55 protein-coding genes, 1 tRNA gene and 2 pseudogenes (1 of these 58 running past the window's edge) are annotated in these 57,671 nt (G+C 35.2%); 26 read left to right on the forward strand and 32 right to left on the reverse strand.

Annotation, left to right across the window (positions count from 1 at the left end; translation table 11 throughout):
* Positions 1 to 196 precede the first annotated feature (196 nt).
* Positions 197 to 4,051, reverse strand: coding sequence for a T9SS type B sorting domain-containing protein (locus NAT50_RS10520; protein WP_250593187.1), 3,855 nt, complete (start codon positions 4,049 to 4,051; stop codon positions 197 to 199).
* A 339-nt stretch (positions 4,052 to 4,390) separates the two neighbouring features.
* Between NAT50_RS10520 and NAT50_RS10525 the strand changes: the two genes are divergently transcribed.
* Positions 4,391 to 5,104: a DsbA family oxidoreductase gene (locus NAT50_RS10525; protein WP_250593188.1), complete on the forward strand. Its 714-nt coding sequence runs from the start codon at positions 4,391 to 4,393 to the stop codon at positions 5,102 to 5,104.
* Between the two features lie 33 nt (positions 5,105 to 5,137).
* Positions 5,138 to 5,695, forward strand: a complete 558-nt coding sequence (locus NAT50_RS10530; protein WP_250593189.1) for a 2'-5' RNA ligase family protein — start codon at positions 5,138 to 5,140, stop codon at positions 5,693 to 5,695.
* Positions 5,696 to 5,719: 24 nt separating this feature from the next.
* On the opposite strand, the gene NAT50_RS10535 is transcribed toward NAT50_RS10530, so the two are convergent.
* A complete protein-coding gene (locus NAT50_RS10535; protein ID WP_250593190.1) occupies positions 5,720 to 6,091 on the reverse strand; it encodes a YchJ family protein in 372 nt (123 codons plus the stop codon).
* Positions 6,084 to 6,293 carry a hypothetical protein gene (locus NAT50_RS10540; RefSeq protein WP_250593191.1) on the reverse strand — a complete coding sequence of 70 codons (210 nt, stop codon included), beginning with the start codon at positions 6,291 to 6,293 and terminating at the stop codon, positions 6,084 to 6,086. Before NAT50_RS10540 ends, NAT50_RS10535 begins: the two co-directional genes overlap by 8 nt.
* A gap of 224 nt (positions 6,294 to 6,517) precedes the next feature.
* Between NAT50_RS10540 and NAT50_RS10545 the strand changes: the two genes are divergently transcribed.
* The 15 genes from NAT50_RS10545 to NAT50_RS10610 all read left to right on the forward strand — a co-directional run bounded on the left by NAT50_RS10545 (position 6,518) and on the right by NAT50_RS10610 (position 19,026).
* Entirely contained in the window at positions 6,518 to 7,153 is a 636-nt protein-coding gene (locus tag NAT50_RS10545) for a Crp/Fnr family transcriptional regulator (protein WP_250593192.1), read from the forward strand.
* Positions 7,154 to 7,217: 64 nt separating this feature from the next.
* A complete protein-coding gene (locus NAT50_RS10550) occupies positions 7,218 to 8,003 on the forward strand; it encodes a sulfite exporter TauE/SafE family protein (RefSeq protein WP_250593193.1) in 786 nt (261 codons plus the stop codon).
* 137 nt (positions 8,004 to 8,140) lie between these two features.
* On the forward strand, positions 8,141 to 9,559 hold the full coding sequence (locus NAT50_RS10555) for an MBL fold metallo-hydrolase (RefSeq protein WP_250593194.1): 1,419 nt from the start codon (positions 8,141 to 8,143) through the stop codon (positions 9,557 to 9,559).
* Positions 9,560 to 9,649: 90 nt separating this feature from the next.
* Positions 9,650 to 11,062 carry an MBL fold metallo-hydrolase gene (locus NAT50_RS10560; RefSeq protein WP_250593195.1) on the forward strand — a complete coding sequence of 471 codons (1,413 nt, stop codon included), beginning with the start codon at positions 9,650 to 9,652 and terminating at the stop codon, positions 11,060 to 11,062.
* Positions 11,063 to 11,064: 2 nt separating this feature from the next.
* A complete protein-coding gene (locus tag NAT50_RS12405; RefSeq protein ID WP_408610668.1) occupies positions 11,065 to 11,277 on the forward strand; it encodes a YgaP family membrane protein in 213 nt (70 codons plus the stop codon).
* The gene (locus tag NAT50_RS10565; protein WP_250593196.1) at positions 11,274 to 11,483 is read left to right on the forward strand and encodes a hypothetical protein; all 210 of its coding nucleotides are present in this window, start codon (positions 11,274 to 11,276) and stop codon (positions 11,481 to 11,483) included. Before NAT50_RS12405 ends, NAT50_RS10565 begins: the two co-directional genes overlap by 4 nt.
* On the forward strand, positions 11,476 to 11,778 hold the full coding sequence (gene trxA, locus NAT50_RS10570; RefSeq protein ID WP_250593197.1) for a thioredoxin: 303 nt from the start codon (positions 11,476 to 11,478) through the stop codon (positions 11,776 to 11,778). The genes NAT50_RS10565 and trxA overlap by 8 nt, the downstream gene beginning before the upstream one ends.
* A gap of 2 nt (positions 11,779 to 11,780) precedes the next feature.
* A complete protein-coding gene (locus NAT50_RS10575; protein WP_250593198.1) occupies positions 11,781 to 11,981 on the forward strand; it encodes a DUF6132 family protein in 201 nt (66 codons plus the stop codon).
* Positions 11,982 to 12,081: 100 nt separating this feature from the next.
* Positions 12,082 to 12,357, forward strand: a complete 276-nt coding sequence (locus tag NAT50_RS10580; protein ID WP_250593199.1) for a hypothetical protein — start codon at positions 12,082 to 12,084, stop codon at positions 12,355 to 12,357.
* Positions 12,358 to 12,422: 65 nt separating this feature from the next.
* The gene (locus NAT50_RS10585) at positions 12,423 to 12,611 is read left to right on the forward strand and encodes a hypothetical protein (RefSeq protein ID WP_250593200.1); all 189 of its coding nucleotides are present in this window, start codon (positions 12,423 to 12,425) and stop codon (positions 12,609 to 12,611) included.
* Between the two features lie 143 nt (positions 12,612 to 12,754).
* Positions 12,755 to 14,062, forward strand: a complete 1,308-nt coding sequence (locus NAT50_RS10590; protein WP_250593201.1) for a TolC family protein — start codon at positions 12,755 to 12,757, stop codon at positions 14,060 to 14,062.
* A gap of 45 nt (positions 14,063 to 14,107) precedes the next feature.
* The gene (locus NAT50_RS10595) at positions 14,108 to 15,193 is read left to right on the forward strand and encodes an efflux RND transporter periplasmic adaptor subunit (RefSeq protein WP_250593202.1); all 1,086 of its coding nucleotides are present in this window, start codon (positions 14,108 to 14,110) and stop codon (positions 15,191 to 15,193) included.
* Between the two features lie 65 nt (positions 15,194 to 15,258).
* Entirely contained in the window at positions 15,259 to 18,453 is a 3,195-nt protein-coding gene (locus tag NAT50_RS10600; protein ID WP_250593203.1) for an efflux RND transporter permease subunit, read from the forward strand.
* A 61-nt stretch (positions 18,454 to 18,514) separates the two neighbouring features.
* Complete coding sequence (locus tag NAT50_RS10605; protein ID WP_250593204.1) at positions 18,515 to 18,820, forward strand: hypothetical protein; 306 nt, start codon at positions 18,515 to 18,517, stop codon at positions 18,818 to 18,820.
* Between the two features lie 20 nt (positions 18,821 to 18,840).
* Positions 18,841 to 19,026, forward strand: coding sequence for a YgaP family membrane protein (locus NAT50_RS10610; RefSeq protein WP_250593205.1), 186 nt, complete (start codon positions 18,841 to 18,843; stop codon positions 19,024 to 19,026).
* Here NAT50_RS10610 and NAT50_RS10615 read toward each other — a convergent pair.
* Both NAT50_RS10615 and NAT50_RS10620 read right to left on the reverse strand, forming a co-directional pair.
* Positions 19,023 to 19,163: a hypothetical protein gene (locus NAT50_RS10615; RefSeq protein WP_250593206.1), complete on the reverse strand. Its 141-nt coding sequence runs from the start codon at positions 19,161 to 19,163 to the stop codon at positions 19,023 to 19,025. The two genes, NAT50_RS10610 and NAT50_RS10615, sit on opposite strands and share 4 nt — an antisense overlap.
* On the reverse strand, positions 19,160 to 19,714 hold the full coding sequence (locus tag NAT50_RS10620) for a hypothetical protein (RefSeq protein ID WP_250593207.1): 555 nt from the start codon (positions 19,712 to 19,714) through the stop codon (positions 19,160 to 19,162). The genes NAT50_RS10615 and NAT50_RS10620 overlap by 4 nt, the downstream gene beginning before the upstream one ends.
* A gap of 84 nt (positions 19,715 to 19,798) precedes the next feature.
* Between NAT50_RS10620 and NAT50_RS10625 the strand changes: the two genes are divergently transcribed.
* The 4 genes and pseudogenes from NAT50_RS10625 (at position 19,799) to NAT50_RS10640 (ending at position 22,712) form a co-directional block, all read left to right on the forward strand.
* On the forward strand, positions 19,799 to 20,533 hold the full coding sequence (locus tag NAT50_RS10625) for a DUF4369 domain-containing protein (RefSeq protein ID WP_250593208.1): 735 nt from the start codon (positions 19,799 to 19,801) through the stop codon (positions 20,531 to 20,533).
* Between the two features lie 11 nt (positions 20,534 to 20,544).
* Positions 20,545 to 20,946 (forward strand): annotated as a pseudogene (locus tag NAT50_RS10630) (TlpA family protein disulfide reductase); the annotation flags it as partial.
* Positions 20,947 to 21,118: 172 nt separating this feature from the next.
* Positions 21,119 to 21,199 (forward strand) — tRNA-Tyr (locus tag NAT50_RS10635).
* A gap of 274 nt (positions 21,200 to 21,473) precedes the next feature.
* A complete protein-coding gene (locus NAT50_RS10640; protein WP_250593209.1) occupies positions 21,474 to 22,712 on the forward strand; it encodes a site-specific integrase in 1,239 nt (412 codons plus the stop codon).
* A gap of 61 nt (positions 22,713 to 22,773) precedes the next feature.
* Here NAT50_RS10640 and NAT50_RS10645 read toward each other — a convergent pair whose 3' ends face one another.
* On the reverse strand, positions 22,774 to 22,977 hold the full coding sequence (locus NAT50_RS10645) for a hypothetical protein (protein ID WP_250593210.1): 204 nt from the start codon (positions 22,975 to 22,977) through the stop codon (positions 22,774 to 22,776).
* A gap of 266 nt (positions 22,978 to 23,243) precedes the next feature.
* On the opposite strand from NAT50_RS10645, the gene NAT50_RS10650 reads away from it, so the two are divergent.
* Both NAT50_RS10650 and NAT50_RS10655 read left to right on the forward strand, forming a co-directional pair.
* Positions 23,244 to 23,999: a hypothetical protein gene (locus NAT50_RS10650; protein ID WP_250593211.1), complete on the forward strand. Its 756-nt coding sequence runs from the start codon at positions 23,244 to 23,246 to the stop codon at positions 23,997 to 23,999.
* Between the two features lie 28 nt (positions 24,000 to 24,027).
* Positions 24,028 to 24,306, forward strand: coding sequence for a hypothetical protein (locus tag NAT50_RS10655; protein WP_250593212.1), 279 nt, complete (start codon positions 24,028 to 24,030; stop codon positions 24,304 to 24,306).
* Between the two features lie 235 nt (positions 24,307 to 24,541).
* On the opposite strand, the gene NAT50_RS10660 is transcribed toward NAT50_RS10655, so the two are convergent.
* The 6 genes from NAT50_RS10660 to NAT50_RS10685 all read right to left on the reverse strand — a co-directional run bounded on the left by NAT50_RS10660 (position 24,542) and on the right by NAT50_RS10685 (position 34,620).
* Positions 24,542 to 24,721, reverse strand: coding sequence for a hypothetical protein (locus tag NAT50_RS10660; RefSeq protein WP_250593213.1), 180 nt, complete (start codon positions 24,719 to 24,721; stop codon positions 24,542 to 24,544).
* A gap of 31 nt (positions 24,722 to 24,752) precedes the next feature.
* Complete coding sequence (locus NAT50_RS10665; RefSeq protein ID WP_250593214.1) at positions 24,753 to 25,175, reverse strand: DUF6943 family protein; 423 nt, start codon at positions 25,173 to 25,175, stop codon at positions 24,753 to 24,755.
* 1,404 nt (positions 25,176 to 26,579) lie between these two features.
* Complete coding sequence (locus NAT50_RS10670) at positions 26,580 to 28,571, reverse strand: heavy metal translocating P-type ATPase (protein ID WP_250593215.1); 1,992 nt, start codon at positions 28,569 to 28,571, stop codon at positions 26,580 to 26,582.
* Positions 28,572 to 28,601: 30 nt separating this feature from the next.
* On the reverse strand, positions 28,602 to 29,870 hold the full coding sequence (locus tag NAT50_RS10675) for an efflux RND transporter periplasmic adaptor subunit (protein ID WP_250593216.1): 1,269 nt from the start codon (positions 29,868 to 29,870) through the stop codon (positions 28,602 to 28,604).
* An 11-nt stretch (positions 29,871 to 29,881) separates the two neighbouring features.
* Positions 29,882 to 34,198, reverse strand: coding sequence for a CusA/CzcA family heavy metal efflux RND transporter (locus tag NAT50_RS10680; RefSeq protein WP_250593217.1), 4,317 nt, complete (start codon positions 34,196 to 34,198; stop codon positions 29,882 to 29,884).
* A gap of 95 nt (positions 34,199 to 34,293) precedes the next feature.
* Positions 34,294 to 34,620 (reverse strand): DUF6660 family protein, encoded by a 327-nt coding sequence (locus NAT50_RS10685; RefSeq protein WP_317236681.1) that lies wholly within the window; start codon positions 34,618 to 34,620, stop codon positions 34,294 to 34,296.
* A 122-nt stretch (positions 34,621 to 34,742) separates the two neighbouring features.
* Here NAT50_RS10685 and NAT50_RS10690 point away from each other — a divergent pair, with 122 nt between their 5' ends.
* The 3 genes from NAT50_RS10690 to NAT50_RS10700 are packed head-to-tail and all read left to right on the forward strand — an operon-like array spanning position 34,743 to position 37,615.
* Entirely contained in the window at positions 34,743 to 35,945 is a 1,203-nt protein-coding gene (locus tag NAT50_RS10690; RefSeq protein ID WP_250593219.1) for a di-heme oxidoredictase family protein, read from the forward strand.
* A 1-nt stretch (position 35,946) separates the two neighbouring features.
* Positions 35,947 to 36,387, forward strand: coding sequence for a Rieske (2Fe-2S) protein (locus NAT50_RS10695; protein WP_250593220.1), 441 nt, complete (start codon positions 35,947 to 35,949; stop codon positions 36,385 to 36,387).
* A 1-nt stretch (position 36,388) separates the two neighbouring features.
* Positions 36,389 to 37,615 (forward strand): hypothetical protein, encoded by a 1,227-nt coding sequence (locus NAT50_RS10700; RefSeq protein WP_250593221.1) that lies wholly within the window; start codon positions 36,389 to 36,391, stop codon positions 37,613 to 37,615.
* Between the two features lie 39 nt (positions 37,616 to 37,654).
* On the opposite strand, the gene NAT50_RS10705 is transcribed toward NAT50_RS10700, so the two are convergent.
* From NAT50_RS10705 to NAT50_RS10800, 20 genes and pseudogenes are all read right to left on the reverse strand, one after another.
* On the reverse strand, positions 37,655 to 39,883 hold the full coding sequence (locus NAT50_RS10705; protein ID WP_250593222.1) for a multicopper oxidase family protein: 2,229 nt from the start codon (positions 39,881 to 39,883) through the stop codon (positions 37,655 to 37,657).
* A 17-nt stretch (positions 39,884 to 39,900) separates the two neighbouring features.
* The gene (locus NAT50_RS10710; protein ID WP_250593281.1) at positions 39,901 to 40,119 is read right to left on the reverse strand and encodes a GDCCVxC domain-containing (seleno)protein; all 219 of its coding nucleotides are present in this window, start codon (positions 40,117 to 40,119) and stop codon (positions 39,901 to 39,903) included.
* Positions 40,120 to 40,170: 51 nt separating this feature from the next.
* Positions 40,171 to 40,509: pseudogene (locus tag NAT50_RS10715) on the reverse strand (MerC domain-containing protein); the annotation flags it as partial.
* Positions 40,510 to 40,527: 18 nt separating this feature from the next.
* Positions 40,528 to 43,065, reverse strand: coding sequence for a heavy metal translocating P-type ATPase (locus NAT50_RS10720; RefSeq protein WP_250593223.1), 2,538 nt, complete (start codon positions 43,063 to 43,065; stop codon positions 40,528 to 40,530).
* Positions 43,066 to 43,142: 77 nt separating this feature from the next.
* Positions 43,143 to 43,703: a helix-turn-helix domain-containing protein gene (locus NAT50_RS10725; RefSeq protein ID WP_250593224.1), complete on the reverse strand. Its 561-nt coding sequence runs from the start codon at positions 43,701 to 43,703 to the stop codon at positions 43,143 to 43,145.
* A 10-nt stretch (positions 43,704 to 43,713) separates the two neighbouring features.
* Positions 43,714 to 44,958 (reverse strand): hypothetical protein, encoded by a 1,245-nt coding sequence (locus tag NAT50_RS10730; protein WP_250593225.1) that lies wholly within the window; start codon positions 44,956 to 44,958, stop codon positions 43,714 to 43,716.
* A gap of 14 nt (positions 44,959 to 44,972) precedes the next feature.
* A complete protein-coding gene (locus NAT50_RS10735; RefSeq protein ID WP_250593226.1) occupies positions 44,973 to 46,193 on the reverse strand; it encodes an efflux RND transporter periplasmic adaptor subunit in 1,221 nt (406 codons plus the stop codon).
* Positions 46,194 to 46,195: 2 nt separating this feature from the next.
* Positions 46,196 to 47,440, reverse strand: a complete 1,245-nt coding sequence (locus NAT50_RS10740; RefSeq protein WP_250593227.1) for an efflux RND transporter periplasmic adaptor subunit — start codon at positions 47,438 to 47,440, stop codon at positions 46,196 to 46,198.
* Positions 47,441 to 47,442: 2 nt separating this feature from the next.
* On the reverse strand, positions 47,443 to 48,696 hold the full coding sequence (locus tag NAT50_RS10745) for a TolC family protein (RefSeq protein ID WP_250593228.1): 1,254 nt from the start codon (positions 48,694 to 48,696) through the stop codon (positions 47,443 to 47,445).
* Positions 48,683 to 50,620, reverse strand: a complete 1,938-nt coding sequence (locus tag NAT50_RS10750) for an efflux RND transporter permease subunit (protein WP_250593229.1) — start codon at positions 50,618 to 50,620, stop codon at positions 48,683 to 48,685. The genes NAT50_RS10745 and NAT50_RS10750 overlap by 14 nt, the downstream gene beginning before the upstream one ends.
* Before the next feature lies 1 nt (position 50,621).
* Positions 50,622 to 51,911 (reverse strand): efflux RND transporter permease subunit, encoded by a 1,290-nt coding sequence (locus NAT50_RS10755; protein ID WP_250593230.1) that lies wholly within the window; start codon positions 51,909 to 51,911, stop codon positions 50,622 to 50,624.
* Positions 51,912 to 51,917: 6 nt separating this feature from the next.
* Positions 51,918 to 52,391 carry a heme-binding domain-containing protein gene (locus tag NAT50_RS10760; protein ID WP_250593231.1) on the reverse strand — a complete coding sequence of 158 codons (474 nt, stop codon included), beginning with the start codon at positions 52,389 to 52,391 and terminating at the stop codon, positions 51,918 to 51,920.
* Position 52,392: 1 nt separating this feature from the next.
* The gene (locus tag NAT50_RS10765; protein ID WP_262918668.1) at positions 52,393 to 53,133 is read right to left on the reverse strand and encodes a DUF3347 domain-containing protein; all 741 of its coding nucleotides are present in this window, start codon (positions 53,131 to 53,133) and stop codon (positions 52,393 to 52,395) included.
* A gap of 25 nt (positions 53,134 to 53,158) precedes the next feature.
* On the reverse strand, positions 53,159 to 53,629 hold the full coding sequence (locus NAT50_RS10770) for a hypothetical protein (protein ID WP_250593232.1): 471 nt from the start codon (positions 53,627 to 53,629) through the stop codon (positions 53,159 to 53,161).
* Positions 53,630 to 53,677: 48 nt separating this feature from the next.
* The gene (locus NAT50_RS10775; protein ID WP_250593233.1) at positions 53,678 to 54,328 is read right to left on the reverse strand and encodes a class I SAM-dependent methyltransferase; all 651 of its coding nucleotides are present in this window, start codon (positions 54,326 to 54,328) and stop codon (positions 53,678 to 53,680) included.
* Between the two features lie 7 nt (positions 54,329 to 54,335).
* On the reverse strand, positions 54,336 to 55,145 hold the full coding sequence (locus tag NAT50_RS10780) for a hypothetical protein (protein WP_250593234.1): 810 nt from the start codon (positions 55,143 to 55,145) through the stop codon (positions 54,336 to 54,338).
* On the reverse strand, positions 55,145 to 55,642 hold the full coding sequence (locus tag NAT50_RS10785; protein WP_250593235.1) for a heavy-metal-associated domain-containing protein: 498 nt from the start codon (positions 55,640 to 55,642) through the stop codon (positions 55,145 to 55,147). Before NAT50_RS10785 ends, NAT50_RS10780 begins: the two co-directional genes overlap by 1 nt.
* Before the next feature lies 1 nt (position 55,643).
* Positions 55,644 to 56,120, reverse strand: a complete 477-nt coding sequence (locus tag NAT50_RS10790) for a TlpA family protein disulfide reductase (RefSeq protein WP_250593236.1) — start codon at positions 56,118 to 56,120, stop codon at positions 55,644 to 55,646.
* A 77-nt stretch (positions 56,121 to 56,197) separates the two neighbouring features.
* Positions 56,198 to 57,247: a YncE family protein gene (locus NAT50_RS10795; RefSeq protein ID WP_250593237.1), complete on the reverse strand. Its 1,050-nt coding sequence runs from the start codon at positions 57,245 to 57,247 to the stop codon at positions 56,198 to 56,200.
* A gap of 18 nt (positions 57,248 to 57,265) precedes the next feature.
* On the reverse strand, positions 57,266 to 57,671 hold the 3' end of the coding sequence (locus NAT50_RS10800; protein WP_250593238.1) for a DUF3347 domain-containing protein. It continues 467 nt past the right edge of the window; 406 of the gene's 873 nt are visible here — the last part of the coding sequence; its start codon lies beyond the right edge, outside the window — the gene reads right to left on this strand; the stop codon is at positions 57,266 to 57,268.

The raw sequence follows: 57,671 nt of genomic DNA on the forward strand, positions 1-57,671 counted from the left end.
ATGCTGAACAGTCTTAATTGACCAATGACAAAATTTAGCTTTTATCTTTCTCTTTCTTCTGTTGAAATAAATTTATAAAATTTTCAAAGAACTTCCTTTTACAAACATAGGATGACAAGGAAGAGCATGAGGGAACATAAAAAAATCCCTAAAGAAAATTCTATTAGGGATTTAGTATCTATTGATGATTTAGTCTTTATCGTTTAAGGGCAAAATGGGCTCTAAATTGTTTTTTCGCACCGTTCTCCTCATAATCTACCGTAAACCAATAATCGGTAGAAGGCAATGGTTGTTGGTTATAAGTTCCATCCCATTTTTCTTCTCCTTTTAATTGTTTGATAAGTTTACCAAAACGATCAAAAATATAAATCACATCCGTGTTTTGTAATCCTGCAATAAACCATTTGTCGTGATAACCGTCACCGTTTGGTGTAAAGAATTTCGGATATTCAATAACCAATACATCTTTCGTTAGATAACTACATTGCTGCGCATCGATTACTGTAACTGTATGTGTTCCCGAACTTACGTTGGTAAATACATTGGACGATTGGAAAACGCCTCCATCCAATTGGTAAAAATACGTACCTGTTCCTCCTATTACAGTTACTGTTAAAGTGGCATTACCACTAAAGTAATTGCTTTGTGTAATTGTTAATCCCGTCGCTGGCATGGTAGCGCCAACAGTTGCTGTAACCAATGGAGAAGTACATCCTGTTACGGTATTGACAGCAACTACTCCATAAGTACCCACTGCGGTAGCAGTATAAGTAGCCGTATTTGAATTAGCGATAGGATTATTGTTAAAATACCAAACAAAATCATGCATAGCCTCATCTAATTTAGCATCTAAAATATAAGAACCTGTAGCTACACCAGAGCTATTCACACAAATTGAACCCTCTGTTGGTCTAGGATCCGGCAAGGCATTAACTCTGATTGTTCCGTTTAGAGTTACGGATCCACAGGAACCTCCAGTCGTTGTAATGGAATAAGTATAAGGCGTTGCACTCGCCGTTGTTGGTGTACCGTTAATAGTAACTGTGTTTCCAGAAGTAGTGGCTGTTACTCCAGCGGGTAATCCTGTTACATTGGCACCTGTTGCTACACCACCAAAGGTATACGTTATTGTATTGATAGCTGTGTTAACACATACCGATTGGTTATTAGAGCCTGCTGTTGAAGTAAGTACTAAAGTAGGATTAGTATTTACACTGATACTACCATTTAATGAAGCACTTCCACAAACGCCACCTAAAGTTGAAATTACATAATTAGATGTTAATGCTGTGGTAGTACTTGGTGTTCCGCTAATGGTCACTGTATTTCCTGAAGTAGTATAGGTTACTCCTGCCGGTAATCCTGTCACATTGGCTCCAGTAGCATCTCCACTGAACGTATAGGTAATCGGTGTAATAGCGGTACCGACACAAATCGTTTGATTGTTGGTTCCTGCTGCTGAAGTCAAAGTCAGCGTTGGACTAGTACAGGTTGTTGTACAACTTACTGTTTGAGGAGGCACACAAGAAACACCATTGGCTGTCAGGGTAAAAGTTACTGTTTGTCCTAAAGTCAATCCAGTTACTGTAAAATTAGAAGGAGAAATATGTGTTCCAGTAATGGGTGCTCCTCCATCGATAGTATAACTATAAGTGAAACTTGTCTGACCCACATTACTAAAATCGAAAGCTAATGAAGATGAGGTTGAATTGGCAGCATCACAGATTAGATTAAGAGACATTGCCGTATTCACTGCGATGGTTCCACTCATTGAAACCGTGCCACAAGTACCCCCTACCGTAGTTACGGTATAAGTAAACGGAGAACCTGTGGTAGTCGTTGGCGTACCGCTGATGGTCACCACATTTCCTAGAATGGAATACGAAACACCCTCAGGTAAACCCGTTACGTTTGCACTGGTAGCGCCACCTCCAAAAGTATATTGGATATTTGCAATAGCATTATTCACACAAACCGATTGATTTTCTGTTCCAACTGCAGATGTTTGTGTTAAAGTCACCGATGGACTTACTGTAATAGTTCCATTTAGTGAAGTCGTACCGCAAGTACCTCCTACCGTAGTTACGGTATAAGTAAACGGAGAACCTATAGTAGTGGTTGGCGTCCCGCTGATGGTCACTACATTTCCACTAACAAAAAATGAAACACCCGCTGGTAAACCCGTTACGTTTGCACTAGTAGCGCCTCCACCAAAAGTATATTGGATATTCGTTATAGTATTATTGACACAAACCGATTGATTTTCTGTTCCAACTGCAGATGTTTGAGTTAACGTAACCGATGGATTTACTGTAATGGTTCCATTTAATGAAGTCGTACCGCAAGTCCCTCCTACGGTAGTTACTGTATAAGTAAACGGAGAACCTGTAGTAGTCGTTGGCGTACCGCTGATGGTCACCACATTTCCTAGAATGGAATACGAAACACCCTCAGGTAAACCCGTTACGTTTGCACTGGTAGCGCCACCTCCAAAAGTATATTGGATATTTGCAATAGCATTATTCACACAAACTGTTTGGTTTTCTGTTCCTGAAGCCGAAGTTTGAGTTAAAGTCACCGATGGACTTACTGTAATAGTTCCATTCAGAGAAGTCGTACCACAAGTACCTCCTACCGTAGTTACGGTATACGTAAACGGAGAACCTGTAGTAGTGGTTGGCGTACCGCTAATGGTCACCACATTTCCACTAATGCCAAATGAAACACCTGCTGGTAAACCCGTCACGTTTGCACTTGTAGCGCCTCCACCAAAAGTATATTGGATATTTGTAATAGCGTTATTCACACAAACCGATTGGTTTTCTGTTCCAGCTGCTGATGTTTGAGTTAACGTAACCGATGGATTTACTGTAATAGTTCCATTTAGTGAAGTCGTACCACAAGTCCCTCCTACGGTAGTTACTGTATAAGTAAACGGAGAACCTGTAGTAGTCGTTGGCGTACCACTGATGGTCACCACATTTCCACTAATAGCAAATGAAACACCCGCTGGTAAACCCGTTACGTTTGCACTAGTAGCGCCACCCCCAAAAGTATATTGGATATTTGATATCGCATTATTCACACAAACCGTTTGGTTTTCTGTTCCAGCTGCTGATGTTTGCGTTAGAGTAGCTCCACTTACAGTAACCGTAATAGTATCAGTAATGTTAGTTCCACAAGAACTAGTAGCCGTTAAAGTTAACGTGATCGTACTACCATTAGTAGCAGTGGTTGGAACAGTATAATTGGTAGATAAATTATTGGGTGAAGCAAAACTCCCCGAAGGTGCCGACCAAGCAACACTCGCATGTCCTTGAGCCGTTCCGGATAAAGTTATTGTTTGTCCCGCACAAGCCGTTACCGTAGCTGAACCAGCATCAACTGTAAAACTTTGTGCTACTGGTGCTTTACATCCATTATTTACATAAGAGGCAGTTCCGGAAGGTGTAAAATTAACTGTAGCTCCATTATTGTCAGCATCATTACCTCCTGTAGTTCCATAAATATTTACTAGTTTAGTTCTATCATACGTTACAGAGTCTGAACAACTTCCAAAATTTGCCGATAGAGTTCTCGTTCCTGGACCATTATAATTAGCAAAATGCCCTCCCGTAGTGGTAGGATTATTTTGAAAAATCATGTAAATATCACTATTCAAAGGGCCGAAAGAATTTAAAGTGGTATCTAAATTAAAACTGGTTACCACAATCACGGTGGCATTAGCGGGTAAAACGCCTCCAGTAGGTTCTAAGATTCTTCCACAACCTCCTGCAGCTGCTATGTCTGCATTGAGTTGGGCTACCTTAGCGGCAGTAGTAGCGTTTTGAACTAATGTTTTCCAACTTTGGGAAGGCCAATTCACTGAAAAATTACTGGTATTCTGTGCCGTTGGTCCGATTTTCATACGGAACATTTCATTGAAGCCTTCATTAGTGCCATTGTCACAGGCATCGACTAAAATACTTTCAATTTCAAAACATTGTGAAAAAGAAAGATTATGAAACAAAAACATTACAAGAAGTAAGGCAAATCTTTTAGGGGTACTCATTCTTTTTACTGCTTTATTTGAAAAGCGGAAGCAAATCTACAAAAACAGAACAATTAATATTAACAAAAAATTAATATTTGTAAAAAATTTAAATGAGGTTAATTAAAAATTAAGAAAAAATTAAATAATTCAGCACTCCAATATTTAATATAACCAATAATTCTTACAAATTATTCAATACTTAGGTCAAAAGAATTCATTTATTATTTAATTCTTAAGTAGTAACATAATAAATGACGAAAAATTATAATCAAAATTAATTACAACAATAGGTTCATCTTTGCATATAACCACTTTCTTGACCAAGCCTATTTTATTTTGTATATTTGAATAAAAAAAATGAATCTAAAACTTAACCTCGATATTTGGTCGGACATGCTTTGTCCGTTTTGTTTCATAGCCAAACACAATTTAGACCAAGCCTTAGCCTCCTTTCCTGATGCTAAAGACATTGAAATTCGTTGGCATAGCTACCAATTAGCCCCTCAAATCTCGTATGATCCTACCAAAGATGCGCACCAAGCTTTGGCAGACCACAAAGGCATGACTAGAGAAACTGCTTTACAACTGAATCAGCAGGTGGCTCAAATGGCGACTCAAGTAGGACTAAGCTTTGATGTGGATAACATGAAATGGGCTAACACGCTCAAAGCACACCGATTGTTACAATGGGTTAAAACCCAAGGAAAGGCTCACGAACTCGAAGAGCGATTGTTTCAAGCGGTATTCAGCAAAGGAGAAAACATTGAAGACGAATCCGTTTTATTAAACATCGTCTCTGAATTAGGTCTATCAACAAAAGAAGCCGCTTCAGCATTAGATAGTGATGCCTTTACTGAAGCTGTAGAACAAGATATCCGCAATGCTCAATATGTAGGATTAAGAGGAGTTCCTCACTTTGTGATTAATGAGAAATCGGCATTTAGTGGTGCGTTACCTCCTGAGAGTTTTCTAAAAATTTTAACGCAAATCCATCAAGAGTGGAAAAGCAGTCAGATTACTCCATTAAATGTACAAGGACAGAATTGCGATTTATCAGGAAACTGCGATTAATTTCTTATAATACAAAAACTAACAGATGCTCTTATGTTCGCTCGATATTCTTTAGTCATACAACCCAGTCCTGACGTTGTTCTTGAAGTTAAAGCGATGAAAGAGCATCTGTCTTCTAAAATTGGTTGGTATCATAGTAAAAATTCGATGGCTCATCTTACCATTAATGAGTTCGAAGCACCCGTAAACGAGAGCGATAAAATAGCACATCATCTTCATTCGATAGCTAGTTACCTCTCTTCCGAAACAGTCTGTTTTAACCATTTCGATACTTTTCCGAACGGTGCTTTCTTTTTGGCTCCCGATGCTACTTCGAAACTGTTTTTAAAGGATATTTTACGACAAGTTCATGAAGAATTTCGATACCCGACTGTACTGAAAAACAATGAACCTCATATTTCTATTGGGAGACGATTACAAGAAGAACAACTTCAAATCGCTCATGCACTATTTGACTCCCCTTCGCTTTCTTTTTTGTGTGATAGAATTGCCCTTCGGATTTTTAATACGTCTCGCAAACAATTTGACATAGTTTCCGAGTTCGTATTTCAGGGAAAAACAAAAGGGGGAACACCCTTGACACTATTTTGAGGTACTGAACTTAATAATCCAAGATTAATAGCCCTCTACATAATACCACTGCTCCCCTTCTTTCTTGAATGTTGAGTGTTCATGATGGCAGTGTGCCTGAGTGCTTTGGTCCAGATAAAAAGCTTTAAACTCTACCTTATTTTCTGTTGCTTTAATCACTTCCAATTTTAACCAATGGTTTTGTACTGCCCAATCCAAAATCTCTTTCTTGTTGTGTCTTTTTCTTGTCTTGGGATGTGTGGTAGCAATCAAATAATCAGCCTGATGTATACAATATGCCGAATAACGGGAACGCATCAATGCTTCGGCCGTTTGTGGTTTTTGTGTACCCAGAATATAGGGTTCGCAACAATCTTTAAACCTTTTTTCGGAACCACAATAACATTTCTTATCCATTTTTAAGTGCCAATTGTTCTAATAGTAAACGGTATTTACTCAAAGTAATCAAATCTTCGTCTTGTACAGCAAAATCGGTTAACTCTTCCAAAATTGTATTAGCTTCTTGTAGTTTTTGGGCTGCTCCTGTTTGATCCTTTACTACCAAACAATCTATGACAGCCTGAATAGTTGCTTTGAGTTTTGAATAATTCATTTCCATGTACCAATCTTTAAGCGTCAAAGATACACAATATCTATGTTTCTGATTGACATACCATCATCCGTCGGCAGAATTAATCTTCTTTATATGAGAGTTCGTCAAGAGATTTTTGGATTGTGTATGATTTTAAAAGAAAAACATACAATTTGAAAAACTGTAACGTATATTTGTCTTTGCAACTTATGGTATGTAATCTTACTATCAGCCTGAAAAACTTCGAATTTATGAAAGACCTTATTAAAAATCATTTCCCGAATTTCAGTCCACAACTGATGGATGAATTGGATAAAAATGCCAGTATTCAGTCCTTCAAAGCCGGAGATATTGTGATTCGTTCGGGTCAATATATCAAGAGTACCGTATTAGTGGTTAGTGGAAAACTGAAGGTATACCGTTTGGATGACGACGGAGGAGAATTCTTTATGTATTACCTTCAACCGGGTCAGGCTTGTGCCTTATCGATGATTTGTGCTACCAAACAAGAAACCAGCGAAATCATGGCTAAAGTAGTAGAAGATGCTGAGTTGATTATGGTGCCTTTGCAAGTAATGGAGAAATGGATGGCCAGTCATCGTTCTTGGTATGAATTTGTGATTCAGACCTATCGTCGACGTTTTGAAGAAGTGCTTACAGTGATTGACAATATTGCTTTTAAGGCTATGGACGAACGTTTAGAGTTTTACTTGAAACGACACCGAGAAGCTTGTCAGTGTAATGATATTAAATTATCACATCAGGAAATTGCTTCGGAACTCAATACTTCTCGCGAGGTTATTTCCCGATTGCTCAAAAAAATGGAACAGCGCCATCTCCTTAGACTTCATCGAAGCCATATCGAACTGCTGCCAAGTTTTCGTTAATGTGATAATAGTTACTGATTAAACTTTTTTTTACACCTACCTTTGTATATCAGTATCAGTAAACATGGAAATTTTAGGGTACATTGCCGCGATAGCTATTGGAATAACGTTAGGATTAATTGGAGGAGGAGGCTCTATTCTGACTGTTCCTATTTTGGTCTATTTATTCCGAATTAATCCTGAATTAGCCACTAGTTATTCTTTATTTATTGTCGGGATAACAGCTAGTATAGGCTCTATTAAACAGTACTTATTACAACTTTTAAAACTTAAGGAAGCGATTTATTTTGCAGTTCCTTCTGTTTTGTCATTGTTGTTGGTTCGAAAATTGGTACTCCCTTCTATTCCTGATAACTTATGGACTCTCGGAGATTTGATGATTACCAAGAATATGTTCATCATGCTGATTTTTGCGGTACTAATGCTATTGGCTTCCCGAGCGATGATTTACGGTCAACCTAAAACGAACACAAAAGAACCGAATTATTTTAAATTAGGTGGCATTGGATTGGGTGTTGGTTTAGTTACCGGTTTTTTAGGAGCTGGAGGTGGTTTTCTAATTATTCCTGCTTTGTTATTTTTTGCCGGAATTCCCATGAAGCAAGCGGTAGGAACTTCCTTATTTATTATTGCCCTTAACTCTTTGATAGGTTTTACCGGAGACATCATCAGCGGTGTAAAACTCGATTATCCTTTTCTATTATCAATTACAGGAATTGCAGTTATTGGGATGTTTATTGGAATGGCTATATCAAAAAAAATAGACGGAGCTAAACTGAAACCTGCCTTTGGTTGGTTTGTACTAGCCATGGGAATTTTCATTGTTGTAAAAGAAATTTGGCTGAGTTAATCGCATTCTATAAGAAATTTATTATTGTTTTTATACGTTTTGAATTTCTTGTTCCATTCCTTCCCTTTTCCTGATAAATATCATCTTTTTAGTTTTTGCTTAATCCTATTTTTGTTTGAATCAATAAATGAAATCTCATGAAAATAGAGCAATTATACACCAAATGTTTAGCAGAAGCTGCATACTACATTACTTCAGGAAATGAAGCTATTGTTGTAGATCCATTGCGAGAAACTCAACCCTATTTGGATCGGTTGGAACGCGATGGAATCCGCTTAAAATATATTTTTGAAACTCATTTTCATGCAGATTTCGTCTCGGGTCATGTAGACTTGGCACAAAAAACCGGCGCTACTATTGTATATGGCCCAACAGACATGAAACCTGGATTTGAAGCATACATCGGTCATGATAACGAAGTTTTTCATTTTGGTAACGCCAAAGTCAAACTCATTCATACCCCAGGACATACTCTGGAGAGTTCTTGTTTTTTGCTTATTGATGAAAAGGGCGATGAACAAGGTCTTCTTACAGGTGATACTTTATTCATAGGTGATGTAGGAAGACCTGATCTGGCACAACACGTTATTGCCGATTTAACACAAGACAAACTAGCGCGAATGCTATACCGTTCGTTACGTGATAAGATAATGCCACTTTCTGACGATTTAATCATTTATCCAAATCATGGAGCTGGTTCTGCCTGTGGAAAAAACATGAGCAAGGAAACTACAGATTTACTAGGAATTCAGAAAAGAACAAACTATGCCTTGAATCCCAACCTAAGTGAGGACGAATTTGTAGAAGCCTTACTAGACGGATTAACCACTCCTCCAGCCTATTTTCCTAAAAATGTGGCTTTGAATATTAATGGCTACGAGAGTCTTGACACTATTTTAGAACGAGGTTTACAACCTATTGCGATTACTGAATTTGAAACTTTATGTGAAGATCCTCAAATACTGATTTTAGATACCCGAACTCCCGAAGAATTTTCAAAAGGTTTTATTCCTAACAGTTTGAACATCGGTTTAAACGGGAATTTTGCTCCTTGGGTAGGAGAATTAATCAGTGATATCAACCAATCTGTTGTTTTAATCTGCAACGAAGGAACAGAACAAGAAGCTGTTATTCGTTTGTCTCGCATTGGGTACGACAACACTATTGGCTTTCTTGAGGGAGGATTTAATGCTTGGAAAGCGAATCAAAAGGAAAGTAACTCGATAGAGCGCATTGATGCTTCACAATTGGAAGACTATTTATCTAAGACTTCTTGCCCGCTTTTTGATATTCGTAAACGCAATGAACATAATGCGGAACATGTATTGGGAGCACAAAACATTCCATTGAATGAACTCAAACACCAACTAGATGCTTTTCCTAAAGACATTCCTTTTGTATTACACTGTGCCGGAGGATATCGCAGTATGATGGCCGCTTCTATTCTTCAACAAAATGGATATTATAATTTTAAAGATGTCCGTGATGGTTTTGAAGGAATAAAGAAAACCACATTGCCATTGTCTCAGTATGTTTGTCCCACAAGTCTACTATAACGGATAGCTAATTCATGAAAGTGTAACTTATATCACTTACATTTAAAAAAATATACCTTATTTTTGTATAGTATTTTTAATGAAAGAATTATGCAAATAGAACAAATATATACCGGATGTTTAGCACAAGGAGCTTACTATATTACTTCTAACGGAGAAGCAGCTATTATTGATCCGCTTCGAGAAGTACATCCTTATTTGGATCGTTTGGAAAGAGACGGTGTGACTTTAAAATACATCTTTGAAACTCATTTCCATGCCGATTTCGTTTCGGGGCATTTAGATTTAAGTAAGAAAACAGGAGCGCCAATAGTCTATGGTCCTACTGCTTCCCCTGAATTTGATGCTATTATTGCTGAAGACAATCAAGTTTTTCAGATTGGTGACGTTACTCTTAAGGTATTACACACTCCAGGTCATACCATGGAAAGTACTACATATCTTTTACTAGACGAATCTGGAAAAGAACATGCTATTTTCTCTGGTGACACTTTATTTATTGGTGATGTAGGTCGCCCAGACTTAGCTCAGAAAGCAGCGAACTTAACACAAGAACAATTAGCGGCTACTTTGTATCATTCGCTACGTGACAAAATAATGACGTTACCAGATGATGTTATTGTATATCCTGCTCACGGTGCTGGATCTGCTTGTGGAAAAAACATGAGTAAAGAAACGGTTTCTACCATTGGTGAACAAAAGCAAAAAAATTACGCTTTAAGAGCGAGCATGACCGAAACAGAATTTGTTTCTGAAGTATTGGATGGTTTAACGCCTCCTCCAGCCTATTTCGGAATGAATGTAGCCATGAATAAAACAGGATACAACAGTTTTGATAATGTGATGAATGAGGGAATGCATGCTTTGTCTGTAAAAGAATTTGAAGAATTAGCCGATTCGAGCGATGCCGTTATTCTAGACACTCGTAATCCGAATGAATTTTATAAAAAACATATTCCTCAGTCTATTAACATAGGAATCAATGGTGATTTTGCGCCATGGGTTGGTACCCTGATTGCGGATGTAAGTCAACCTATTCTGATTGTTTGTGATTTAGGAAAAGAAGAAGAAACGATTACTCGTTTAAGCCGTGTAGGTTTTGATAATATTTTAGGTCATTTACAAGGAGGTTTTTCGAGTTGGGAAACTTCGGGTAAAGAAACAGATACTGTAAAACGCATCACCGCAGAACAATTCGCCCAAGAAGTAAAAATTGGAGAAGATAAAGTAATCGATATTCGTAAAGAAGGAGAATATAGTGCTGAACATTTAGATGAAGCCTATAGTAAACCACTAGCCTACATTAATAATTGGATTAACGAAATTGATCCGCAAGAGCATTTTTACATCCACTGCGCAGGAGGGTACAGAAGTATGATCGCTGCTTCTATTTTACAAGCTCGCGGGTATAGAAATTTCACTGAAATTGAAGGTGGATTTAATGCAATCTCCAAAACTGGATTACCAAAATCAGATTTTGTTTGCCAAAGTAAAGTATTATAATAATGATTAAAAAAAATTTAGGAAATACCGACCGTATATTGCGATTGCTTGTTACAGGAATTATTTTGTACCAATTCAATAAAGGAGGGATGAATGATATACAGTCTTACTTTTTCGGACTCATAGCACTTGTCTTTTTTATTACGGCATTCATTGGCTTCTGCCCTTTGTATTTACCTTTTAAAATGAACACAAACGAAAACGAAAAAAAATGAAACAGTTACTTTTTACCAATTGGCATTTGATGCGATGGGTTCGACTAGCTTTCGGTATATTTCTTATCTTTCAAGCAATAGAAACTCGTCAATGGTTTTTCTTTGGATTCGCCGCTTTCTTTTTATTCCAAGCATTGTTTAATCAAGGGTGTGGTGTAAATGGTTGTACGGTTCCAACCAACAATAAATCTAAAAGACATGAATAGTTCATTTCAAAATATTATTGACAGCGAAAAACCGGTATTAATCGACTTTTTTGCTACTTGGTGTGGTCCTTGCCAAATGCTAGGTCCGATTTTACAAGAAGTTAAAGCTTCTTTGGGAGATCGTGTTTCGATTATTAAAATAGATGTTGATAAAAATCAAGAATTAGCAGCCAAATATCAGGTTCGTGGTGTTCCTACGATGATGCTTTTTCAACAAGGAAAACCTCTATGGAGACAATCTGGAGTGTTATCTAAAGAAGAAATTATTAAAACCATTCTAGAAAAAAGTATTTAATTATGTCTAAAAAAGGATACCTGATTACCGGACTTGGTGTATTAGTAGGAGCTATAGTAGGTTATTTGTATTATAAAGAAATAGGTTGCGTTTCCGGCACTTGTGCTATTACTTCTAAACCATTGAATAGTACTTTATATGGTGCTTTGATGGGAGGTTTGGTTTTTAATCTATTTGTAACATCAAAAAAGAAAAACACTTAACTAATATAGTTACGGTGCATTCTCTAAAAGGAAAATGTTTTTTATTATCTTTGGATAAATGAAGATTTGGATTTACACAATTTGCCTATACATTTTTGCTATGACGGTTTTACCTTCGGTTAAAGCGGTTAAGATGCATATGGTAACGAGTTGTTCATCCTTTTGTTCTAATTCTGAAAAAAAACCAACATGTCCTAAAGAAAAATGTTTTTTAAATGTAAATTTCAATGTAGGGCAGTTTGTTTTATTTGAAAATCCAGACTATGTAGGTCATTATTTTGCAGAAGAGATTCTGAAACCCCATTTACATGGCCAATCTTTATTTATAGATTATTTTAAAAACAGCATATGGCAACCTCCGGAAGCTACTGTTTAACTTTTAAAACCATAAAAAATAATTTTAACAACATTCAAAAATAATAACATTTAAAAAAAATAATTATGAAAAATATATTTTCAACGGTAGCTGTAGTTGCTTTATTAGTATCTGTAAGCGTTTCTGCACAAGAAGTTAAAAAAACTAAAACTGCTAAAGAAAAGGCAAAAACTGAAAAATCTTGCTCAACTGCAGAAAAGAAATCTTGTTCTACAGAAAAAAAAGCAGCTTGTTGTGCTGCGAAAAAAGCATAAGTAATTAAATATCAAATAGATAAAAGCGCTCAATGGAGCGCTTTTTTTGTACCGTTCATCTAAAAGTTAGCCCATTGTGACAATAGTTACATACTTAGTGACTTTGACTTCATAATTTTGACCTATAATTAAAAAACAATCTTATGAAGCGACTCTATATAGTAACTTTCAGTCTATTTTTTTCTGCAGTAACTCTTGCTCAAGACACCCTTTCCATTTCGAAAGCTGAACTGACTCAAAAAATAGCTGAGAAAAACTTACAAATCAAAATAGCCGAGAAAACTTATGAATCGGCTAGAGCAGACTATCGTCAATCTAACGCTGTATTTTTACCTAATATTACAGCCTCGCATACCGGAATCGTTACTACCAATCCTTTAATGGCCTTTGGATCTAAACTAAATCAAGAAATAGTAACTATGTCTGATTTTAATCCGGCTTTGTTAAATAATCCCGATCAAATACAAAATTTTGCTACTAAGTTTGAGATCCAACAACCTTTAGTGAATCTAGACGGTTTGTATGGTCGCCAAGCTGCTAAAGCTAAAATGGAAGCGTATCAATTACAAACAGAACGTACCAAAGAATACTTAGAATTAGAAAGTGCTAAAGCCTATATGCAACTGCAACTTGCCTACCGCGCTGTAAGCGTTTTGGAAAAAGCCAGTGCAACCGCTCAAGCCAATCTAAAACTTGTAGAAAACTATTTTAAAAATGGAATGTTACAAAAAACAGACGTTTTGAATGTACAAGTACGTGTAAATGAAATTTCTAATCAGCTACAATACGCAAAATCAAATGTGCAAAATGCTTCCGATTATTTAGCATTTCTACTGAATGAAGAGGCCATGGGAAAAATCTATAAACCTACTGAAACGTTAGATCCTAACATCACTGTTGAAAAAATGGAAACGACACTTCCAGAGAGTCGAAAAGATATTATGGCTTTATCTAAATCGTCTGAAGCCTACAAAAAAATGTTTCAATCAAGTAAATATGGAATTTTACCAAGATTGAATGCTTTTGGAAGCTATGAACTATACGACCATAGTATTTTTGGTACTAGCGCAAAAGGATATTTGGTAGGAGCTCAATTATCATGGAATTTGTTCGATGGTTACAAAACTTTTGGAAAAACCGAAAAAGCTAAAGCCGATTTCTTGAAAGCTGAGGTAGAAAGCCAACAATATAAAAAACAAAGTCAATTAGAGCTTAACAAAACGAACCGACAATTGCTAGATGCCGAGAACAAAGTGAATCTTTCTAAATTAGCCTTCGAACAATCACAAGAAGCCTTTAGAATTCGTCAAAACCGTTTCACACAAGGACTTGAAAAAACAACAGATTTGCTTCTTTCAGAAACACAAATGTCTCAAAAAGAGCTAGAACATTTACAAGCTGTTTTTGAATACAATTTCACTAAACATTATTTACAATTCTTAACCCGATAAACAAACAATTAAATATTCAATATAATTAGACTAATCAGAGAAAATATGAGAAAAATAATTGCTACCCTAACAATATCTTCACTGTTCCTAGTATCGTGCGGCGGTGATCAAAAAAAACAAATTACTGATTTACCAGCCATTCCAGTTACTATTAATGGTAAATTAGATACCAATAACAGTCCATTTATCACTGCCAGCGGAAAAATTGAAGCGGAAAACAGTGCTAACTTGAGTACCCGTATGATGGGTTATGTAACCAAACTACATGTTAGAGTTGGACAAAACGTAAAATCAGGACAGCTGTTAGTGAGTGTGAACAATACTGACCTTCAAGCTAAAAAGGCTCAAGTAGATGCTTCTATCACTCAAGCTCAAGCAGCTTACAATAATGCCAAAAAAGATTACGATCGTTTTGTAAATCTTTTTTCACAACAAAGTGCTTCACAAAAAGAACTTGATGACATGACTGCTCGTTATGAAATGGCAAAAGCAGGATTAGAAGCTGCAAAACAAATGCGTAATGAAGTCATGGCTCAATTTTCTTATTCTAATATCACTGCTCCTTTTAGTGGTGTGGTAACCAATACTTTTATAAAAGAAGGCGACATGGCCAATCCAGGAATGCCTTTGGTAAGTGTTGAAGGTTCTGGAAGATTACAAGTAACTGCTATGGTTTCTGAAAGTGACATCACTAACATTAAAAACGGAATGCCGGTTACTATCAATGTTAAATCAATCAACAAACAAATATCTGGTAAGGTTTCTGAAATCAGCTTATCAGCAAAGAATACTGGTGGTCAGTACTTGGTAAAAATCAACTTAAATCAAACCGATCGTAGTATTTTATCTGGAATGTTTGTGAACGTTCAATTTCCTATAGCTAAAACTGCTGAAAGCACTACAAAAACTTCTGGAGTGGTTTTAATTCCAACCAGCGCCTTAGTAAAACAAGGTCAATTAAATGGTGTTTACACTGTTGGCAATGGAAACACAGCTATCTTACGATGGTTAAAAATTGGTAAAACATTTGGCAATCAAGTTGAAGTTTTATCAGGATTAACAACTGACGAGGCTTACATTGTTTCAGCAGATGGTAAATTGTATAACGGAGCTAAAATAAGCGTTAAGTAATTACCACTTAAAGTTTAGTATAAAAGACTTTAAATGTTGAACCTTAACTTTAAAACAAAAAAATTATGCAAGAAGGTATTTCAGGTAAAATAGCCAATTTCTTCATCAATTCGAAACTTACCATATTATTAATGGTAGCCTTGATGATAATTGGATCATATAGTTCGTTCTTGATTCCAAGAGAAGAAGAACCACAAATTAATGTTCCTATGGCCGACGTTATGGTAGGCTATCCGGGAGCGAGTCCGGCAGAAGTGGAAAGCCGCGTTGTTAAACCCTTAGAAAAAATTATTGCAAACATCAAAGGTGTTGAACACATCCATAGTACTGCTATGAATGGACAAGCCATGATGATTGTACAATTTTATGTAGGTGAAGATATTGAAAGATCCTATGTGAAATTATATGACGAGTTGATCAAAAATCAAAGTATGTTCCCGCAAGGTGTAATGCAACCTATGGTAAAAACACGTTCTATTGACGATGTACCCATGTTAGGTTTGACACTTTGGAGTGAAAAATTAGATGATTTCGAAATCCGTCAATTGGCCGAGGAAGTAACCTCTGAAATTGAAAAAGTAAAAGATGTAGCTATTACCAAAGAAATTGGTGGTAGAAACCGTCAAGTAAAAGTCGTTTTAGATAAAGATAAAATGGCTGAAAACGGAGTGGATGCCTTGAGTGTAATGCAAATGATTCAAGCGAATAACGGAAGTTCTCAATCGGGTAGTTTTACACAAAATGATACCGAATATTTGGTGACTACAGGACAATTCCTATCTACTTCGGAAGATGTTGAAAATTTAGTAGTGGGAGTCAATCAAAATATGCCTGTTTACTTAAAACAAATTGCATCGGTTCAAGATGGGCCTTCCTCTCCAAAAAGTTATGTTTCTTTTGGTTATGGAAAAGCCAACGAAAAATATGCTAAAAATCCATCTGAATACCCTGCAGTAACCATTTCGGTAGCAAAAGTAAAAGGAGCGGATGCCATGAAAATCTCTGAAAAAATTATCCAGAGAGTAGACCAATTGAAAACCAATTTAATCCCTGACGATGTTCATGTAGAAGTAACTCGTAACTACGGAGAAACTGCTTCTCACAAAGTAAGTGAATTATTACTGCACCTTGGAGTCGCTATTTTGGCTGTAACCGTGTTGGTAATGCTGGCCATGGGTTGGAGAGGTGGATTGGTAGTATTTTTCTCAGTACCTCTAACATTTGCCTTAACGCTTTTCAGTTATTACATATTAGGATATACACTAAACCGTATCACCTTGTTTGCTTTGGTTTTTGTGGTAGGAATTGTGGTAGATGACAGTATCATCATTGCTGAAAATATGCACCGACACTTTAAGATGAAACGATTACCGTTCAAACAAGCGGCAATCTATGCCATCAATGAAGTTGGTAACCCTACTATCCTAGCGACTTTCACAGTGATTGCTGCAATTTTACCTATGGCTTTCGTTTCAGGTATGATGGGACCTTACATGAGTCCGATGCCTATTGGAGCTTCAATTGCCATGTTATTATCTTTATTCGTTGCTTTAACGGTTACTCCTTATTTGGGTTACCATTTATTACATGAAAAAGACGAACAAGAACACAAAGAAGAGCAAGGTTTAGAAACTAGTTGGATTTATAGAATCTACAAAAGATTTGAACAACCAATGTTGGACAGCAGCAAAAAAAGATGGGCCATGTTGGGTATTACCGGTATCTTACTTTTGGGATCAATCCTAATGTTTTTTACCAAATCAGTGGCAGTGAAAATGTTACCTTTTGACAACAAAAACGAATTCCAAGTTGTAATTGATATGCCAGAAGGAACAACACTTGAACGTACCGCGGCAGTAACTAAAGAAATTGCACAATATCTTTCTACCGTTCCAGAAGTAGTAACTTATCAGAATTACGTTGGAGCTTCTGCCCCTATTACTTTTAACGGTTTAGTTCGTCATTATGACTTACGCGGTGGAAGCAATATGGCTGATATTCAAGTTAATTTATTAGACAAAGGAGCTAGAAGCTTACAAAGTCACGATGTGGCCAAAATAGTACGTCCTGAAATTAATAAAATTGCTAAAAAATATGGTGCCAATGTAAAAGTTATTGAAGTACCGCCAGGACCTCCAGTATTATCTACTTTAGTAGCAGAGATTTATGGACCTGATTATAAAGAACAAATTAAAGTAGCTAACCAAGTTAAAAATATTCTTCAAACAACCACTGACATTGTAGATGTTGATTGGACTGTTGAAGATATTCAAACCGAGTATCAATTAGAAGTTGACAAAGAAAAAGCAATGCTAAACGGTATTGCTCCGCAACAAATTGTAGGTAACTTAACGTATTTATTACGTGAAATGCCTGTGACCAATTTATATGACGAACGTTCAAACGATCCAGTTGGTATTGTATTAGCATTAGACGATAAAGACAAATCTTCTTTATCTGATATTCAAAATCTTAAAATAAAAGGTAGTCATGGGAATGTGGTTCCAGTAAGTGATTTGGTAAAAGTAAAACAAGATACCTTAGCTAAATCAATATACAGAAAAGACCAAAAACGTGTGGTTTATGTTACTGCAGATATGGCTGGTGCTCTTGAAAGTCCAGTATATGCTATATTGGGTATGGAAGAGAAACTTAAATCTATGCAATTACCAAAAGGGTATTCTATTAACGAATTGTATATGGAACAACCTACCGATGAGACAAACTTCACCGTAAAATGGGACGGAGAATGGCAAATTACTTTAGAAGTATTCCGTGATTTAGGAGCTGCTTTCATGGTTGTAATTATCATCATATACATGCTAATTGTAGGATGGTTTCAAAACTTCAAAACCCCAATGGTTATGATGGTTGCCATACCATTATCATTAGTAGGTATTGTATTAGGACACTGGTTATTAGATGCTTATTTTACTGCAACCTCTTTCATTGGAATGATTGCTTTAGCGGGTGTAATGGTACGTAATTCGGTATTATTGATTGACTTCATTGAAATTCGATTGAATGAAGGTATTCCAATCAAACAAGCGATTATTGAAGCAGGTGCTGTGAGAACTACTCCTATCCTACTGACTACCGGTGCTGTGGTAATTGGAGCTTCGATCATACTTTTTGATCCAATTTTCCAAGGATTAGCAATTTCATTGGTAGCTGGAGCGATTGTATCGACCTTGTTGACACTGATTGTAGTACCATTGATTTACTACATGACTGAAAGAAAAAAATGGGAAAACAACTAAAAAAACGGGGTTTTGTAATAACAATTGCAAAAACCCTGTTTTAAACTAATACCAAATAGATATGAAATTATTAGTTATTACCGCTGTGGCAGCATTTGAAAACGACATCAAAAAAATGTTGAAGCAAGCCCAAGTTAAAGGATATTCGTACCAAAATGTTAAGGGCTATATTGATATTTCTGAAAAAGAGACTGAAGATAATTGGTTTGGATCAGAAATGAATGAAAACGAATCGGTAGTTTTTTACGCTTTCCTTGATCAGCAACACGTCAACACTTTTTTTGATCTAGCTGCGGTTTTTAACGAACAACAAGAAAGTTTATCAAAAATACATATTGCTTCCTTTGAAGTAGAAAAACACAATTAATCCAATTAAAACCATAGAATATGAAAAATAGAATCGTTAGAGCTTTTGCTGGTTCCTTTATTTTAATCAGCCTACTTTTAGCTCATTATGTAAGTCCCAACTGGTACTGGTTTACCGCTTTCGTGGGTGCTAACTTATTACAGTCTTCCATCACCAAATGGTGTTTATTAGAAGTAATATTGACTAAATTGGGAGTGAAAGATTAATTTTCACTTTCCTTACTTTTTTTTAAAATGGCTTTAAGTTGGGCTTTTCGCTCAACTTTTGCTATTTTATCTTTTGACTTAGCTTTGTGTAACTTGTCATTGTATTTTTTAATATTTTCCTGATTTTTTCTACTCATAAATAGTTTCTTTTAATTTCTTCTAAAGTAAGGTTGGTATAAATTAAATCCGTTACTATTTGTTTTCGCAATTCCTCTAAATCAGCTACTGCAAAATGCTTACTCCAATTCGTCAATTCAATAATATTTTTTGCTTGTCGGATTCGTTTCATAGTATCGGCTGAAGTACGTAATACCGCTCTTCCATCATAAAGTGGATTGTTTTTATGCTGATATAGTACTGTTTTCGTGGTAAAATCAACTTCTAGATAATACAAAAAATCCCATGGATTGTCTTCATAAAAGTCGTTCCAAAGAGCAAATCCTAATTTAATTTTAGGGTGTTCATTAAGACCTTTATCAATCAAACGCCACTTGCAATTCCCTAAACGTCCCCAATGATTGGACAAACGATACAATCCCTTTTCAGTATAAAAATAAACACTGCCTGAATCACTGCAATAATCGGGTTCTTTTCCTTGTATTTCCGTTCGGGAAACTTCTGTAAAAACACAAAATGTATTTTTAAATGTATTGGAAGGCGGAATAATTTTCGTAGTATTTTCTATCAATTTTTAGGAATATTAAATAAAATTTAAAATTAGTTTAAAATACATACAAATACGTTATTTTTGCCTGCAAAATTAGTAAAACAAATGAAAAAATTAGTTCTAGTTACCCTTTCAGTTGTTGCTGTTTCATGTAACGGTATTATTGGAAACGGGTACAAAATTTCCGGAGAAATTAACGGATTAGCCGATGGCACAAAAGTATTTTTAGAAAAACAAGATGAACAAACAGGAATGCCCGTATCAGTAGACACAGTTACTATTGAAAAAGGTAAATTCGTTTTCGAAGGTGAAGCCAAAGAACCGGTAATTCATGGAATTCGTTTTGAAAGCATCCCTAATGCTGGATTTGCTCTTTTCGTAGAAAAAGGTAATATTTCTGCTAAGGTTAATAAAGATAGTATTGGTTTAGCTAAAATAGCGGGTACTTACAACAATGATGAATTAAGCAAATACATCAAATTTAATACTGATTTCGAGAAAAAATTCTTAGACTTCAGACAAAAAAATATGCCTATCTATCAGGAAGCTGAAAAGAAAAAAGATACGGTAACGATGAACAAATTAAACAAAGAATTAGTGGCTTTCCAAAACGAAAGAGTTTCTTATAACGAGAAATACATCGAGAGCAACCCTAAATCGATGTTATCATTAATTTTTGTTCAAGGAATGTTTGGATCACAAACTCCTGATTTAGCTAAAATCAAAAAATTCTACGACAACTTGGATAGTGAACTAAAAGAAACTACCGTTGGTAAAAAAATAAAAAAACAAATTGAAGAGTCTGAAAAAGGAGCTCAAGGAAAAAAAAAACTGAATTAGGAAATAAAGCACCAGAGTTTAGTGCAAAAAATCCTGAAGGAAAAGTTATTTCTTTAAAGCAATCTTTAGGAAAAGTAACACTAATAGATTTCTGGGCTTCGTGGTGTGCTCCTTGTAGAAAAGAAAATCCTAATGTAGTGGCACTTTATAAAGAATTACACTCTAAAGGTTTAAACATCATAGGAGTGTCTTTAGACAAAGATGCAGCTAAATGGAAAGAAGCCATTGTTAAAGATCAATTACAATGGAATCATGTATCTAATTTACAATTTTGGGACGAGCCTATTGCAAAAGAGTACGGTGTAGAAAGTATTCCTTCTACTTTTCTTTTGGATTCTAAAGGAACTATTGTGGCTAAGAATCTTTACGGAGCCGAATTAAAAGCCAAAATTTTGGAATTATTAGCAAAATAATCCAAATTTCATACAAAGAACGAAAAGCTCAGGAAAACCTGAGCTTTTTTATTTTATTTACAATCAACCACTTAGAAAAAAGCTTAAAAATAACTTACTTTTTTGTTTGCAAAACAGAAAAACAGTTCTATATTTGCAACCGCTTACAAGGCGAACAATTATTGAAATTGTTGGGGAGATACTCAAGCGGCCAACGAGGACGGACTGTAAATCCGTTGGGAAACCTTCGCAGGTTCGAATCCTGCTCTCCCCACAAACAAAAAAACAAATGGTATCAAAACCCAGTAAATCTTAGGAATTACTGGGTTTTTGCTTTTTAGCTACTTTCAAAATATTCATTCAATCTTAAATCTTAAGGGATAAAATCGAGACCCTGAAAAAAAACTCAAATTTAGGGTCTCGATAAATTCACTTAAGCCTTGCAAACACAGTACTATCAACCTGTTCAATGCCCAGTTCAAAAGATGTACATCTTGTTTGTTATTACTCAGAAATTTAAATTGAATAATAATTAAAAGGTTACCATTATGAAAACAAAAATCACTCTCCATTTTTATGCTAAAAGCACAAAAGTGAATGCTAACGGCAAATTACCAATTTATGTTCGACTAACTGTAAATGGCCAACGACTTGAATTTAGCTCTAAAAAATTCATAGAAAAAACCAAATGGTCCTCTGAGCTAGCCAAAATGAAAGGCAATACAGAAGAAGCCCGATCAATTAATAGTTACCTTGATATGATGCGATCTAAGGTTTTGAGTGCCGAAATGGAATTACTACACAAAGAAGAAGAGCTATCCATTGAAAATTTCCAGTCGATACTGCTTGAGAAAAATAAGAATCATAGAATGTTGGTACCGGTTTTCCAAGACCATAATAACAAAATGAAAGAGCTTATAGGAAAGAAATATGCTCCAGGAACATTGCAGCGTTTTGAGATTACTTTAAATCATATCCAAAACTTTCTGCAATGGAAATACAATGTCTCTGATATCCGAATCGACAAGGTAGACCATTGTTTCATTACCGAACTTGAATTCTATTTAAGAAGCGTAAAAAATTGCAGCAATAATACATCTGTGAAGTATGTCCGTAATTTCAGAAAAATTATAAAGATTTGCCTAAACAATGACTGGTTAGAAAAGAATCCATTCAGCAAATACGAAGGAAAGGTTATTGAGGTCGATAAAGAGTTTCTAACCGAAGAAGAAATACAAAAAATCTACACTAAGAAATTCATAAATGCCCGTCTCGAATTAGTAAGGGACATATTCATTTTTTGCTGCTTTACAGGTTTGGCCTACATTGATGTGCAACAATTACGAAAAGACCATTTGGGAATTGGTATTGATGGTAATAAATGGATATTCAAAAACAGACAGAAAACAGATACCAGATCTAAAATACCCCTACTCCCTATTGCGGAAGAATTAATACAGAAGTATTCTGACCATCCGAAATGCATTAATGAGGATAGAATTCTGCCAGTATTAAGCAATCAGAAGATGAATAGCTATCTAAAAGAAATTGGAGACGTGTGCGGCATTCAAAAAGAAATAACCTTCCACATGGCCAGACACTCATTTGCAACGTCTGTAACGCTTACTAATGGCGTTCCCATTGAGAGCGTAAGCAAAATGCTCGGTCACAAAAGCCTAAGAACAACACAACACTATGCAAAGATTGTAGACAAACGAGTAAGCGATGACATGGCTATACTAAAGCAAAAATTATCAATGCAGAATCTTCAAAGCAAGCAAGCTTAATTATTATTCTAGGCGATTTATTACAAGTTTATCGCCTAGAATATTTTCATTTAATTTTTCTTTAACCTAAAATATGGGGTTCAACATCTTCATATTTTAAGCCTGCATATTGGCAGAATTCTTCTATGCTCACAAAGTTGTCTTTGGTCTTATTCAGACCGTCTCTGATTTTTTGAAGAAGTCTTGTACTTTGACGATAACTTTTCCCTGTAATACGTTGTATGTCCTTTGGGTAGATACATACTCTTTTAGGCTCTGATTTCATACTTTATCTATGCTTTTGATATGGCTTTACTATACTTGATTTATTATCTTGGAGAGCTAAAATAGATAATTATCAGAGACGTTTTTAGTGGTCATTTATGTTTGGTATGGACATTTATATCATTTGATGTCATTTGGTTTAATATGATTAATTAAAGTATTGAATTAATTATAACATTTGCCCTTGAATCCTTCAGAAATTGTTGCAACAAGATGAAGATTTATGAATTTGAAAACGAATTATTAATCTAATCTATTTGAAATATTATGGCTAGACAGAAAGGCATAATTAAACTAAAGGGTACTATCGGGGATATTACTTTTTATAAAACACAGGACGGGCATTTGGCCCGTGAAAAAGGCGGAATTGATGCGAGCAGAATTGCGAGTGATCCAGCCTTTCAGAGAACAAGAGAAAACGGTTCTGAGTTTGGAAGAGCTGGGAAAGCCGGTAAGGTTTTGAGAACATCATTAAGAGGTTTGCTTTTGAATTCTGCCGATGGTAGAATGGTAAGCCGATTGACGCAGCGAATGGTAAAAGTTATTCAGGCTGACACAACCAGTGAGCGTGGTTTACGAAACGTTATTGATGGTGAGGCAGAATTGCTGGCAGGTTTTGAATTTAACATTAGAGGTAAATTGGGGACAAGTTTATTTGCTCCATTTGTAGCAACTATTGATCGAGTAACAGGTACTATTAAGGTTGATTTGGCTTCATTCATTCCTTCTAATATGATTGCTGCACCAACCGGAACAACGCACTTTAAAATTATTTCAGCAGGTACTGAAATTGATTTTGAAGCAGAAACCTTTATTGAAGCTCATTCCGAAACGGCTATTTTGCCTTGGGATACTACCGCAACTGCCGTTATCAGTCAAACGAATATGGTAACTGCGAATAGTACACATCCTTTGTTTTTAGCATTGGGAATTGAGTTCTATCAGCAGGTAAATGGTCAGATGTATCCTTTGAAAAATGGAGCGTTTAACCCATTAGCGTTGGTTTCTGTAAGCGGATTGTAATAGTGTCTAATCTTAAAATAGAGAATTTATGAATGTAGTTGAAAGAGCTAAGGCTCCAACACCAAAGTTTTTCAGAGTTTTGAGAACCGTAGGTTTAGCATTATTGGCAGTAAGTGGTAGCATTGTTGCTGCTCCTGTTGCCTTACCAGCAATTATAGTTACAGTAGCCGGTTATGCTGCACTCGCCGGTACTGTTTTATCTGCTGTTAGTCAGGTTACGGTTGATGATGATGCAAAACGTGAGCATGAAATTGTAAAACGCCTACAGGAAGAAAATAAATACTTACCTCGTGATGGAATCAAATAATTCAATCCATGCGGGAACTGCAGCTGGAACCGTTTTAAGTATTGTGCCTAATATCAGTTCCGAAGATGTTTTAAAAACGATTGTTTTGGCAATTGTCGGAGCAATTGTAAGTTTTACAGTCTCCCTACTCTTAAAGAGACTGACAAAATTTAAAAATAAATAGTCCGGTTTTGATTGGTAACCTTTTCCGGATAATTAGAAAGCCTAATCGCTACATGATTAGGCTTTTTTTATGCTATCCTTCCTGAAATTGATTTAAAGTTACTTCTTCAATTACTACCTCAGCATCTGAAGTATACAATCCGTTATACTTTGCAATATCGACAGCTTTAATTCTGCTGTCAAATATTCCAAAATAAATTCGCGATGATTTAGATTTCCAAACATCTGTTTGATACAAAATAAATAGTGTCATAGGCTGTTCTTGTTATTTTATGGCTTTCATTTTATCGTTTACAGTACCTGTACAGGATTGTTCTACGCAAATCGTTAATAAGATTGATATTTTCTTGAAATTGCTTTTCTTTTGATTCCAAAAGGCGTAATGCCTGAATGTTTTTTTTGTGTTGCTCGTAATCCTTATAAATTTCTGTTACTCTTGGAAACAACTCTTTTTTAAACTCCTGTAATCGTATAAAAGGAATAACCGAACCAATTAAAAACTGATGCCAAAATTTTGACTTCCATAAACTGAAAGTTACCCAGTAGATATTTTCGCAATCTTCTTCGTTTTGAAAAATGAGTACAAAGCTGTTTGTAAATGGCTCTTTCTGCGGTTTGCCGCTGTTAAGTCCTTTGTTTAGGATAAATAAATGAGGTTTGGCGTAAATAGTGTCTTTTCTGTGGGTTTTAACGATGTAATTTGTCATGGCTTCGGATTTTAGTTTAATGCTCAGTTCCTTCCTTTACACAACAATTTTTTCAAAAGAAAAAAGAGTAAAAAAGAAAGCCATACACCATTGTGGAGGGGTTCAGAAAAGCAAGTTTTTCTGGAAAAATACTACCCGAATGGGTGGAGATTTTTATAGAAACCCGTAGGGCTTGAACTTGCTTTTTTGAAGACCGGAACTAATCTTTGCCTTCTTTTTTTCTCTTTTTTGTTTTGATTACGAATTGCTTCTTTTTGAAATTCTGATTTTCATGAATCGAGAGCCAATCGTGTTGAAAGGGTTTGAATTTTTTGGGCATTTTGAATAAAAGAAACTTGTCAGTAAAACCAGAGTGCGTTTCAAAATGAACTGAAATTTCAAACTCTTTCTTGGGGTTGATTTTTGAGGATGCCAAAACAGTGTTTAGTGAACAGTTGGCAGTATACAATAGGATTAGTGTTATGGAAACAAAAAGCATCTTCAAAAAACAATGAAAACACTACATAGTGCGGTGGCAGTAGCGGAAGCAAGGGTATTGTTTTTTTATTTGTGAACTACCTACTTGTGATTGCTTTTGTGTCGGCTTGATGCCTTGATTAGTGAATAGTGAACTATGGGGAATGAAAAGGTAGTTGGTGTTATGAATTGCTTTGGCATTAAGACGGCGGAGAAGCAATTAAGGCAATGCTTCTGACAAATGAAAAAACAATACTCTTGCGGGCAATTTTTGGCTTTGTGGGTGCTGCTTACTTGAGTGGACAGTCTCAGTCACAGTTTACAGTGAATTGTATTATGAAAACGCTACAGCACTTACAAAGGCAATGCAAGTACTACCGATGTAAACGCAACGAATATAAAAACAGGAAAAATATACTTTCTTTAAAGTACGGAAAAACCGAAGAGTTTCTTATGAAAAACCGGACGTTCTTAATGGTGGTGGCGAAGGGCGGTGTTTTTGGTAGCTGGGTGGTGCGATGGAAGCTGCCAAAAATGTTGCCCTGGAGCCACTACCCTGCGCGGCTGTTTTACATAATGACATCTTATAGTTCTTGGCTTTCCAAAAAAACAATAACTAGCTCTGACATGAACTATAAGACTGCATTATGTAACACAGCTTGGGAAAAAAAATTACTGGCACAAGTTGCGAAGCGTAAGTGTTTTTGATCCAAAAACTGTGACAGTAATTTTTTTAAGGGGTGGCAAATTATTCCATGTAATAAATAAAAAACGGTTATCCTTTTAGTAAAGGAAATTAACGAAATGAAGCAAACAAAGAAGCGGCTTTAGGAATACCTGGACTAAAGACGGTTTTTGTGCAGCTGAATGAGGTAATGACTTTTACACAAAAAAAAGATGCTTACTCTTTACAGCAAACACCTCTTTTTTCGAATTATATAACTAACACTAAAATTTCATTCTCTGAATACGAACTGCGTTAAGAATAGCCAACAAAGCCACGCCTACATCCGCAAAAACGGCTTCCCACATGGTGGCTAAACCACCTGCTCCAAGAATTAGAACTATTGCCTTTATCGTAAATGCTAAACCGATATTTTGCCAAACTATTTTCTTGGTTTGTTTACCAATATTTATCGCCATAGGAATTTTGCTTGGTTTATCGTCCTGAATAACCACATCTGCTGTTTCAATTGTGGCATCACTTCCTAAACCTCCCATTGCAATACCTACATCACTCAGAGCAACTACAGGAGCATCATTAACGCCATCACCCACGAAGGCAACAGTTTCGTTTTTAGCTTTAATTTCTTTTACCTTGTTTACCTTGTCTTCAGGAAGTAAATCACCAAAGGCATTTGCAATACCTAATTTTGATGCTACAAACTGAACAACTGTGTTTTTGTCACCACTTAACATAGTGGTTTTTACTCCTAAAAATTTTAGTTTGTTAATAGTGATTTGTGCATCTTCTTTTATACTATCTGCAATAGTAATATATCCAACAAATTTAGAATCGTAGGCAATCGCAATTAAAGTATAAACAATACTTGACGGATCAATATCATACACTATCGAAAACTTATCCATCAGTTTAAAATTACCAACCAATAATTCTTTTCCGTTTACAGTCGCTTTTAATCCGTGTCCTGATATTTCTTCGGTATTTTGTAAAATTATCGAACTATCGATTGCTCCAACAAATTGATGTATGGCAGTGGCAACCGGATGGGTACTTTGTCCTTCAAGCGCATTAACCATTCGCAGAATTTCCTCTTTATTGAATTCCGGTTTGATTACCACTTCCTGAACTTTGAAAACACCTTCGGTCATTGTTCCGGTTTTATCCATTACTACGTTTTGGATGTTTGCCATTACATCGAGAAAGTTACTTCCTTTGAACAGGATACCGTTTTTACTCGCTGCACCGATTCCGCCAAAATAACCCAACGGAATACTGATAACCAACGCACAAGGACAAGAAATAACCAAGAAAACCAACGCTCTGTACAACCAATCACTAAACACATAATCAGCCACAAACAACATCGGTAAAACACAAATGGCAACAGCTAAAAACACTACAATTGGCGTATAGATTTTGGCAAACTTTCTGATGAATAATTCGGTTGGTGCTTTTTGTGCAGTGGCATTTTGAACCAGTTCTAAAATTTTACTCAACTTACTATCTGTATATGCTGTAGTGACTTTTACTTGTGAAACGGTATTTAAATTAATCATTCCCGCTAAAACAGTCTCTCCTTTGCTTTTTGTATCGGGTTTGCTTTCTCCTGTAAGTGCCGCTGTATTAAACGATGCCGTTTCCGAAAGTAATTCGCCATCCAGACCTAATTTCTCTCCTGGTTTTAACTGAATGATTGTGCCAATTTGTACGTCTTCGGCTTTTACTGTTATGACTACATTTCCTTCAACAATGTTTACTTCATCGGGACGTTGGTCTAGTAAGGTTTTTATATTGGCTTTGGCTCTTGTTACCGCTAATGTTTGAAATATTTCTCCAATAGCATAAAAGAGCATTACCGCTACACCTTCAGGAAATTCACCAATGGCAAATGCACCAATTGTGGCAATACTCATTAATAGAAACTCTGAAAATATTTCGCCTTTGCGCATACTTTCTATAGCTTCTTTTACCACAGGTAACCCTACAGGTAGATATGCTACAATATACCAACCTATACGAACCCAACCGGAAAACCATTCTTGCAGAAAATAATTATCAAAACCAATGGCTATAAGTAACAAAGTAAAACTTATGATTGCCGGAATAAACATTTTAAAAGTACTTTCGCTTTCATGTGAATGCTCATGATTATGTCCGTCATCATCAGAATGTTTCTCACTTTTAAGGCTAATTTTTTCTTCCAGTGTACAACAAAGTTGTTTACCACTTTCGTCATATTTATGCTGATGTTTCATACTAATTATTTCAAGATTTGTAATCTGGCATTAATGCTCATGTTCTCCGCCACCTTTTGAAGTAGCTAATAAATAGAATGCGCCTTTGATAACAATTTTTGCATCATTTGGAATTGTTGTTACAAATTTCACTTCAGTATAACCTAAATCTGTGGTTCCCGGCACAACTTCAATTGTTTTGAAGTGAATTTCGTTGTGTCCTTCTTCTTCTCCTTCGGCGTGTTCTGTATGCGCTTCACCCTCTTCGTGTTTATGGTCTTCTGCTTTAGTTTTTGGTGATTTCTCTTGATGCTCTTCCTGAATATAGATGTAATATTTATCACCATTTCTAACTATGGCATCTTTAGGCAATGCCTGTACAGTTTGATTAGTGATATTGATATTAGCAGCTACATACATTCCTGAAATTAAATCTTTTGCATCACTTGGATTAATCTTTGCATGAACCGCAACCGTTTTACTTTCGTTAGAAAAAGATTTATTGATTCCAAATATTTTACCTTTGATGGACTTATTTGATTGATTGGTTAATACGAAGTCAACTTCCTGACCCACAGAAATTTTACCTAAATCTTTTTCAAAAACATTTAAGTCTAAGTGCATTTGGCTGTTATCAACTACTTCAAAAAGTGTTATGCCTGTTTCTGCAAATGCTCCTTTGGTTATGCTAATTTTACCCACATAACCACTTATAGGGGAAACAATAGGTATTAACGAACTATTTCCGCTTAAACTGACATTTAATGCCTGCAACTTATTTTTTGCTGCCTGTGCTCTTGCTTTTTCTACTGCTAATTTCGATTTTACTTCTTGAAATGTTTTACGGGGATTTACATTTTCATCGCTCAATGTTTTTTGACGATTGTACTCTAATTGCAAGTATTCAATGTTAGCAATAGCCGAATTATAATCCTCCTGCATTTCTGTAACTTCAAGGTTTTGAATGGTTGCCAATGTTTTACCTTTTGAAACAAATGTACCTTCCAAAACATAAATATCTTTGACTACACCACCAATTAACGTAGATACGTTTGCCATATTTTGTGGAGGAACCGCCGTATAGCCATTGGCTTTAATAACTGTATTAAGATTTTTCATTTCAATACTACCTGTTTCAATTCCGATAGTTTTAAACTGTGCTTCTGTTAAAGCTACTTCGTTTTCTGACTTTTCTTCTTCATGTGCTTCTTCGGCTTTCTTTTCGCCACAAGATGTTAGAAACAGGAAGCAAGAGACAAGAAACAAGAAATTAATTTTGAACCTTGCGATTAAATTGTTATTCATTATTATATTTTTCATTTGGAATACTATTAATTATTAGAAAATGACGGAAATTGCAATTGAATTGCACTTTGATTGTAAGCGTTTATTGCTTCTGCATTTTGCTTTTTTATATCGATTGCCTGATTTAAGAAACTGATGTACGACCAATAACTCATATCACCATTGGCATAACTCTTTTGTGCCGTTGCAATAATTTGGTTAGCATATTGCAATCCTTCGTTTTGGTAATATACTACTGCTTTTTTCTGTTTCTCAAACTCATTTTGAAGTTCTTCTTTCTGCAATTTCAAAGCCAATTTGCTTTTGTCTAATTCTAATTGAGCTTGGGAAATACTTATCTCGGATGCTTTTGCACGAGTTCTATTTACACCGCCAAACAATGGAATTTGCAATCCTGCTATAAATCCTTGAAACAAGGATTTCGTATCAATGGTTTGTGCAAAATAACCCAATCCCAGTTTTGGTGCCCGCAATGCTTTGAAAATATTGGCTTCTTTTTGAAAAACAGAAATTTGTTGTGTATAATAATCGTTTACTAATCCTTGCAGCTTATCATTATTTGCAGTTGCTACATTTGAATATTGCAATGATGTATTAGTATCTGGCACAATACTTTCTTCTGTTTGAACGAAGTATTGCAATTGTTTTTGATATACAACCAAATCATATTCTAACTGTGCTTTTTGAGTTTCAATTTCTTTTACTTTGGCTTTGGCACTTATAACTTCAATATTGCCACTTTCACCAGTATTGAAACGCAATTCAGCATTTTTTAAAAACTTGGTATAAATATCATTCAGTTCATTATTCAACTTTTGAATGGAAGTCCCATACAAATATTGATAATAAGCAAGTGTTACAGCTTTTTCAATTTCATATTCAGATAATGCTTTTCGTTTTTCCGCCAATTTTGCCAATTCTCCTTGTAGTTCTCTATTAGCTTTTGTAATTTTTCCAATAGGGAAATATTGTTGAATAGTAACATTATGGTCATAATCAACACTATTAAACTGCCCTCCTTGGTATTGCACCTGCAAAGGGTCAACTTGGAAAGCTGCCTTTTTTAGAACCGTTTGTTTTTCAATTTCCTTATCGGCAATTTTTAAATCAATATTATTTTTTTTAGCCATTATGATTGCCTGTTCCAGTGTAATTGGATTACTCTGCGAAAAAGCAACACTACTCAACATTATAGCCAGCATTGTTACAAATGGTTCCGGCTTTTTGAATTTTTTCATTTTGATTCCGTTTTCAAATAATAAATAAAGTATTGGCAACACGATTAATGTAAGTAATGTTGCCGAAAATAATCCACCGATAACTACAGTTGCCAATGGTTTTTGCACCTCTGCACCGCCACTGGTTGATAATGCCATTGGTAAGAATCCTAATGAGGCAACGGCAGCTGTCATTAAAACAGGTCGTAATCTTGTTTTTGTTCCAATTAAAACCCGTTGTAATGGGTCTGTTATTCCTTCTGTTTTGAGTTGGTTGAAATAGGATATTAATACAATTCCGTTTAAAACTGCGATACCAAACAAGGCTATAAATCCAATTCCTGCCGAAATACTGAAAGGCATCCCTCGTAGCCACAATGCAAAAACACCACCGATAGCTGATAATGGAATGGCTGTAAAAATTAACCCTGCTTGTTTCACACTATTGAATGTAAAAAACAGTAACACCATAATTAATCCTAAAGCAATTGGGAGAGCTACCGAAAGACGTTTGTTAGCTTCAATTAAATTTTCAAATTGACCTCCATACGTAACATAGTAGCCCGCAGGAAGCTTAAAATTGGTTTCTAATTTTTGTTGAATTTCCTCAACAACACTTTTAATATCACGACCACGCACATTTAAACCTACGGTAATTCTTCGCTTCCCATCTTCACGAGATACTTGTACAGGCCCTTGTTCATAGCTTATTGTTGCTACTTGAGAAAGCGGTACTTGTTGACCGTTTGGCAATGGAATAAATAAATTACTTACATCGGTTATATCACTTCTATTGGCTTCATTCATACGAACCACTACGTCAAATCGTTTGCTTTGCTCGTAGATTTTACCCGCACTTTCACCTGCAAATGAGGAACGAATAATTTGATTGATGTCAACAATATTTAAGCCGTATAATGCAATTTTATTGTAATCATATTTGATTGTAATTTGAGGAAGTCCCGTTACTTTATCTGCTTTTAAATCACCAATACCTTCAATTTTATTCACCTTTGAAATCAATTCTTTGGCTTTTGTATCTAAAACTTCTAAATCGTCCCCAAAAATTTTGATTGCTATATCGCTTCGACTTCCCGTCATTAATTCATTAAAGCGCATTTGAATAGGTTGGGATATTTCTATATTCGCTCCGGGAATAGCTTCCATTTCTTCTTTCATTAAATTGGCTAAATCTTCCCAATTATCGGCAGAAGTCCATTCGCTTTTATCCTTCAGTACAATAATCAAATCTCCACTTTCAATAGGCATTGGGTCGGTTGGAATTTCTCCACTTCCAATTTTTGTTACAATGGTTTTTATTTCAGGGAATTTTGCTTTTAATATTTTTTCATATTTTGTTGTTGTTTCGACCATTTGAGTAAGTGAGCTTCCTGTCATAATGGTAGCATTAATGGCTAAATCTCCTTCCTCGATGGTTGGAATAAATTCGCCACCCATATTTTGAAAAGTCACAACCGCTAAAACAAACAACCCTAATGAAATAGCTAAAACTGATTTTTTTAATCGTAATGCTTTTTCTAAAAATGGTGTATATACTTTCTCAAACCACGCCATCATTTTATCACTGAAGTTTTGCTTATGCTCCGTATTTTTCGATAAAAACATTGCACTCATCATTGGCACATAGGTTAATGATAATACAAATGCTCCAATTACTGCAAAGCCAACCGTCATAGCCATTGGTTTGAACATTTTACCTTCTGTACCTACTAATGCTAATATCGGTAGATAAACAATTAGAATTATAATTTCTCCAAAAGCTGCACTATTACGGATTTTAGAAGCCGATTTATATACTTCGCTATCCATTTCGGCTTGGGTTAAATTCTTTTGCCTTTTAAGCTTCTGCAAATGGTGCATTGTGGCTTCGACAATAATTACTGCACCATCGACAATAATACCAAAATCGATGGCTCCTAAACTCATTAAGTTTCCACTGACACCAAAATGATTCATTAGAATTACTGCAAAAAGCATTGATAATGGAATCACTGAGGCTACAATTAATCCGGCACGAAGATTACCAAGAAACAATATCAATACAAAAATCACAATTAAAGCTCCTTCCAAAAGGTTTTTAGTAACCGTTCCCACAGCATTATCAACTAATTTACCTCTATCGATAAATGCTTCAGCCACCACACCTTCGGGAAGTGTTTTGTTGATTTGAACCATTTTCTCTTTTACTCTATCAACAACAGCACTTGAATTTTCACCTTTTAGCATTAGGGCTAAGCCTGATACGATTTCACCTTTACCGTCTTTTGTCGATGCACCATAACGCAATGCGATACCTTCTCTAACCGTTGCAACATCTCTAACTAAAACTGGTGCCCCATTACGGTTTTTAATTACAACCTTCTCTAAATCATTAACTCCTGATGCCATACCTACCCCACGAATAAAATAGGCGTATTGGTCTTTTTCGATATAAGCACCACCAGTATTTTGATTGTTTTTTTCGAGTGCTTCAAAAATTTCAGTAATTGTCACCCCAAGACTATTGAGTGTGTTTGGATTTACTGCAATTTCGTACTGCTTTAATTTACCACCCCAAGTACTTACTTCAGCAACACCTTCCACCCCCTGTAGCTGCGGAATAATAATCCAATCCTGAATGGTTCTTAACTTAATGGCATCGTATTTATCCTCATATCCTTTTTTAGCATAAACATCATATTGATAAATTTCACCTAGGCCTGTTGATATTGGCGCTAACTCAGGCGAACCTGCATATTTTGGTATATTTTCTTCGGCTTGTTTTAACCGTTGAAATATTTGCTCTCTTGCCCAGTAAATATCTACATCGTCTTTAAATACGACAGTAACCACCGAAAGCCCAAAACGAGAAATACTACGAAGTTCAATTACTTTTGGGATTGTTTTTACGGCTTGTTCAAGCGGATAAGTGATTAATTGCTCTACCTCTTGACTGGCAAGAGTTGGAGCCGTAGTAATGATTTGCACCTGATTATTGGTAACATCAGGCAAAGCATCAAGCGGTAAATTTTTAACTGAATAACTGCCCCAAGCTATCAGCACTAGGGTTAATAATAGTATAATGAATTTATTCTTTATACTGAATTGTATGATTTTGTCTAACATGAAATATTATAATGAATTAGAAAATAAGCAAAATTGCTTTTGCTTCTATTTGTGGGATAGCCACAACTTTCTAACCCGAAATTACTCGGGCATCATTATGCTATTTGAGGAGGTTGCCAGATACTTCCGTAAAAATCGGAAGCAAAAACAGAGGTATAAAAAGGTTCTTTGGTTTTAATAACCGAAGAAATTAAAGGAAAATCGTAACTGATTGAAGGGAAATAACTCAAAATTTGTGCGCCACAACAATTACAGACACAAAATGGAGAACACAAATCTTTACTTTTATCATGTGAATGGGTATCGTGATTGGCTTGATGTGCTTCCATAGAATGTCCTGCGCTGTTTATTTCCATATCAGCACAAGGCATAGACGCCAAAGCAATTAAGTAAATTGACAATATGATGTTTAACCATTTCACGAGTGTAAAAATAGTAATAAAATTTATATGGTTTTAGGTTTGAATAATTTTTTTAATTCAAATTGATGCGATTCGAAATATTTTTTTAGTTTTGTCTAAATTTATATTTAGAATAACAATATATGAAAAATAACATTTGTCTAATTTTAATAATCATCGGATTATCATTATTTATGACTACTTCCTGCGAAGACATTTTAACACAAGAACCCGAAATGGAAGATATTTTAGACGGTCCGATTGACGGATTGTCTTCATCGGAAAGTTTAGAATTCTTAGAAGGTGATGTGGCTTTTAATGAGCAAGTATTTACGGCAGAAACTGGATTAGGCCCCTTATTTGTAGCAACAAGCTGTGTATCATGTCATGCCGGAGATGGCAAAGGTCACCCTTTTACAACGCTAACCCGCTTTGGACAATCGGACGTATCGGGTAACCAATTCATGCACTTGGGCGCACCACAATTACAAAACAGAGCTTTACCGGGTTACTTACCTGAACAGATTCCGAGCGGTGCTTCATCTGCTAAGTTTATGCCTCCCGCCAATACCGGTTTAGGGTTTTTAGCAGCCTTAACCGATGCACAGATTTTAGCAATTGCCGACCCATTCGACAGTAACAATGACGGCATTTCAGGTGTACCAAATTATATCACACCTCCTTCTTTCTTTTCACCTAAATGGTTTCATCAGGAAAATAACGGAAAATATATTGGTCGTTTCGGTAAAAAAGCGGCAGCCATTGATTTATTGCATCAAACTGTAAATGCGTACAATCAGGATATGGGAATTACTTCTTCATTTTCACCAAGAGATACTTACTCGGGGTTAGATATTGACCCAGAAGTTTCAAACAGAACTGTAAACAATGTAGTGTTTTATTTAAGAACGTTAAAAGCTCCATTACGAAGAAATCAGAACGATGCTGAAGTGCAAGCTGGAGAAGCTTTATTCTCAAATTTAAAATGTGCCGAATGCCATAAACCACAATGGACAACACCAAACAGTGACATCGCAGGATTGGCTAATAAGACTTTTTATCCATACACTGATTTGCTTTTACACGATATGGAAAGTGGATTGGATGATGGTTATACCGAAGGACAGGCCCAGACAAGCGAATGGAGAACACCGCCTTTATGGGGAATTGGTTTGGCTAAAAAATCGCAAGGGGGACAATATTTCCTATTACACGACGGAAGAGCCAGAAGTATTGAACAGGCAATTTTAATGCACGGTGGAGAAGCATTGAACAGTAAAAATTCATACCAGCAATTAACAACGGGGGAAAAGCAAAAGCTTGTGAAATTTATTGAAAGTTTATAGTATGGACAGAAAAGAATTTCTAAAGATTTGTGGTTTTTCCTGTTTGGGTGTATTGGGATTATCAGGCATGATGCAAAGTTGTGGCACTACTCATTATGCGACTTCTACTATCAAAAACAATCAACTGATTCTTTCTAAAAAAGAATTTGAGATTACTGAGAAAGATTCAACCCGATACCGAAATTATGTTGTGAGTAAAGTGGAAGGTATCAACTACCCGATTATCATTTACAAAAATCTGAACGATACTTACACCGCACTTTTACTGCGATGTTCCCATCAAGGAGCCGAACTCACCGTTAATGGCGATGTACTAACCTGCTCGGCACATGGAAGTGAATTTGGAAAAAACGGCGATGTTATACAAGGACCCGCAGAGCAACAATTAACCGCATTTAAAGTACAAACTGATACACAAAACATTTACATTGAATTATCCTAAAATGAAATTACTCTACATAGCTGCATTAACTTTACTTTTAAATTATTCTATACAAGCTCAAGTTGATTCTACAAAAGTTGTAACCACACAAAAAGACACCACAAAATTAGCTTTGAATATGGATGCTGTGTATGCCCGTCCGTTTTTGAAATTAGGCAAATTACCCATTTCAATAGGTGGATATGTTGAAGCTAATACAAGCTATTTCGCTACTAACGGAATCACAGAAGGCATGTCGTTCCAAATGCCGAGAATGACGCTTTTTGTATCGTCAACCATTAAGAACCGAATCAAATTCTTATCAGAAATAGAGTTTGAAGAAGGCGGAAAAGAAATAAACATTGAATTTGCATCGCTTGATGTAGAGTTACACCCGCTATTCAATTTACGTGGTGGTATTATTATGAATCCGATAGGTTCTTTTAACCAAAATCACGATGGTCCAAAATGGGAATTTATTGACCGTCCTATTTCGTCAACCACCATTATACCGTCGACATGGAGTAATGTTGGTTTCGGAATCTTCGGAAAGTATGCCAAAAATAATTTGGTTTGGGCTTACGAAGGATACTTCTCCAACGGATTTGATGATACAATTATCTCCAACTCACAGAACAGAACCTGGCTTCCGGCTGCCAAAGAAAATAAAGAGCGCTTTGAAGAAAATTTTAACGGAGTGCCATTGATTACTGCAAAAACCGCTTTAAAACACAGAAAAATAGGCGAATTTGGTATTTCGTGGATGGGAGGAGTTTATAATAAATTTCAGGAAGATGGCATCCAAATTGACAAAAAGCGCAGGGTAGATTTATTCGCCTTGGATTTTAACACCATAGTTCCGAAATGGAAAACTTACATTAATGCCGAATGGGTTTGGGCTTATATAGATGTTCCTGACACTTATTCGCAACAGTTTGGTTCCAAACAAAAAGGTGGTTTTATAGACATCGTTCAACCCATTTTAAAACGCGATGTTTTAGGTTGGCAAAACAGTACATTAAACTTAGCTTTCAGAATGGAATATACCGATTATAATGTTGGAACCTTTAATGAAACCAACGAAAATATTCACGATGATGTTATGGCAATTACTCCTGGAATCAGTTTCAGACCTTCCTCTCAAACTGTTTTCCGAATGAATTACCGTTACATTTGGGAGACGGATATTTTTGGCAATGACCCTTCAAAAACTGCAGGTATTCAGTTTGGATTTTCGACTTATTTTTAATAAAAACGCTCCTAATTTATCTGGAGCGTTTTTTTTGAACTAATAATTCAAAGTCATTCCTGCTCCAAATCCCATATCACTATCATAGTGTGTGCGAAGACTTATATTTCGTGTAAAAATATATCTCAAATCTGCCATATACTCAAAATCAGTATTCCACATTACTCCCATTCGAAGCCTCTTTGAGATTGGAATATCTTTACGTTCCAGCTGAAATCTTAAATTACCGTCAGTGAAAACTTCGGCTTGTGCCACAATAAGCATAGGTAAAGTATAGTTAACCCCTGCACTGAAGACTGCACGCTTGTCTTTGGTATCTGTTTGGTTAAATAGATTTTTCTCATGTTCATCAATACCCATTTTTCTGTATCTCCAATCAAAACCAATAAATGGCATTAACCATTGCATTTTTCCAATGTACCTACCGATATGGGTCTCCATTTCATAACCGTGATGGTCATTATATCCTAATCTCCACTCAGAACCAATGCTCCAACGTGTGTTACCAAGCATAGCCTCACCATCAAGACCGTTTGTGGCAAAATCATTCTCACCCATAAGATGAAATTGCCTATCGTCTGCAAATAATTTTCGCTGTGCTAATTTAGGATTGGGTATTAATGGATTCGGGGCTTGATTTTCATAAGTAAAAACCCTACCCATTCCGGCCATCATGTGATACAGAATATGACAGTGAAAAAACCAATCTCCATCAACATTTGCGTTAAATTCCAAAGTATCTGTTTCCATTGGCATAATATCTATGACATTTTTTAACGGAGCATACTCTTCTTGCCCATTTATAACTCTGAAATCATGACCGTGTAGGTGCATCGGGTGCCGCATCATTGAGCCGTTATGCAGTATTATTCTCACATTTTCCCCTTTTTTAATTAGTATCTTGTCCGTTTCAGAAACTACTTTATTATCCAAACTCCATACATATCGATTCATATTACCGGATAATTCGAAACGCAATTCTTTTACCGGAGCGTCTTTTGGCAAAGTTGTTTTTGTGGGTGACTTCAGCATTGCATAATTTAAAGTGGTAATGTTAGAAAGTTTATTACTATTATATTGGTTTTCAGGCATTGCCATATTGTCTTTTTTATTTTCGCTCTTTTTAACTGATTGCCCAGTAATTTCAGGATACATTACCACATTCATATCCATTTGGTTCAAGGACATCTGCATTCCCATATCATCCAAGTCTCCATTCATTTTCATCATATCATTCATCATTTTCATTCCCTCAAAGTATTTGAGTTTTGGCAATGGAGATATTAACTGTCTAATACCCCCACCAATATATAATGATGCTGACTTGGTTCTATCTTCTGCCGTTGCCAAAAATTCATAAGAAGTATTTTCCGCCGGAATAGTTACTACAATATCGTATGTTTCTGAAACAGCTATGATGAGTCTGTCTACTTCAACAGGTTCAACATCATTACCGTCGTTTGCCACTACAGTAATTTTACCTCCTGCATAGGTTAACCAAAAGTATGATGATGCTCCACCATTGGCTATCCGAAGACGTACTTTATCGCCAGCCTTAAATTGAGATAACTGACTTTCATTTTTACCATTTATTAGAAATTTGTCATAATACACATCGCTCACATCCATAGCGTTCATACGCTTCCACTCGTTTGTAACTTTAGTTTTAAAATGCCCCCCTCGAATTGCCTCTGCATAACTTTGAGTAGTTCCTTTTTTAATTGCGAACCAATCCGTTGCATTGTGAAGCATCCTGTGTACATTTTCTGGTTTCATGTCTGTCCATTCACTTAAAATTATTGGAATAGTTGGTAAATCATCTATTCCTTTTCTAAATGTTGGGTCATTTTGTTTTTTATTCATAATAAACATACCATACATTCCGATTTGTTCCTGTAAACCCGAATGGCTATGGTACCAATGGGTTCCGGTTTGGATTATCGGGAAAGTGTATTTATGAGTTGTGCCCGGTTTGATAGGCATTTGCGTAAGATTAGGCACTCCATCTTCTTTATTTGGCAAAAACAAACCATGCCAATGTAATGATGTTTCCTCTTCTAACTCATTATGTACATAAATTTCTGCAATATCACCTTCAGTAAAAGTTAATGTAGGCATTGGTATTTGACCATTCACTGCTATTGCTCTTTTTTCTTTTCCGGAATAGTTTACTATGGTATCTCTTACATATAAATCGTAACGTACTATATTTTGAGCAGTTATACTTAATGTAGCAAATGCTATAAGAATTGATAATTTAATTTTCATAAGTAATATTTTATATTTTAACAACAACCAGTTCCAACTTGAATTGGCGGGCATTTTACACTTCCGTAACTACAGTATACGCAACAATCTCCTTCTAATGGTCGCAATCTTGTTTTGCAATTTTTACATTCATAGAAAAACTCACAGGCATTTGTTGGCATTATTTCATCTTTTTTGTGTCCACATTTTGGACAAGTTATTGTCGATTTTAATTCAACAGTTTTTCCGTCATATATTCCACACGTTTTACAATTTTGATTTAATTTATTTTGGTAATAATTAACTATTGTAGCTATAAGAAGCCCAAACATACCCGTGTATAAAAAATATACTTGATACTCACTATTGCAAAAATAATAGCTGTAAAAAATAATAACCATACTTGGAATTGCAATTAATATTGGATATAAACATTTATGTTTGCGATAGGAAAGAAAAAAACCAATAATAGAGATTAGAACCATACCTTGAAAAATCCACATTGTCCATCCTCCAAAAAGCTCAAAACTACCTAAACCTAAAGCTGATGCTGCAAATGCAAAAAGGGGAAAGCAACAAGGAGAAAATATTGCTGTTAAGAACATACCAAATGTTCCGAATTTATCCATATTATTTGTTAGTTTCATTCTTGTTATTATTTATTGTTAGAGTTTTAAACTTCTTAATCTTAACGCGTTTACGATTACGGATACAGAACTGAAAGACATTGCTAAAGCAGCTATCATTGGGGATAATAAAATTCCAAAAAGCGGATATAAAACTCCCGCTGCAATTGGAACACCTAACACGTTATAGAAAAATGCAAAAAATAAATTCTGCTTAATATTTTTCATAACAGCGTGGCTTAAATTCTTGGCTTTTACTATGCCTTGTAAATCCCCTTTGACTAACGTGATTTTGGCGCTTTCTATGGCGACATCCGTTCCGGTTCCCATTGCAATACCTATATTGGCTTGTGCCAATGCCGGCGCATCATTTATACCATCGCCAGCCATGGCTACAATTTTGCCTTCTGCCTGCAATTTTTTAATTTCTTTGAGTTTGTCTTCGGGTAAGCATCCAGCTTTATAGGTTTTTAATCCCAATTCATCAGCAACTGCTTTAGCTGTATTGACATTGTCACCAGTCATCATGATTACTTCGACACCCTGGCTCATTAATTCTTTTATGGCTTCTTTGCTAGAAGTTTTAATAGCATCTGTTATAGATACAAAACCAACAGCTATGTTATCAACGGCAATGTAAGAGACTGTTTTTCCTAATTTTTGTTCGGCAATGATTTTGTTTTCTAAATCGTCAGAAACTGTTGCCTTGACTTGCTCCATTAGTTTTTTATTGCCTAATGCCACTTTTTTATTAGTCACTGTTCCTATAACACCCTTTCCGGCAACGGCTTCAAAATCTTTTACTTCGATTAAAGAAATGGATTTTGTTTTGGCATAAATTACCACAGCTTGTGCCAATGGATGTTCACTATATTGGTTTAAGGAAGCAATGCTTTGCAATAAGTCACTATCGTTGTTATTGGATGCATAAATTTTTTCGACAGATGGTTTTCCTTCGGTGATGGTTCCTGTTTTATCGGTAATTAAAACATTAACCTTATTCATGTTCTCTAAAGCCTCAGCATTCTTTATCAAAACGCCTGATTGTGCTCCTTTGCCAACACCAACCATTACTGACATGGGAGTTGCCAGACCCAGAGCACAAGGACAGGCTATAATTAATACAGCAATAGCATTTATAAAGCCATATACTAATGCCGGTTCGGGACCAAATTTTGCCCAAACAAAAAAGGTTATTGCCGATATAATGACCACAATTGGCACAAAGTACTTGGAGATACTATCTGCTAATTTCTGAATTGGAGCTCGTGAACGACTGGCATCATTTACCATTTGCACGATTTGAGATAGCAAGGTTTCGGAACCTACTTTTTCGGCTATCATCACAAATGATTTGTTTCCGTTTATTGTTCCGGAAATTACGTTATCGCCTTTCTTTTTATCAACCGGTATTGGCTCACCAGTAATCATAGCTTCATCGATACTGCTTTCACCATCGGTTATTTTTCCGTCAACAGGGATTTTGTCGCCGGGTTTTACTCTCAATAAATCGCCTTTTTTGATGTCGTGGATTGATATTACTTTATCACCGCCATCAATAACCAAAGTAGCTTCAGTTGGCGCAAGTTTTAATAATTCTTTGATAGCTCCGCTGGTTTGGCTGTGTGCCCTTGCTTCGAGTAATTGTCCTAACAAAACTAAAGTCAGAATAACTGTTGTTGCTTCAAAGTATAATAATACAGTTCCGTGTTCTGTTTTGAATTCACTTGGAAAAATATCCGGAAAAAACATTCCGACTAAACTAAATAAAAATGCCACTCCCGTTCCAATTCCGATGAGTGTGAACATATTCAGATTCCAAGTAATAATTGATTTCCAGGCGCGGACAAAAAATACCCAACAGGCATAAAAAACAACAGGAAGAGATAAAATAAGCTGTACCCAGTTCCATTTGTCCGCATCCATTAGTTGCAATAAAGGATTATTGTGTGCCATTTCAATCATGGCAATGGCGAAAATGGGAACTGTAAACACAACTGCTATTTTCATTTTCTTAACCAAATCTTTATAAGTCCTTTGGTCTTCGCTTTCGCTTGGTTCCATTGGTACTAAATCCATACCGCATATAGGACAGGAACCCGGAGTTTCACTAATTACTTCGGGATTCATTGGACAAGTATATAGTGTCTTGTTTACGGTTAGTTCAGGTGCTTTGACTAGATCCATTCCACACACAGGACAATCGCCCGCTTTGTCATAGACTTTTTCGCCTTCGCAATGCATTGGGCAATAATATTTACCAGCGGCGTTGGTTGGTATAACAGCCTCTTTTTTATAATTATGCTCATGAGTAGAACAACATGACTTTGCAGCGGATTCATTAGTTGTAGTATCTTCTGTAGTTTTATCATTGCTCATTTCTATGGTGTATTTTCCAACAGTCGTCAGTGCTTCCTGCAACTTTGATGTTGGAATGTGTTTGTCCATAGTAATTATGGCCACTGGTGGGCTTAATGAAACTTTTGCTTCAATACCATCAATAGTATTCAATGCTTTCTCGACTTTAGAGCGACAACCATCGCAAGTCATTCCGGTAATGTTGTAAGTATGTATCATCTTTATATTATTTTAATACAAATTTCTATCATAACTGCTTTTTGTATTTGCAAAATTTTGGGTTTGATTTGCAAGATTTATAAGTCTTCGATTTGCTTTCGTTTAATGGTTTTTATATTCTTAAAGTGTGTTGGTGAAAAGCCGGTTACTTTTTTGAATTGATTACTTAAATGTGAAACGCTACTATAGTTTAAAGAGTAAGCTATTTGGCTTAGGGATAATTCATCATAGATGATCAACTCTTTTACTTTCTCAATTTTCAGATTAATGAAGTATTTTTCAATTGTTGTGTTTTCTACTTCGGAAAAGAGGTTGCTCAAGGTATTATAGTCTTGATGAAGATGCTGGAAGAGAAACTCGGATAGATTTATTTTTAAATCATTGTTTTTATTCTGAACCAAATCAATGATTAATGTTTTAATCTTATCGATTGTTTTACTTTTCCTATCATCAATCAAATCAAAGCCAACTGCACGAAGGCTTTTTAGCAATTCATTTTTTTTGCTTTCCTGAATGTCATTTTTCAATTCAACTTCACCTAACTCAACTGAAACAGGAGTAATTCCTGTACTTTCAAATATTGATTTTACCACAATCTTGCAACGGCTGCATACCATATTTTTAATGTGTAGCTTCATCATTGAGTTATTAAATTGTTTTTGCTATTTTATCCATGATCGAATGGTCTGTACCGAATTTGCAAATTGCATCACAATTGGTTCTTAGTTCTGAAAAGAGAATGTATTTAATATTCATTTTTGAATTTTTTATAACAGGTCTATTGAGTTGCTGAATGACATCTTTTTCGCGACTGTCAGGGATTATGATATAAAATACTTCATCACCATCAGAAATACTGAAATAAAGATCTGAAAGACGCAAAATCCCAGAGTAAATACTAGTGCTTTTTTCTACTTCAAATGCTCCGATAATGTTGTCAGTTCCTTTTTCAAACCATAAAACATCTATGAGTTTGATGGTGTTCTGAGTGTCTTTGTCACAAGGTAATTCAGGGAATTTATTTATAGAGATAAAAGAAAAATTTTGTCCGTTGAAAGCTTTGCTTTTATCATTACTTGCCGGTGTAACATCGAATCCTAATGATGCCCCAATTTTCAATAGATGGTATTGCATTTCACTATGCAGATTATCTTCTTTTTTTTCTTCGATAATTTCTTTTTGGCGTTTTACTATGTTTTTTTCGAATTTATGACGCTCTTCTTCACTCAGATAATCATCATTTCCTATTAGCATTTTTTGAGTCCCAATTTCAAAACACAATCCTGCGATTGCACCTAAATCATTGGATAGTTCCGATTTGAATTTTGAATTTGTTTCCAGTAGTGTCTCTCTAATTTTTAAGTATTCACTCCAGCTCCCCAATTTTTTTTTATCCTTGAACAAATAATTAAAACCATTTACAATTGCTGTGTTGAAAGGTGGAAACCAAGTTGGATGCAAGAAATATAAAATACTGGCAACCGCCGGACCTAATCCTTTTATTTTAAGGTCATCCAGTTTTACAATCTCTTTGAGTACCTGCTCTTCGCTTTTTGCATTAATACAATTTTCTAAGAATTGGCCAAAAGCAATCTTATTGGTTTGATTTTCATAAATATCAGGAATTCTAAGTTTTGGTTTCCAATAAAAAGGATGTGAAACGCCTACGAAAACTTGCTTTTGCTCGGCAATACAATTGAGTACAAATTCCAAACTGCTGTTTTTAAAATCATTTGGAAATGATTTGCTTTTAATATCTTCAACAACCTGAATAATTCCTCGACGAATAGTCCTGAACGCTTTTAATCGTTGGTCATTATCAATAAACCAAGTATTATAAACACTCTCTGTATCGTTTTTGTACTGCTGTACTATTTGATTAAAATTGTTCATCCTTACTATTTATATTACATCTTCATACCTTCCATAGGGTCAGTACCTTTTCTAAATTTATATTCACTGTTTATGGCATACGCCCCAGTAATTACTACCTTTTTTGAAGCATCAATCTCTGATTTAATTTCTATCAATCCATTGGTTTCTATCCCAGTTTTAACCATAAGATTTTCAAATATTCCCGGACTTTTTTCTATCCAGATGTAAGAGGCATTTTCTTCTCTGATTACCGCATCCACCGGAATAAAAAGGCCTTTTATATTGGATTGGTTTAATTTAACGATGGCCTGCATACCAGGTTTTAATTCCAAATTTTGATTTGGCACTTGCAGTCGTATTAAAAGCAGTCGGGTATCCGGATTGATTTCCGGATTGATAAAATTAACTTCAGCATTAATCGTTTTATCCGGGAAATCGGTAAAAGAAACTTTGGCATTTTGTCCAAGTTTAATACTTTTTGCATAGTTTACATTTACTTGTGCTTCGAGCCAAAGATTGCTTAAATCAGCCAATTTAATTATAGCGAAACCTTCCATCATATAACTTCCTTCCGTTGCCATTATCTCTGAAATATAACCACTTGTGGTACTGTAAAAGGTTGTATAGGGTGAAATTACCTTATTACTTTTTAAACTTTCGATTTGTGAATTTGACAAGCCAAAGAATAACAGTTTTTGCTTGGCAGCATTAAGCATATTTTGAGCGTTCTTTCCAAAATCACCCGGCATGGAAAGCTGTTTGTAAGCGGTAAGATAATCCTGTTTGGCTATTGCAATATCTTCACTGTACAAGGAGTACAAGGCATCATTTTTACGAACATAATCACCAATCGTTTTAAAGTATAGCTTTTCAATTCGACCCATTGCTCTTGCTGAAATGGTATTAATTTTCTCTTGATTAATTGTTAGAACTCCAGTGTAACTTTGTTCTAAATTGTTTTGTGTTGCTGCAATAGTTTGAGTGGTAATGTTTCCCAGTTGTATTTGCTGTTTGCTCAGACTTATTTCGTTTGCATTGGTATCGTTGTTTTGTATTGGAGTTAAAGGCATATGACAAATAGGACATTTTCCGGGTTTGTCTTCTTTCACTTGTGGATCCATCGAACAGGTGTAGAAAGTAGTTTCTTTCCCAATATCATGTCCTGAATGGTCTTCTTTATTTTTAGTATTACAAGCAATTACCACCATGAATAATAGTAGTACTGCAATACTGTAGTTTATTATCTTTTTCATTTTTACTCGGTTTTAATGAAGCTTTCACTGTCTATTAAATACTGTGCGTTTTGGGCAATAGAGTCATTAACCGAAATTCCGTTGATGACTTGAACATAATCTCCCATTTTAATTCCCGTTTTTATTTCTTTAGCCTTGAAGCCGTTGTTCATTTTGACAAAAACTATTTTCTTATTTCCAATACTGACGAAAGCTTGTTTATGCAACCAAGTCCCTCCAATCGGATTTGTTTTTATTTTACCCTGCAAACGTAAACCTATAGGTAGCTTTAAGCTATTGTTGTTTAAATACACCCTGATTCTATTGGACTTATCTGTTGCGCTAAACTGAGTTTCTATGAAATTTATACGAGCATTAATATTGGAAGTTTCATCTAATTCTGTTGTAATAGCAATGGGTTGGTCCTTCTTTAGTAATCCGCTATATCCTTGTAATACATTAAAAACACCCCATACTTTATCGGTATTGACTAATTTAAAAACAGTTTCTCCCTTTACTATATAATTCCCTTCTTTAACATTTAATACTTCAGAAGTAGCACTTGTATTAGACATCGAATTGCTATTGACATCCATTGTTTCTGTTGCATCAATTATTCCATACGCAGGACTATAAATTGAAATTACCGGATTTGTTCTTTTGGTTGAAACCAATGAATTAATTTGATTCCCACTCATGCCATAGAGCTTTAATTTTTGTTTTGAAGCTTCAACAATTGAGGTATTATCCACATCATTTGAAATTAAATAAATGAAATTTTGCTGTTCCGTAAGTAATTCGGGACTGTATAAATCAAAAAGTTTTTGTCCTTTATTTACCTTTTGGTATTTGTAATTCACGTATATTTTTTCAATTCTTCCAGATGCCCTTGCCGCAATGTTTACAAAAGAATTTGGATCGTAAGTCACAATACCTGGTAAATTAATTTCACTGCTTACTGTTGTGTCTTTTGCAGTCGTGGTTTGATAATTTCCAACAATAAAATTATCCGTTGGCTTTAAAACATTGTCAATCGAATTGCTTTCTTCTGCACGATTGTTTGTTACCTTTTTTACTAAAGTCATTCCGCAAATAGGACAATTTCCGGGTTTGTCCCTGATAATCTCTGGGTGCATCGGACAGGTGTAAATCGCTGCTTGCTGTTCGTGACCAGAATGATTATCCGATTTGGTTGCAAAATAATATATTGCAAATCCAATCGCTAAAATCACAATGGCTATTAAACTGTATTTTAAATATCGGTTCATAATTATTTAGTTTCCAGTTGTTTTTCAATTTCAACTTGTGTTGCCAAAATGGTCTGTAATTTATCTAACGAATCCATTTGCGCCATATTTAACGCCTCCCAAGCATCGAGTACCACAAACAAATCACCGGTATTATTTTGCCATGCTATAATAGCCGTGTCATAGTTTTTACGCAAGGCCGGTATAATATTTTTCTCGGCAATATCGTACTGTTTTTTAAGGGTTGTCAGTTCGGTTTGCATTCCGGAGATCATACCTAATGCTTCATTTAGTATCATTTGTTTTTGCCAATTAAGACTTTCATTTTTAATCTGAAAACTATTAATGTTAGCTTTGTTCATTTTGGTTGACCAAGGCATTGGAATGGTAATCATTCCCATTAAAGAGAATTGCTGTGGTTGCTGCCCAAAAGCAAACATATGGTCATATTTAACTCCAAACTCCGGTAAGAACTTTGTCTTTTCAGCTTCTATTTTCAGCTGATTTAATACTATTGTTTTTTCAATTGCCTTAATATCACTTCTGTTTTGGGAAAGCTGTGTTGTATCGGATTTTATCAGATTGAAATCGGTTAGTTTATAGGTTGTATCAATATCAAAAACAATATTTTTATCTCTTGCCATCAGCATGTTAAGCACAATTCGTTTTTGTACTATGTCATTTTGCAACATAACAATCATGCTCTGTAAGGCACTGTATTGCGATTTTGCTTTGTAGTACGTTGGCAATTTATCCATGTTGTATTGATAGCGTATCTCCATGCTCTTAATCATGTAGTCTAAAAGAAGTAAATTATCATCGGCAATTTTTATCTTCTTATTCAAAACAATCCATTGGAAATAGTTTGTTTTCGCCAAAGCATTGAGCTGATTAATCGTATAGTTTTTGTTCTCCCTTTCCACAGAAGACATTGCGCTCATATACTTAAAATCGGCGTTCAGTTTTTTGGCATTCGGAATCATTTGTGTGACTCCCAACATATATGACCCCATTCCGGGTGACATTTCATCAGCCTTCCACATTTTGGAATTGTATGGTGTCATAAAGAAACCTGTTTCCACCTGTGGAGGCATCCAACTTTTGGCACCTTTTGCAGCTGCTTCCATACTTTGTATATCGGCATCATACATTTTTAATTGTGGATTATTTGTTTCGATCTTTTTCAAAACTTCATCCAACGAAAGTGTTTGAGCGTTACTAGAGGTAAAGCTTAAAACCAAACAACCTATTGCTATATAAAATTTATTCCTTAGCATCTAAAATTTCTATTTTACCATTTGTTTTCAGTTCACGAAGTTTTACGATTTCAAAAACAACTGGTGTTACTAACAAAACATAAATTGTGGACGTAATTGTTCCCCCAATGAGCGGGACAGTAATAGGAAGCATCACATCGGCTCCTGTTCCTGTTGCCCAAAGAATAGGTATCAAACCAAATAATGAAACCGAAACGGTCATTAGTTTTGGCCGCAACCTTTTTGCTGATCCATCAATAATATATTGTCTTAATATGGCTTCGGTGATAACCTCTTTGTTATTTCCGAATTTCGCCACCATTTTGCTCATAGATTCATTTAAATAAATGGTCATTAACATTGCCGTTTCTATGGCCATTCCAAACAATGCAATAAAACCGACAGCTACAGCTACCGACAAGTTAATACCATAAAAATAGACCATAAAAATTCCGCCAATTAAAGCAAATGGAACAGTTATCATGGTGATTAATGCTTCTTTCATGGAATGATAGGTGAAAAACAGGATTAGGAAAATAATAACTACCACTATAGGTAAAATCAGACTTAATGTTTTGTTGGCTCTGATTTGATTTTCCCATTGCCCACTCCATTCCACATAGTATCCTTTTGGCATTTTAGTCATCATGGCGTTTAATTTTTTCTGTGCCTCTTTTACCGTACTTCCCAAATCACGTTCCCGAACATTAAACAATACACTTCCTCGAAGCATCGCATTTTCACTGTTTATCATAGGAGGTCCATCACTTATCTTAACATCAGCAACCGTTTCTAAAGGAATTGGACCATACTGCATCGTTTGTACTTGCAATTTTTTTAAAGCGTCCAAGCTATTTCTGTATTCTTGAGCATATCGTGCATTAACAGAAAAGCGTTGTCTTCCCTCAATGGTTGTGGTTAGTTTCATTCCACCGATAGCTGCTTCTACAACATTATTGATATCGTCAATAGAAAGCCCATAACGGCCAATTACGTCACGTTTTGCCTCAATATCAATATATTTACCGCCTGTGATAGGTTCTGCATATAAATCTTTTATTCCGGAAGTACCTTCCAACGTTTTCTTGATTTTTTGAGATAAAACATCAATAGTATCTAAACTTGCACCATAAATTTTTATTCCAACATCCGTTCTAATACCGGTAGAAAGCATATTGATACGATTGATAATAGGCTGTGTAAAACCGTTTGTTACTCCAGGAATTTGGAGTTTATTATTTATTTCAGTGATAATATCATTTTTTGTTTTGTCTTCTCTCCATTCAGCTTCAGGTTTTAGTAAAATAATAGTTTCAATCATGCTTATCGGACTGTTATCAGTTGCCGTATTAGCCCTACCGGCTTTTCCTAAAACATGATCTACTTCGGGCACTGATTTTATTAGTTTGTCCTGCACCTGTAAAATTCTTTTTACTTCAGAATTGGACACATCTGGTAATGTAACTGGCATAAATAAAATGGAACCTTCATCTAATGGAGGCATGAATTCTGAGCCTAAACGGGTAAACATCAGCATTCCAATTAATAAAGCAACAATATTAATACCTAATACCGTTTTACGCCATTTCAGACAAAAAGTTAGTATTGGTGTATAGATTGTTTCCAATTTACTATTGATTGGATTTTTTTCTTCCGGACGTAGTTTTCCTTTGAGTAAAAAGCTAATTAGCACCGGTGTTAAAGTGATTGCCAAAAATGCATCGACAATAAGAATAAAGGATTTTGTATAGGCCAATGGACTAAAAAGTTTTCCTTCCATTCCTGTAAGAAGAAACACTGGTAAAAAAGAGGCAATTACAATTATTGTTGAATAAAAAACGCCCGGCCCCACCAATTTGGAGGACGCTTCAATTATCTTAAGTTTTTCATCTGAAGACAATGGATCCTGTTCTTTTTTGAATATTTTTGATAGTTTCTCTTTCATCTTAGACGGATTTTTTACTGTTAACCATTTCTTCCTGTTTCTCCGAAATATTACGATATGAATTTTCCACCATTACAATACCATCGTCGACAACCACCCCTATAGCCAGCGCAATACCCGTTAATGACATAATGTTGGAAGAGATGCCGAAAGCCTCAAGTAAAATAAAACCCACTGCTACGGATATAGGAAGCTGAATAAGGATAATTAAAGCACTTCGCCAGTGGAAAAGAAAAATAAGGATAATCAAAGATACAGCAATCATTTCTTCAATTAGTGTTCCTTTTACTGATGCAATGGCTTTTTCTATCAGTTCACTTCTGTCGTAGGAAGTTTTAAACGAAACTCCTTCCGGTAAACCTTTTTCGACTTCCTTCATTTTTTCTTTTACAGCATGTATTACTTTATCAGCATTTTCACCATAACGCATCACTACAATTCCGCCAACAACTTCTCCTTTTCCATTTTCGTCAAAAATTCCCAATCGTAAATCGCCTCCCATTTGTATTGAGCCAATATCTTTTACTCTTATGGGAACAGCATTATAATTTTTTATGGTAATATCTTCGACATCTTTAATGTTCTTGATATATCCTAAACCTCTTACGATGTAAGACATATTACTCATTTCAAATTTTCGCCCTCCAACATCATTGTTATTCGATTTTACAGCATTCATAACTTCCATCATGCTGACGTTATAGTATTGCATTTTGAGCGGATCTAACACTAGCTGGTATTGTTTTTCAAAACCTCCAAAAGAAGCTACTTCGGCTACACCGGGAACTGTTTGCAGTGCAAATTTCACATACCAATCTTGTAATGCTCTTTGCTCTCCCAAGTCCATTCCATTGGCTTCTAAATGATACCAAAAAATGTGGCCTACTCCTGTACCATCAGGACCTAAAGTTGGAACAACATTTTGTGGAAGTAAACGTTGGGCATAATTTAATCGTTCCAACACACGGGTTCTTGCCCAGTAGGTATCTACATTGTCTTCAAAAATGATATAGACAAAGCTCATCCCAAACATGGAGGCTCCCCGTATATTTTTAACTTTAGGTATCCCTTGAAGATTAGAAACCAAAGGATAAGTTACTTGCGCTTCGATTACCTGCGGGCTTCTTCCCATCCATTCCGTAAAAACAATAACTTGATTTTCTGATAAATCAGGGATAGCATCAATAGGATTCTGCTGAACACTGTATATTCCCCAACCAAATAAACCGGCTGCCACGAGCAGCACAATAAATCGGTTTCTAAGTGAGAATGTAATTAGCTTTTCTACCATTTTTTCTTAATTTACAGATGAACTGCTGTTTTCTTGTATTGAATTAATCCAATGGATTATTTCTTGTCTTTGGGTTTCATTAAGTACTGCATCGTGATGTAATAATGTGTAAGATTTTAAAGGCATATCACCCGATTTAGTTTGTTTACCTATCGCTTCTAGCTTACTTTGCTGCTTTCGATTTGAATAACTGCCAAACTCATTAAAATTTAATTCTTTTTTCCCGTTACTAATATGTGCCTCTACTAACATTCTAGCAGGTTGAATATAATCGTACCACAAATACTTGGTGTTGTTACTATGACAATCGTAACAAGATGTCTGAATTAGTTTTGAAATATTCTTTGGTGCTTTAGTTGTGATAAGAAAATCATTTGTATAATCCTGCCCTGAACTTTGATTTAGAGCAGGCTGATAGAATTGTATCGCTATCAATACCAAAAAAAGTGCTATGCCTACTTTTTTTAATCTCTTTTTCATTTTATAATGTTTTTTTCAAACTACCACAGGTAAGCATTTGAGAACCATAAAAAGGATTTTTGATTTCTTTCGTTTCACTAATCCAAATAGCACCTTTTCCATCGTTATACATTGGGCAATAATCCTGATACAATTTTTGCTTGGTTCCAAACATTTTAATTAAATCATTAATGTCTTTACTTAGTATAGCAAAATGTTCTCTTTGATGGTCTATTTTTCCTGCATTATCTCCTATGTGTTCGGCATGCTCTTTTGCATCATCAACAATGTCTAAATACTCCTTTTTTTGATTGGCCGACATACTGTTTGTAGTTGTTGAATTGAATGTTTTGTACAAAGCCTTACCTGCATTAGCCGCTCCTTTTGCATCATCCTTTGTTAATGCATTTTTCATTTTTAAATAATTTACGACTATTTCATCTATTGAAAAGGCTGTTGCTGCTACAGATGCATTATCATTTTGAACTGCCGATGAGGAAGTAGCATTTGCATCTTCATGAGAATGATTACTCTCGTTGTGATTATGCTCAACTTCTTTTTGAACTACGGGTTCTGTTAATTCCATTCCGCATTTAGAGCATTTTTCTCCTTTCTTCCCTGTAACTTCAGGATGCATTGGACAAGAAAACAATTCGTTTGAATTGGCAGAAGTTTCTGTTGTTTGACTCTCAGTTTCTTTATTTTTGTTATTGCAAGAAACTATTGTTATTGCTAAGATAGCGGTTAAAAAAAGTGTTTTCATGATATGTGATTTTTTAGTTATTTAATTATTTGTAGCTATGTTCTGTGCTTTGTTCGTGATAATGCTTAGTTATTTCTTTAGAAAACCGTTCAAGCTTTCTTTCTTTAGAAAAAATAGTAGAGATTGATTTTCCATTGATTTTAAAACTTACTTGAATATCAGTATAAGTATGCGCACTTATTTCATTTACAATAAAAGTATCTATACCAACATTTGCTAGTTCTACTTTTTTTGATTTTCCATCAGCAAATATTAATGAAGCTGTTCCTGTTATTTCAGTATTGCTTAATGGTTTCAATTTTTCATCAAGTATGAAAAAATATACTTTGCTATCCTTAATTAAAGTTTCGATATGATAACTTTTTACTTTTTTGATGGTTCCATTATGAGGACCATTAGAATTGTTTCCGTTTTGTGCGAATAAATTCATTATTGGCATTATTGCAATTACTATTGCAATAAGTATTTGATTGTTTCTTTTTTCAATTTTATTCATTTTTCATTTTTTTAGAGTTAATTTTGGTTTAAAGAAATTGATTGAAACTTAATTTTTATAAGCTTTGTAATATGAATAAGTACCTATTGATGTATTAATAAAATCAATTTCGCTTATCTCTTTAAATCCTGCATCAGTAATGTATTTTATCATTAATCCGTTTACATTATCAGTGGTGGTTTTGAAACCATCTAGTAATTGAACTAAATAAAAAGAAAACCGCATCCATTTTGTTTTTGCTTTACCCCAATCTCCAATGATTAATTCTCCATTAGGTTTTAGTATCCTATTAATCTCTAGCAAGCACTTTAATTTTGTAATCATGTCTAACTGATGAAAAACAAGCGAACTATAAACCTTGTCAAATGAATTATCTTCAAATGGTAACTTATTTCCATCATACAAAAAAAGTGGTGTTTCAATTTCTGCCTTATTTAATTTATACTCAGCTATTGATTTAATTTTAGGGTCAATATCAACACCTTGAACATTACTATAAGGAAATCGTTGTTTGAGTATGATTATGTTTTGCGCGGTTCCAAAACCAAATTCTAATATTTTTTCATTGTCTTTAGGGTTTATAAAATCTACTAATTTGTTTCTGAATTTTTTTTCGGGCATAGTTATTTTGATAGCTAAATCGTAATAATCACTTAAAAAATCATAACCCAGAGCAGGAATAAACTTTTTTGTACTCATTTCTTCTTTATTTTTTTAAATCGAAAAAAGTATAATATAAATTGAAATAAAAACCATTTGGTGCTGAACGTACCATTGAACTCATTAATTCTTGACGGTATGCTAAATCCAATCGCGCCTGACTATTGAAAATAAATTGTATTGCAGGCACAACATCTAAATATGACTTACCATTTTCATTAATTGTCTGACCAACAAATTCTACCATTAAATTAATATTTGTCTGTTTGTAGCTGGTATATTTTTTTGGATACATCAACTTACCAAATGATAGCGTATAATTGGTAGCATTGTCGCCAATATTATCCGGGAAAGGATAATTTGGTTTGTTGTCATAAGCTTTTTCAAAACTCACGGATGAACTTATAGCTACTTTCTTTATCAATTTAGTGGCAATAATTCCAGTTTCAAATCCTGTATTGTGTCCTAAGATTTCTATTTGCTCTTGATGGATGTCAGCATTGTTAAAACTATATCTTCCATAGGCTGCTAATCTAAAATGACTATTTAAATCATCTGTTGAATAAAAACGATACTTTGAATAAAAACTACCTCCTTCAGTAACCAGTTGGCCGTTTCTATTGCTCACGAAAGCGGAACCACGAAACATAATATTTTTATTTAAACCATAAGTTACTTCGGGCATAAAATGGTAATTGTAGCCTGATTTCATTTCCTCTTTGAAAAGTGACTGCATCACATTAACTGCAAGCGAGTTTGCAGGGACATTACTTGCCGGATCAGTAACTACAAATAACTCTTGACTAAAAATATTTTGGCAACTTAGTACAACAAAAAATAAAATTACCTTTCTCATTAATTTAGAATTTTAATGTGAAAATCATCCTCATTGTTAGCGGCATACGTTTCTACATTCTTATATGATTTGGATAATTTTTTAAATTCCTTTTCAGTAACATAGCCTTTGTCAACTACTTGAAATTGTATTTCGGTCACGTTATTTGGTTTGTCATTTACCAAAATGTAAGTGCTTTTAGTTATGGTTTCAGGTTTTGCTGTTACTACTAATGAGCCAATAAAAAAACCTGCTTTCTCCACTTTCTCCTTAAATACTTTTGGACTTAATTCATTACCTTCTTTAAGTGTTACGGTGAACGTGTTTGTATTTAAATCGGTTTCTACATTAACCACCTCAGGTAAGCTTTTAAGTTGCTTGTTTATAGCATTCGAACACATTGAACATGTTAGTCCGGTTGCTCTAATTTCGGCTTTTGAAATCTGTGCATTACTTTTCATTGAAAACATCAAAACCATAGATGCAACCAATACATAAACTTTATTTATTTTTTTCATTTTACTCTTTTATTAATTTCAATATTTCTTCTTCTGTTGGGTTTTTAGCAATTAGTTTACCTTCAGGGCTAAACAAGTATTTCGACGGTAATTCATCCACTCCAAACAAAATGGCAGTTTTGGCATCAAAGCCTTTAGGGTCGATAAGCTGCGTAAACTTTATTTTATCCTTTTCAATAGCTTTTATCCATTTGCTTTTATCTGCATCAATCGAAATTCCTATTATCTCGATTTTCTCAGTATTTAAATCTTTATGGAGTTTTACCAATTTTTTATTTCCAAGACGACACGGTTGACACCATGAAGCCCAAAAATCTACGAGGATGTATTTTCCTTTGAAAGAAGTAATTTCTATCTCTTGGTTATGACTATTTTTTAATACAACTTTTGGCAATTCATCACCAATACTAATTTGAGCTTTCATTGAAAATGAAAACAGTATAAGAAGTGCTATGAAATATTTTGTTTTAACTTTCATTTATTTAAAATCATTTTAACCTTTTTGTTTTATGAAGATTAAGCCTAATATTACAATCAGGCTTAATCTAATAGCTTTTACATTTTAATAACTATTCCGTTAGGTTTAACCCCAACGTTTATTGTTTTAGTTACTGTATGGCTTGTAGTATTAATAACTGACACAGTATTGGCTGTTTGATTGGTTACATATGCAGTATTACCGTCAGTTGTGAAGGCAATTGCGTGTGCTCCGGCTCCTGTATTAAATGAACTTCCATGCATCCACATTCCCATTCCTGCATCCCAAGTATAGTAATGTACCTTACCATTCATCGGGTCTGAAACCCATAGTTCATTTTTGATACCGTTATATGATGCTATTCCCGGCATAAACCCTAATGCAATTGTTTCGTCAACCGTATCAGTTGCCACGTCTATAACAGAAATGGTTTGCCCGTCTTCGTTATCTACATACATTTTTCCGTTACTTCCAGTCCAAGCTCCTACCGGATTGTCTCCAACGGCAATGGTTGTGATAATTGCTTTTGTTGCGGTGTTTATCACTGTTATATTATCATCATCGCCATTTGCTACATAAGCTTTGGCTCCATCTGATGAAAATGTTAATTCGGCAGGCATCATTCCGACTGTTATTGTATTTTTTAGTGCATATGTAGTAGCATTATACACCAATACTTTTCCATCCATATCCATTTGCGGTACCCAAATTTCTGTGCCATCCGGTGAATAAATTGTATTGTGGTTCATCGCAGGAAGATTCATGTTTTCTATCGTTTTACCAGTCATAGCATTAATAATCAGCATTTTTCCTGTCATTCCCGATGTACTGCCTGTATGACCTGCTGAAAAATCCATTCCAGGTACGCCAATAGCCAAATGATCTTGGTGTGATGAAATGTGATGTGGCCACATAATCATATCTGCACCACTTCCCATTAATTCAATTGTTTGGGTAACTTCACCTGTAGATAATTTAATTACAGAAACCGAAGCATCTTCACCATTTATTACATAAGCCGCAGGATAATCAATATTTACGGCCATATCCATTTTGTCGTCATTGTCATTACAAGAAGACAGAAATAATGCTCCAACGAACGAAGCTATGATTGATAAATTTTTCATTTATAGTTTTTTTGAAGGTTATTTGATTGTTTCAACAGTCTTACCACAAGTAAGCATCATTGAACCATAATAAGGGTTTTTTACTGCATTTTCCTGGCTTAACCAATTGGCTCCTTTGCCATTATTGTACATCGGGCAAAATTGGTAATAAACAGGTTTTTCATATTTGGAAACTTTGATTAAAGCATACATATCCGCTGATAATGAAACAAAATGATCTCTTTGGTGCTTTACATCTTTAGTATCGGAAATATGCTCTGCATCTTCTTTTAATTGATTTACCACTTTCATCCACACCATATGAACATCCATATCAAGCTTTTCCATCTTCACATTATTGATGGACGCTAATAGACCTTTGGACGCTGTTGCCGCAGCATTACCATCTGAAGTAATTAAGGCATCCTTTACCAAAAAGTAATTA

Origin of the sequence: Flavobacterium luminosum, from assembly GCF_023635005.1 — a bacterium.
Taxonomy (GTDB): Bacteria; Bacteroidota; Bacteroidia; order Flavobacteriales; family Flavobacteriaceae; genus Flavobacterium; species Flavobacterium luminosum.

Coding starts and splice junctions, on each gene's coding strand:
- NAT50_RS10720 (WP_250593223.1), bottom strand. CDS start 43,065: ATGATACATACTTACAACATTACCGGAATGACTTGCGATGGTTGTCGC.
- NAT50_RS10700 (WP_250593221.1), top strand. CDS start 36,389: ATGAAATTACTCTACATAGCTGCATTAACTTTACTTTTAAATTATTCT.
- NAT50_RS10670 (WP_250593215.1), bottom strand. CDS start 28,571: ATGAAACATCAGCATAAATATGACGAAAGTGGTAAACAACTTTGTTGT.
- NAT50_RS10795 (WP_250593237.1), bottom strand. CDS start 57,247: ATGAAAAATTTATCAATCATAGCTTCGTTCGTTGGAGCATTATTTCTG.
- NAT50_RS10615 (WP_250593206.1), bottom strand. CDS start 19,163: ATGAGTAGAAAAAATCAGGAAAATATTAAAAAATACAATGACAAGTTA.
- NAT50_RS10665 (WP_250593214.1), bottom strand. CDS start 25,175: ATGACAAATTACATCGTTAAAACCCACAGAAAAGACACTATTTACGCC.
- NAT50_RS10600 (WP_250593203.1), top strand. CDS start 15,259: ATGCAAGAAGGTATTTCAGGTAAAATAGCCAATTTCTTCATCAATTCG.
- NAT50_RS10770 (WP_250593232.1), bottom strand. CDS start 53,629: ATGAATAAAATTGAAAAAAGAAACAATCAAATACTTATTGCAATAGTA.
- NAT50_RS10545 (WP_250593192.1), top strand. CDS start 6,518: ATGAAAGACCTTATTAAAAATCATTTCCCGAATTTCAGTCCACAACTG.
- NAT50_RS10790 (WP_250593236.1), bottom strand. CDS start 56,120: ATGAAAGTTAAAACAAAATATTTCATAGCACTTCTTATACTGTTTTCA.
- NAT50_RS10535 (WP_250593190.1), bottom strand. CDS start 6,091: ATGGATAAGAAATGTTATTGTGGTTCCGAAAAAAGGTTTAAAGATTGT.
- NAT50_RS10775 (WP_250593233.1), bottom strand. CDS start 54,328: ATGAGTACAAAAAAGTTTATTCCTGCTCTGGGTTATGATTTTTTAAGT.
- NAT50_RS10605 (WP_250593204.1), top strand. CDS start 18,515: ATGAAATTATTAGTTATTACCGCTGTGGCAGCATTTGAAAACGACATC.
- NAT50_RS10785 (WP_250593235.1), bottom strand. CDS start 55,642: ATGAAAAAAATAAATAAAGTTTATGTATTGGTTGCATCTATGGTTTTG.
- NAT50_RS10520 (WP_250593187.1), bottom strand. CDS start 4,051: ATGAGTACCCCTAAAAGATTTGCCTTACTTCTTGTAATGTTTTTGTTT.
- NAT50_RS10575 (WP_250593198.1), top strand. CDS start 11,781: ATGTCTAAAAAAGGATACCTGATTACCGGACTTGGTGTATTAGTAGGA.
- NAT50_RS10530 (WP_250593189.1), top strand. CDS start 5,138: ATGTTCGCTCGATATTCTTTAGTCATACAACCCAGTCCTGACGTTGTT.
- NAT50_RS10560 (WP_250593195.1), top strand. CDS start 9,650: ATGCAAATAGAACAAATATATACCGGATGTTTAGCACAAGGAGCTTAC.
- NAT50_RS10555 (WP_250593194.1), top strand. CDS start 8,141: ATGAAAATAGAGCAATTATACACCAAATGTTTAGCAGAAGCTGCATAC.
- trxA (WP_250593197.1), top strand. CDS start 11,476: ATGAATAGTTCATTTCAAAATATTATTGACAGCGAAAAACCGGTATTA.
- NAT50_RS10755 (WP_250593230.1), bottom strand. CDS start 51,911: ATGGTAGAAAAGCTAATTACATTCTCACTTAGAAACCGATTTATTGTG.
- NAT50_RS10645 (WP_250593210.1), bottom strand. CDS start 22,977: ATGAAATCAGAGCCTAAAAGAGTATGTATCTACCCAAAGGACATACAA.
- NAT50_RS10675 (WP_250593216.1), bottom strand. CDS start 29,870: ATGAAAAATATAATAATGAATAACAATTTAATCGCAAGGTTCAAAATT.
- NAT50_RS10610 (WP_250593205.1), top strand. CDS start 18,841: ATGAAAAATAGAATCGTTAGAGCTTTTGCTGGTTCCTTTATTTTAATC.
- NAT50_RS10695 (WP_250593220.1), top strand. CDS start 35,947: ATGGACAGAAAAGAATTTCTAAAGATTTGTGGTTTTTCCTGTTTGGGT.
- NAT50_RS10625 (WP_250593208.1), top strand. CDS start 19,799: ATGAAAAAATTAGTTCTAGTTACCCTTTCAGTTGTTGCTGTTTCATGT.
- NAT50_RS10730 (WP_250593225.1), bottom strand. CDS start 44,958: ATGAACAATTTTAATCAAATAGTACAGCAGTACAAAAACGATACAGAG.
- NAT50_RS10655 (WP_250593212.1), top strand. CDS start 24,028: ATGAATGTAGTTGAAAGAGCTAAGGCTCCAACACCAAAGTTTTTCAGA.
- NAT50_RS10760 (WP_250593231.1), bottom strand. CDS start 52,391: ATGAAAAAGAGATTAAAAAAAGTAGGCATAGCACTTTTTTTGGTATTG.
- NAT50_RS10595 (WP_250593202.1), top strand. CDS start 14,108: ATGAGAAAAATAATTGCTACCCTAACAATATCTTCACTGTTCCTAGTA.
- NAT50_RS10525 (WP_250593188.1), top strand. CDS start 4,391: ATGAATCTAAAACTTAACCTCGATATTTGGTCGGACATGCTTTGTCCG.
- NAT50_RS10680 (WP_250593217.1), bottom strand. CDS start 34,198: ATGTTAGACAAAATCATACAATTCAGTATAAAGAATAAATTCATTATA.
- NAT50_RS10745 (WP_250593228.1), bottom strand. CDS start 48,696: ATGCTAAGGAATAAATTTTATATAGCAATAGGTTGTTTGGTTTTAAGC.
- NAT50_RS10650 (WP_250593211.1), top strand. CDS start 23,244: ATGGCTAGACAGAAAGGCATAATTAAACTAAAGGGTACTATCGGGGAT.
- NAT50_RS10780 (WP_250593234.1), bottom strand. CDS start 55,145: ATGAGAAAGGTAATTTTATTTTTTGTTGTACTAAGTTGCCAAAATATT.
- NAT50_RS10590 (WP_250593201.1), top strand. CDS start 12,755: ATGAAGCGACTCTATATAGTAACTTTCAGTCTATTTTTTTCTGCAGTA.
- NAT50_RS10550 (WP_250593193.1), top strand. CDS start 7,218: ATGGAAATTTTAGGGTACATTGCCGCGATAGCTATTGGAATAACGTTA.
- NAT50_RS10580 (WP_250593199.1), top strand. CDS start 12,082: ATGACGGTTTTACCTTCGGTTAAAGCGGTTAAGATGCATATGGTAACG.
- NAT50_RS12405 (WP_408610668.1), top strand. CDS start 11,065: ATGATTAAAAAAAATTTAGGAAATACCGACCGTATATTGCGATTGCTT.
- NAT50_RS10660 (WP_250593213.1), bottom strand. CDS start 24,721: ATGACACTATTTATTTTGTATCAAACAGATGTTTGGAAATCTAAATCA.
- NAT50_RS10740 (WP_250593227.1), bottom strand. CDS start 47,440: ATGAACCGATATTTAAAATACAGTTTAATAGCCATTGTGATTTTAGCG.
- NAT50_RS10735 (WP_250593226.1), bottom strand. CDS start 46,193: ATGAAAAAGATAATAAACTACAGTATTGCAGTACTACTATTATTCATG.
- NAT50_RS10705 (WP_250593222.1), bottom strand. CDS start 39,883: ATGAAAATTAAATTATCAATTCTTATAGCATTTGCTACATTAAGTATA.
- NAT50_RS10765 (WP_262918668.1), bottom strand. CDS start 53,133: ATGAAAACACTTTTTTTAACCGCTATCTTAGCAATAACAATAGTTTCT.
- NAT50_RS10585 (WP_250593200.1), top strand. CDS start 12,423: ATGAAAAATATATTTTCAACGGTAGCTGTAGTTGCTTTATTAGTATCT.
- NAT50_RS10750 (WP_250593229.1), bottom strand. CDS start 50,620: ATGAAAGAGAAACTATCAAAAATATTCAAAAAAGAACAGGATCCATTG.
- NAT50_RS10725 (WP_250593224.1), bottom strand. CDS start 43,703: ATGAAGCTACACATTAAAAATATGGTATGCAGCCGTTGCAAGATTGTG.
- NAT50_RS10690 (WP_250593219.1), top strand. CDS start 34,743: ATGAAAAATAACATTTGTCTAATTTTAATAATCATCGGATTATCATTA.
- NAT50_RS10640 (WP_250593209.1), top strand. CDS start 21,474: ATGAAAACAAAAATCACTCTCCATTTTTATGCTAAAAGCACAAAAGTG.
- NAT50_RS10540 (WP_250593191.1), bottom strand. CDS start 6,293: ATGGAAATGAATTATTCAAAACTCAAAGCAACTATTCAGGCTGTCATA.
- NAT50_RS10565 (WP_250593196.1), top strand. CDS start 11,274: ATGAAACAGTTACTTTTTACCAATTGGCATTTGATGCGATGGGTTCGA.